The sequence below is a fragment of the Pseudodesulfovibrio karagichevae genome, assembly GCF_041414475.1.
Classification (GTDB): domain Bacteria; phylum Desulfobacterota; class Desulfovibrionia; order Desulfovibrionales; family Desulfovibrionaceae; genus Pseudodesulfovibrio; species Pseudodesulfovibrio karagichevae.
In genome coordinates this window covers 1-46,513 of record NZ_JBGLYH010000030.1, presented here as the reverse complement: position 1 = coordinate 46,513, position 46,513 = coordinate 1, and the positions used below count along the sequence as shown (strand labels likewise).

Genomic DNA, 46,513 nt, shown 5'->3' with positions numbered 1-46,513 from the left:
AAAGTTCGTTTTTCTCATTTGTAACACCCTATTTATACAAGTGGTACCTCTCTTGACGAACTTGAGTCAACAATGGGCTATAGTCAATTGGTGTTATTCGGTTGTGCGGCTCCTACATAATGCCGTTGGAAAAGGGCTTCCCTCTCTCCCCCTTCCCCCCTGGACCCCCAACCCCCTCTCACCCTCCTAAACTTTTTCTATCCGCTTCGCGGGGCGGGGCGCTGAATAGGGGCAATTGCTCCAAAATTTTTTGGCTGTCTCTCCCCATCGAGCGTGCCTTGCCCTGGAGCGATTCGGGTGCGCCAGCAACCGACAGCGGCTCTTTTCTCTTCAGCCACCAAATCGTCCTCGGAATAGGCTTTCGAGAGTGGTGCAGCTGTGCATTTTTAAGTGAATTGTAGGCGAGTCTTCGAGCCTTACAAGATCTTATGCCCCAGGTACAGATCCGGGGGGCTTTCACCGCAGCGTAGTCCTCCTACGTGAGGATGAAAGCCCCCCGGAAAAAATGTGCAGATGCGCCGCTATCGGAAGCCGCTTGCCTAAAACCTGGAAATACGTAACTATGCCGCGATTTCCTGTTCACGGTACTAAAGGAGTGTGTAATGGCTAAAGATTTCAGAGAATATCTCGTCGAGTGCTACCGGTCCGACGATTTCGGCCGCGCGTTCAAGGAACTGGCCGTGGGCTTCAAGCTGTTCGTCTCGTTCCAGGCCAGCGAGGTGCACAGCTGCACCCCGGAGGAGACCCTGGACGACATCAACCAGTACACCCACTGGGAGGTCTCCCTGCGGTCCACCACGCCGCCCATCGACACTCCCGGCGTCGGGCCGTGGATGTCTCTGCGCGAAAAGGAGTGGGCCGAGCCCTTTGACCGTCCCGAGTTCCATCGGGCCATGGTCGGCGAGTTCATTCCCACCGAGCACTGCCAGCAAGTCCTTGAGGACTGCATCGCCTACGCCGTTGAGAAGGGCCACATCGAATCCGAGGCCGACATCCGCACCGTGGAGCCGGACGAGGAAGTCAAGAAGACCACCGGCTGCGGCGGCTGCGCAGGCAAGAAGAAGCCCGTCCAACAGTCCGCCGAATAGACGGCTCTTATCCCGCATGTAAAAGGCCCGCCTGATTCCAGGCGGGCCTTTTTTTTATCGTCGAGGCCCGGGGACGCGCTTATCGCCCGTAGGTGGCGGTGATTTCGGCCTTGCCCAGGGTGTGCCCGTGGAGGGTGAACCCGACCATGGCGGCCGGGCTGTCCGGGCCGAGGTCGAGCTGGGCGACGTCCAGGGCGTAGATGGTGAAGACGTACCGGTGCGGGGCGTCGTGCTGCGGCGGGCAGGCCCCGCCGTATCCGGGCTGGCCGAAGTCGGTCCGGCTCTGCACGGCCCCGGCCAGGAGTGCGCCGCCCGCGTTGCCCGCGCCCTGCGCAAGCGCGCGGCAGTCGGCTGGGATGTTGAAGACGACCCAGTGCCACCAGCCGCTGCCGGTGGGGGCGTCGGGATCGTAGACGGTCAGGGCGAAGCTCTTGGTGCCCGCCGGGGGGTTGGTCCAGGCCAGGGCCGGGGAGACGTTGTCGCCGGTGCAGCCGAAGCCGTTGAGCAGGTATCGGTTCGACAGGGTGCCGCCGTCGGCCACGTCCGGGCTGGACAGGGTGAAGCCGCCCGCAAGGCAGGTCGCGGCCAGGGCCAGGACCAGGGCGCAGGCCGGGATGACGGCCGGGATGAATCGTGTCTTGTGCATGAAATGCCTCCTTGAATGTGTTGGAAGACGTTCTAGCAGCCCGGGGCGATGGCCCGCCGTCACGATCCGGCCAAAGGTGGCCCCAAAACGGCGTTGTATCGCGCCACCCGGCTGGGGCTGACGCCGAAGCGCTCGCGGAACAGCCCGGCGAAGCGGGAGGCGGAGTTGTAGCCGCAGCGGTAGGCCGCCTCGCCCACGGTGACGTGGCCCGTCTGCAACAGGGCGAGGCCGGAATTGAGCCGGACCTCGCGCAGGACGTCGGTCAGGGAGGTGCCTTCCCGGCTCAGGTGGCGGCGCAGGGACCGTTCGCTGGCCCCCAGCCGGGCCGCAACGGCCTCCGCGTTCCAGCCGCGCCCCGGCTCCATGCCGATGAGCCGGGCGCACCGCGCGCCCCAGGTCGAGGCCGCGTCCCAGAGGAGCGGCAGGCGGCCCGTGCCCCCGGCGGTGAGCAGGAGCAGCTCCTCGCGGCACAGGGCCAGGAGCCCCTCGTTCCCCGGATCGGCGGCGGCCATGAGCAGCAGGTGGTCGAGCGAGGCCTCCACCAGGGGCGAGCAGGGCGTCTTCAGGGTTTCCAGGGAAAAGGCGGGCGGCGTGGGGCCGGTTTCGCGGGCGGCCATCCGGCCGATGGTCTCCTCGTCATAGGTCAGGCAGAGGGCGATGTAGCCGCCGCCCGTCCCGTCCGTGCAGTTCTCCACGGTGATCTCCATGCGGGCCGGGCAGAGGAATGCCTCGCCCGCCTTGAGCACCGTGCGCTCATTGCCGCGCACCACGGATTTGGACCCTTTGAGGATGACGAACAGGGCCGACCGGGACAGGGAGACCGCATGCAGCCGGTGGGTCACCGCGCTGGAGATCAGGCCCAGGTGCGGGATGTCCACGTGCCCGTCGCCGAGCGCGGTCCTGCCCGCAAGGGTGCGGAGCCGCCGTATGATGGCCGAGGTATCCATGGGCGGACGATAACAGCCGCCGGGGCGGTCCTCAAGTGGTTAGCCGTGCACGGCCAGGATGGCCTCGACCTCGATCTTGAGGCCGTCGGCGAACAGCCCGGCCACCCGGACCAGGGAGCTGGCGGGCAGGTGTTCGCCGTAGACGTCGAACAGGGCCTCGCGCAGCGGGTCCACCCGGTCCATTTCCGTGACGAAGGCCGTGACCTTGAGCAGGTTCTCCATGCCGGTGCCGTGGGCCGAGGCGACCAGTCCCATCTGCCGGAATATCTCGCGGGCCTGGTCCTCGACGGGCCCGGATTCAGCGGGGCCGCCAAAGGCCGTGAGCCCTGACAGGTACAGGGTGTCGCCGTGCCGGACGGCGTGGACGTAAGGCCCCAGCGGGGCGGGCAGGTCCGGGACGTTGGTTCGTTGTATGGTCACGGGTTGTCTCCTTTGGGGCGTACCGCGCCGCTCCTGAGGTACGGTATGATGACGTAGACCATGAGCGGGACGAGGATTCCGCTGACGGCCATGGCCTGTACGATGAGCGGCAGCTCCCAGGCCAGGCTGCGCAGCCCGGCGGTCAGCAGGGTGACGAGCGGCCAGACGCAGAGCCAGACCTTGAGCGCGAAGACGAGGTTAGGCATGGTCTTCCTCCAGTCGTTTCATGGCCGCCTGGATGGTCTCGTAGTAGCCGGGAAGGATGGCCGCCAGCTTGTCGCGGGCCGCCTTGGTCAGCCGGACCAGCTTGACGCGCCGGTCGTCCGCGCCGACGGACACGTCGATGAACCCGTCCTCGATCAGCCCCTTGAGCGTCCGGGTCATGACCGGCTTGGACACGTCGAGGTTGGCGGCCAGTTCGGTGACGGTCATCTCGTCCCTGTCCGGTTGGCGGTCGATGACCACCAGGATCATGTAGCGCAGCTGCGACAGGCCGTGCCGGGTGAAGTACTCGTCGAGGCTGCGGATGAGCAGGCTGCCCTTCTTCATCAGCACGAGGGCCTCCATGACCACGTCGGGCCGCATGCCGGGGAACCGTTCGTGGTAGCGCTCCAGGGTTTCCCTGGTGGGGAGCTCCTTGAGGAAGAACACGATCAGCCCTCCATGAACGCGGTCAGTTCCGCCGTATTGGTCTCGGCCCCGAAGTGGTGCACCACGTGCTTGCGCACGTGCTCGTGCTGGGCGCGTTCGAAGGCCGCGCAGGCGTCCTCGACCAGGTAGCCGTTGTAGCCCATGTCGTGGGCCTCGCGCAGGGAGGACTCCACGCAGACGTGGGTGACGAACCCCATGAAGAACAGGGAGTCGATGCGCCGGTTGCGCAGGAACGGGTCCAGGGTGGAGTTCTTGAGCACGCTCGCCCCGGACCGGCCGGTGACCACGAACTCGCCCTTGAGCGGCGCGAACGGCGCGACCCGTCCGGCCCCCTTGTCCTGCCAGGCCCCGGCCCTGGGGATGGCCTGGCGCAACCCCAGGACGTTTTGGCCGCCGTTGAAGATCAGGTAATCGGGGTCCGCGCTCAGGTCGAGGCCCGCATGGACCACGGTCCAGCCGTTGGCCCGGGCGGACTCGATGATCCTCGCGCCGTTGGCCACCGCCGCCCGGAACGGCTCGCGGTCCTTGATGACCTTCTGTTGCAGGATGCCCTCGTCCGAGATCCACTCCTGCTGGAATTCGATGAAGATGAGCGCCGAGCGCTCCCTGGTTATGTCGTGCAGCATGGTTTCCTCCATGGCTTCGCCGTGTCGGCTTTTATTGTTACCATGATAACTAATTTGCGTCGGGCAAATTGTCAAGGGGCGAGGGGAAGACTCGATCGGAGGGGATCAGCCGAAGAAGTAGGTCAGGGCGACCGCGTAGACCAGGGAGGGGAGCAGGTTGGCCAGCCGGATCTCGGTCAGTTCCAGGAGGTTGATGCCGATGCCCACGATGAGCAGCCCGCCGCAGCCGGTGATCTGGGCGATCATCAGGTCCGAGAAGTACTGCTGGAAGAACGAGGCCCCCACGGTGATGGAGCCCTGGTACAGGAAGACCGGGATGAAGGAGAAGATGACCCCGGTGCCGTAGGTGGCGGCGAAGGCGATGGCCGCGAATCCGTCCAGGATGGACTTGGTGTAGAGGATGGTGGCGTCGCCGTGGATGCCTTCCTCCAGCGAGCCGACGATGGCCATGGCCCCGATGCAGAAGAGCAGGGAGGTGGTCACCAGCCCGTCGGTGAAGGTGGCGTTTTTGGAGCGGACCAGCCTCTTGAAGCGGTTGCCCAGCCGTTCCAGCAGGGTGTCCAGCCTGAGCCATTCGCCGGTGATGCCGCCGAGCAGGACCGCGAAGATGACGATCAGGATGTTCTCCACCTTGAGCGCCATCTGCACGCCGATGAGCAGCACGCACAGGCCCAATCCCTGGAAGACGATGGTCCGGATGCGCTCCGGGAAACGGGATTGCAGAAAGCAGCCGATCAGCGAACCGCCGATGATGGCGCAGGCATTGACTATGGAACCGATGGGCAACATGGGTGTTTCCTTGATCAGACGTGGATATGTCGTCCAGCGGTGCTATCACCAAGCGTAGGGCCTGACAAGCTGAATGGCCCGTCGGGCCGAGGAAAAGCGGCTAGCGGAAGAGGGTGAAAACCGAGGCGCCCAGCACGTCGAGCGTGCCGACGAGGACCATCAGCAGCCCGGCGACCGAGCCTTCCTCGGCGCCGAGTTCGTTGGCCTTGGCCGTGCCCGCGCCGTGGGCGGCCACGCCGAGCATGGCCCCGCGCGCCAGGGCCGAGCGCAGGGGCAGCCGGTCGGCCAGGAAGCCGCCCACGATGGAGCCGAGCACCCCGGTGACGATGACGAAGACCGCCGTCAGGTCGGCCGTGCCGCCGATGTCCCTGGACACGTCCATGGCGAACGGGGTGCTGATGGAGCGCGGCAGCAGGCTGAGGCGCAGGGCTCCGTCTATGCCGAGGACCGAGGCGAAGGCCCAGCTGGTCGCAAAGGCCGTGGCCGATCCGGCCAGCATGCCGATGGACAGGATGGCCCAGTAGCGCCGGATCAGGCGGCGCTGCTCGTAGATGGGCACGGCGAAGGCGACCGTGACCGGCCCGAGCATGGTCAGCAGCCAGCCCGCCGAGTCGTGATAGCGGCTGTAGGACTCGCCCATGAGCCAGACCAGCACGATCAGCAGCGCCGGGGCCAGGGCCAGCGGCATCTGCCACCAACGGTGCCAGCGCCGGTAGGCGTACCTGGCCACCAGGTAGAGGGCGATGGTCAGCAGGGACCAGACCACGGCCTGGACCAGTGGGTGGTTCCAGAACTCAGTTGCGGCGGTCACGGCGGGCCTCCCGGCGGAAGAAGAGATCGACGGTCAGGGCGGTGACGTTCATGACCGCGACGGTGCCCAGGAAGATGACCGCCAGCAGCTTCAGGCCGAGCAGCCCGAAGAACTCCGGGTGGGCGGTGACGGCGGGCACGGCCGGGATGAAGAAGAGCAGCATCTCGCCCAGGTACCAGTCGGCCCCACGGCGCAGGCTGCGCAGGCTGATCTTCCCGCTGGCCAGCAGCAGGAAGACGACCAGCAGGCCGACGATGCCCGAGGGAACCGGGGCGTGGGTCGCCCGGACGAACCCGTCGCTCGCCAGCCAGACGAGAAAGAGCAGGCCGACCTGGGCCAGGCTGCTGTTGTGGAATTTCCGCCGCAGGGGAACGGCGATGGCTCTTGTTGTCATGATGAATACCTCGTGCCGGAAAGGTAGGGCGTCGCAGGTGATGAAGCAAATGACTTGTGTAACTTGAAACTATTCCATATTGGAATAGTCATGGAGTTCAGAAAAATACGGATGTTTGTGGAGGTGGTCCGGCAGCAGGGCTTTTCCCGGGCCGCCAAGGTCATGTTCAGCACGCAATCGACCATCAGCAAGGCCGTGCGCCAGCTGGAGAACGAATTGGACGCGCCGCTGCTGGACAGGAACGCGCGGGGCATCGCCCTGACCCCTTCGGGGGAGGTGGTCTACCGCCGGGGGCTGCGCCTGCTGGCCGAGCAGGGCGACATGGAGCGGGAACTGGCGGAACTGCACGGGCTGGCCAAGGGGTCGCTGGTGCTCGGCCTGCCGCAGATCGGGGCCTCCACCCTGTTCGCCCCGGTGTTTGCGGAATACCGCAAGCGCTTCCCCGGCATCGACATCCGGCTGGTGGAGCACGGCAGCGACGAGTTGGAGGAGATGCTGCGCGCCGGGCGCGTGGAGCTGGCCGCCTCGCTGTTGCCCGTGGCCGAGGATTTCGAATGGCTGCCCGTCCGGCATGAGCCGCTGGTGGCGCTGCTTTCGCGCGACTATCCCCAGGCGGCCCTGGGCTCCATCCGCCTCGAGGCCCTGCGCGAGGTGCCGTTCATCCTGTTCGAGGACGGTTTCGCCCTGAACCGGATCATCCTGGCGGCCTGCCGCCGCAGCGGGTTCGAGCCCGCGGTCATCACCAAGAGCAGCCAGATCGACTTCATCTGCAAGCTGGCCGGTGCCGGGCTGGGAGCGGCCTTCCTGCCCAGGGTGGTGGCCGAGCAACGGACCTCAGGGGAGGTCGGGCTCGTCGAGCTGGAGGACCCGCACACGGCCTGGAACATGGCCGTCATCTGGCGACGCGGGGCGTACCGCTCCCGCGCGGCCCAGGCCTGGCTCGACGTGGCGCGCGATCTGTACGGCGGACCGACGGCGGGTTGATCGCCATTATATAAAAGGAAAGGACCGGCCGTGAGGCCGGTCCCTTGTCGTGTGCGGGTGAAGGCTAGTACTGGATGTAGGCCACGTGGGTCTGCAGGTATTCGTATAGGCCGTGCTTGCCGTCCGCGCCGCCGATGCCGGACTTGCGCCAGCCCGCGTGGAAGCCCTGGATGGCCTCGAAGTGTTCACGGTTGACGTAGGTCTCGCCGAACTTGAGCTCGTTGATGGCGCGCATCGTCTTGTTCATGTTGGAGGTGAAGATGGACGAGGTCAGGCCGTATTCGCAGTCGTTGGACAGCTCGATGGCCTCGTCGAAGTCGTCGACCTTGACCACGGGCAGGGCCGGTCCGAAGATTTCCTTGCGGATGATCTCCATGTCCTGGGTGCAGCCCGCCAGCAGGGTGGGCTCGTAGAAGTAGCCCGAGGGCTGGTTTTCGGCGCGTTTGCCGCCGACCAGGACGTCCGCGCCCTCGGCCTTGGCCCTGTCGACCATGGCCGCGATCTTGTCGAGCTGGGCGGCGTTGATCTGGGAGGACATGTCGGGCGGGGTCTTGGCAAAGGGATCGCCGTAGGTCACGGCGGCCATGGCCTTGGTCATGCGCTCCATGAACTCGTCGTAGACCGGGGCCTCGACGTAGACGCGCTCGGCGCAGTTGCAGACCTGGCCGGAGAAGATGACGCGGGAGGCGACCACGGCCTTGACGGTCAGGTCCATGTCGCAGTCGGCGCAGACGATGACCGGGGCCTTGCCGCCCAGTTCGAGCGAGGTCTTGGTGATGTTCTCGGCGGTGGCGGCGATGATCCGTTGGCCGGTCTCCACGCTGCCGGTCAGGGTGATCAGGCCGACCTCCGGGCTGCGCACCAGGGCGTCGCCCAGGGTGGAGCCGCCGCCGGACACGAAGTTGAGCACGCCCTTGGGCAGGCCGATCCCGGCGATGATCTTGGCGAACTCGAAGGTGGTGTTCGGGGTGTCGCTGCTCGGCTTGAGGATGATGGTGCAGCCGGTCAGGATGGACGGGGCGACCTTGCGGGCCATGACGAAGAACGGGAAGTTCCACGGGCAGATACCGACCACCACGCCGATGGGCTGGCGGTACAGGAGGATGTTCTCGGTGGGCCGGTCGCTCTGGATGACCTCGCCCTCGTACTTGTTGGACCACCCTGCATAATAATCGAAATAGGCGGCGGTGGCGTCAATCTCCACCTGGGCCAGCGGCATGACCTTGGCCTGTTCCTCGGCCAGGGTCTCGGCCAGCATCACGCGGTTGGCCCGGATGGCCTCGGCCATCTTGGTCAGGTACACGGCCCGTTCGGAGCAGGGCTTGGCGGCCCAGGCCTTCTGGGCGGAGGATGCGGCTTCCAGCGCCAGGGCCGCGTCCTCGGCGCCGCCCTTGGGGGCCATGGCCACGACCTTTTCGGTGAAGGGATTGATGACCTCGAACCGCTCCTTGGAAACCGCGTCACGGAACTCGCCGTTGATGTACTGCTGATATGATTTCATTCAAAACCTCCTGAATAACAAGTTGGTTAAAGCGCCAAACCGCAAGGATGCCCTCGCCTCCAGGGGGGGGGCGGCAGGGCTTGCCGGCGCACAGGAATGGTTCATAGATTGACAGAAGGGGAGGCCTGAAACAAGCCCTCCACGAAAGAAATATGTCAATTCCAGCATAGTGGACGATTTTCGTGAGCGGACCAGGGCGCGGTGGCCTTGTCGGCGGGCCTGACCTCCCCTCCCGAGGGACCGCCTCTGGCCGGTTCCGGTCGGCCGCCGCCCTAGCCCCGCCCCCCTATCCTCGGCGTCATACAAGAACATTGACAGACAAGCCGCCCCTGCCCTATGAGATAACCTCTCCCACGCCAGGGTGGCGGAATTGGTAGACGCAGCGGACTCAAAATCCGCCGGTAGCGATACTGTGAGGGTTCGAGTCCCTCCCCTGGTACCAGGAATGAAATTAGGGCGTTAGAGGTTATACCTCTAACGCCCTTTTTGTTTTGTCGGCGGATGAAGGGGGAGGCGCTTGAGCGCGGTGCTCGGGGTTATTCCTTGGCGGCTGTGAGGCAGGCTGTTTGGAGCCGTTCCTTTATGTATTGCAACATGTCGTCGTCGGCTTCGTAGAGGTCGAAGCATTTGGCGTCTTCGCCCAGGAGCCCGCCGGGGACTTCTTCGCCCAAGTCCTTGGGGTCGTCCACCAGTTCGTTGTAGAAGCAGACCGACAGCCAGCGGTCGGCCGGGTCGTCGTCGATGACGTCGACCATGGCGAACAGGTTGCGCCTGGTCTGGTTCTCGTGGGCGGCGCGCAGGGAGAAGGTGATGCCGGGGCGGGGCACGAAGTCGAGCTTGATGCCATCCAGTCCTTCGAGGTGCGCCTTGAGGGCCGAAAAGCAGTCCTTGGTGTTGTTGGGGTCCGCTGTCCAGGTGTCGAGGAAGGTGGACAATTGGTCGGCGAGCAGGGTGTCCATGGGGAGGTCTCCTTGGGGTGCGTTGCTTCGGTTGCGGGCAGGGGGCTTATCGATCGGCCTCGGACAGTCTCGGCCGCGAGCGTCCCCGCGGGGGCTGAAAAGGGGGTGCCGCCAGTGCCTATACGTGGTGAACGCCGGGCCTTCAAGCGGAAGGTTGCTCGTAGGCGATGTCTTGCGGCCGAGGTCGGACCGCCCGCCGTCCGCATTTCGGGGCCGACGGGCGAGAGCCTTGGCTACATTGCCGGTCCGGTCTGGGAGACGGTCGTTCGGTTCAGGATGCGGCCCCCCCTCTTGACAGGAATTTTCGTGCAGTCTAGTGTTTGTTCAACATTTAGGAATGGAGTCCAGTATTTTGGAAAAAAGCAAGATGTCGACCCTGCAGAGGGCCATGGTGATTTTGGAATACCTCTCCGAGAACGGGGCAGCGCCCGCGTCGGAGCTCATCGACCATTCGGGCATCCCCAAGAGCACGGCCTACCTGCTGCTCAAGGAGATGCAGCAGCTCGGGCTGGTCTCGCAGGACGACCGGGGCAACTACCGGCTGTGGGTGCGCCTCATCGCCCTGGGCGAGCGCGCCTCGGGGCAGCTGGACATCCGCGACACGGCCAGGCCCCATCTGGAGGCGTTGATGAACCGCACCGGGCTGCTCTGCCACCTGGGCATCTTCGACGGCGACGCCGCCTACTACATCCTCAAGATCGAGTCCCAGAGCACCATCAGCGTGCGTTCCTCCGTGGGCAAGCGGCTGTCCTTGCACCGTTCGGGCGTGGGCAAGTGCCTGCTCGCCTGGCAGCCCGAGTCCGTGCGCAGGGCGATCGTAGCGGCCACGGATTTCCAGGCGGTCACGCCGACGACCATCGTCTCGGCCGAGGCCCTGGAGGCGGAGCTGGCCAAGATCCGCAGGGAAGGGTGGGGATTCGACAACGGCGAGGACGTCTCGGCGGTGCGCTGCGTGGCCGCGCCCGTGTTCGACGGGACCGGCGGCGTGGCCGGGGCCATCTCCGTGGTCGGGACGTCCATGCAGGTGGCCGACGCCATGGTGGACTCTCTGGCCGGGCAGGTCCTGGCCTGCGCGCGGGACATTTCAAGAGATTTGGGCTGGACGGAAGCCTAGGCGCGCGCGGTGCGCGCCGAATGGGCTCTTCGGCCCGACAACCTGTTACATTGGAGGACCAAGATGATTCTTCCGAAGATCAAGGAGATCAGGGCCTACTACTGCGGCGGCGCCACGGCCAAGGCCGCCGGTGGCGGGGGCGACTATCACGACCAGGCCGGCGGGCACTGGATCGACGACCACATCGCCACGCCCATGAGCAAGTACAAGAAGTACGAGCAGTCCCGGCAGTCCTTCGGCATCAACGTGCTGGGCACGCTGATCGTCGAGGTGGAGGCGGACAACGGCGTGACCGGCTTCGCCATCTCCACCGGCGGCGAGATGGGCTGCTTCATCGTCGAGAACCACCTCAACCGGTTCATCGAGGGCCGCTGCGTCAGCGACATCAAGCTGATCCACGACCAGATGATCAACGCCACCATGTACTACGCCGGTTCCGGCGGCATTGTCATGAACACCATCTCCTGCGTGGACCTGGCCCTGTGGGACCTGTTCGGCAAGGTGCTCGACACGCCGGTCTACAAGCTGCTCGGCGGCGCGGTGCGCGACGAGATCCGGTTCTACGCCACGGGCGCACGCCCGGACGCGGCCAAGGAGATGGGCTTCATCGGCGGCAAGATGCCGACCCACTGGGGCCCGCACGACGGCGACGAGGGCATCCGCAAGGACGCGGCCATGGTCGCGGAGTACCGCGAGAAGTGCGGCCCGGACTTCTGGCTGATGCTCGACTGCTGGATGAGCCAGGACGTGAACTACGCGGTCAAGCTGGCCCACGCCTGCGCGCCCTATAATCTGAAGTGGATCGAGGAGTGCTTTCCCCCGCAGCAGTACGACAGCTACCGCGAGCTCAAGCGCCAGGCCCCGGCCGGGATGTTGGTCACCACCGGTGAGCACCACGGCACCATCCAGTCCTTCGCCACCCTGTCCGAGACCGGCGTGGACATCATGCAGCCGGACGTCGGCTGGTGCGGCGGCCTGACCACCCTGACCGAGATCGCGGCCATCGCCAAGTCCCACGGCCAGCTGGTCGTGCCCCATGGTTCCTCGGTCTACTCGCACCACGCGGTGATCACCTTCACCAACACGCCGTTCAGCGAGTACCTGATGACCAGCCCGGACTGCCTCGAAGTCAGGCCCCAGTTCCATCCGCTGCTGCTCAACGAGCCGGTGCCCGAGAACGGGCGGATCACCAAGGAGACCCTGGACAAGCCCGGTTTCGGCGTGGAGCTGAACCGCGAGTGCGACCTGGTCAGGCCCCACACGCATTAGGGAGTCGCAATGGGATCAAGGATACGGATCGTGGCGGGCGGCGGGACAGAGCCCGCAACGAACATGGGCCACCAGGTGGCAGCCCGGTAGCCCACTCTCCCAACGTAAAATGGTATCACGCAATAGGAGAACACTATGTCACCAAACTTGGAGCAGGTTGTCAATAAAACCCGCCTGCGCCTCATACCCTTCATGTTGATGCTGTACATCCTGGCCTTCCTCGACCGGGCGAACATCGGTTTCGCCAAGGCGTCCTACCAGTTGGACACCGGGTTGGGCGACGGGGCCTTCGCCATGGGCGCCGGGATCTTCTTCGTGGCCTACGCCTTCCTGGGCGTGCCCGCCAACCTGCTCATGCGCAAGTTCGGGGCCCGCGCCTGGATCGGCGGCACGACCATCGTCTGGGGCATCCTGTCCGCCTCCATGGGCTATGCCGATTCCGAATGGAAATTCCTGCTCGTGCGCAGCCTGCTCGGCGCGGCCGAGGCGGGCTTCTTCCCGGGCATGATCTACCTGACCTCCCAGTGGTTCCCCCAGCGCAGCCGCGCGGGCATCATGGGGCTGTTCTACATGGGCGCGCCTCTGGCCCTGACCCTGGGCTCGCCCCTGTCCGGCGCGCTGCTCGAGATGCACGGCTTCCTGGGCCATCCGGGCTGGTACTGGATGTTCGTCATCGAGGGGGCTCTCGCCCTGATCGCCGGGTTCGCGACCTTCATGTACCTCGACAACACCCCGGAGGAGGCCCGCTTCCTGGCCCCCGAGGAGCGTGCGCTGCTGGCCGAGACCCTCACGGCCGAGGAGAGCACCAAGGCGACCTCGAAGATCAGCGATGCCGTCAAGCGCTGGCCCGTGTGGCACCTGGCCATCATCTACATGATCATCCAGATCAGCGTGTACGGCCTGGTCTTCTACCTGCCCACCCAGGTGGGCGCGCTCATGGGCACCGCGGTCGGCTTCAAGGTCTCGCTGGTGGCCGCCATCCCGTGGGTGGCCGCCCTGTTCGGCACCTACTACATCCCCCGGTACTCGGACCGCACCGGCGAGCGGCGGATCACCGCCGCCCTGACCCTGCTGGTGGCCGGGCTCGGCCTCGGCGTCTCGGCCTTCGCCTCTCCGGCCGTGGCCATCGTCGCCCTGTGCTTCGCGGCCGCCGGGTTCATCGCCGTGCAGCCCGTGTTCTGGACCATGCCCACCGGCCTCCTGTCCGGCGCGGCCCTGGCCGCAGGCATCGGCTTCACCAACATGTTCGGCGCGTTCGGCGGCTTCCTGGCTCCGAACATCAAGGCCCAGGCCGACATCTTCTTCGGCAACCACATGGCCGGTCTGGTGACCCTCGCGATCATCACCGTGTTCGGTTCCCTGGCCATCCTGGCCCTGCGCACGAAGAAGGCCCCCCAACCCGTGCCCAGCGAAGTCTGAGCAACGGGCCCACAACAAACGAGATAGACACATGATACCCAAGAACAGATTCAAAGAGGCGATCGCCAAGGGGGAGGTGCTGTACGGCCTGTGGCTGAGCACCGCATCCCCCTACATGGCCGAACTGGCGGCCGGGTCCGATTACGACTGGCTGCTCATCGACGGCGAACACGCCCCGAACACGGTGCAGACGGTGCTCGGCCAGCTGCAGGCCGTGGCGCCCTATCCGGCCCACCCCGTGGTCCGGCCCCTGGAAGGGAACACGGCCCTGCTCAAGCAGGTCCTGGACATCGGCGCGCAGACCGTGCTGGTGCCCATGGTCGACAGCGCCGAGGACGCCAGGCGCATGGTTTCGGCCCTGCGCTATCCGCCCAACGGCCAGCGCGGCGTCGGGGCGAGCATCGCCCGGGCGTCCCGCTGGGGCCGCGTGACCGACTACATGGCCAAGGCCGAGTCCGAACTCTGCCTGCTGGTCCAGGTGGAGAGCCGCGAGGCCCTCGGCAACCTGGACGAGATCATGGCGGTGGAGGGCGTGGACGGCGTGTTCATCGGCCCGGCCGACCTGTCCGCCTCCATGGGCCACCCGGACGACGCGGGCCATCCCGAGGTGCAGGCGGCCATCGAGGATTGCCTGAAACGCATCCGCGCGGCGGGCAAGGCCGCCGGAACCCTGTGCACGGACCCGGCCTCGGCCCGCAAGTGCATCGAGTGGGGCGCCAACTTCGTGGCCGTGGCCGTGGACACCATGTCCTATGTCGAGGCCCTCGACGCCGCCCTGGCCCCGTTCAAGCCGGTCGGCCGGGAAGCGGAAAAGAAGCAGGGCTACTAGCGCAAACAAATCGCAAACCTCCACCGGCCTCGGGCGGCGGCGTCAGCCGCCCCCGGGGTCGGACCCGCGGAGTCCATTGTCCGATAGGGGGAATGCCCGGCCTTGCCGCCCGGCGTTCCCCTGTTTTTTCGCCCTGCGAAAACCGCCGTTCCAAACGCGCCGGTCCGGCCTGGGCAGCCGCTTTTTCCGTGTGCGTTTTTTCCGTATCCGGATGTTGCTATTTCTGTCGCAGAGACGTAATTTCTTGTTGAATTCGCCGTTATTACCTATGGCTTCAGCGTGGGGCCGGGGTGGCGGCAAGCCTAGTAGATGTAGGAGTTTGTTATGCGAAAAATGATGCTTTCCAGCCTTCTCGTTCTTTCCATCGCGCTCTTTTCCGCGCCCGTCTTTGCCGAGGGCCCGGTCAAGACCCTTCCCGGCGACATTACCCTGGCCCAGGCCCGGGTCGTCCTCGACGCCGCCCTGAAAAAGGCCGTCGAGATCAAGGTGCCCATGAACATCGCCATCGTGGACGCCGGCGGCAACCTCAAGGCCTTCTACCGCCAGGAAGACGCCTTCCTCGGCAGCATCGACATTTCCATCAAGAAGGCCGTCACGGCCCGATACTTCAACATGACCACCCGGGCCCTGGGCGCGGTGTCCGTGCCCGGCCAGCCCCTGTACGGCATCGAGGCCAGCAACAACGGCCTGATCCTGTTCGCGGGCGGCGTGCTGCTCGTGGACAAGAACAACGTCATCGTCGGCGCCATCGGCGTGTCCGGCGGTTCCGTGGACGAGGACGAGAGCGTGGCCAAGGCCGGCGCCGCCGCCCTGCTCAAGTAGCGTCCGCCATCATCCAGTAGCAATCCGGTCGGCCCGGCCCGGGAAACATCCCGGGCCGGGCCGTGTTGTTGCGCGAAGCTCCGGGGCGGTCCGGCGCGGGGAAGGGCAGGGCGGCGGGGCCGCCGAAAAGGGGTGTTGACAGGTGTGCAACCAAGTTGCATCATGTGATCGGTTTGCCCGTTCCGGCAAGGCTGCAACACAATCCCTTGGAGGGTGGCATGACGGTTTCCCGGTTGATGAAAAAGCTGTTTCCGATGGTGCTCGGGCTGATGGTGGCCTGGGCCGGGCCCGTGTTGGCGGGCGGCAAGGTGCGGGCGTTCGTGTCCATCCTGCCGCAGAAATATTTTGTGGAACGCATCGGCGGCGACCTGGTGGATGTCGGCGTATTGGTCCTGCCCGGGGCCAATCCGCATATGTACGAGCCCTCGCCCCGGCAGATGACCGCCCTGACCCGGGCGCAGGTCTATTTCGCCATCGGCGTCAACCTGGAGGACGTCTGGCTGCCCAAGCTGGCCGACGCCAACCGCGGTATGCTCGTGGTCCGGACCCAGGAGGGCGTGGAGAAGGTGCCCATGGCCGCCCACGAACACGACGGGGAGCAGGGAGCCATGCATGAGGAGCACGCGGACGAAGAGCACGAACACGGCATCCTGGACCCGCATATCTGGCTCGACCCCGTGCGGGTCAAGACCATCGCGCGGAACACCTGCGCCGGGCTGGTCCAGGTCGACCCCGCCCACCGGGCTGCGTATGAGGCCAACCTGGCCGCGTTTCTCAAGGACCTGGAAGGACTGAACGCGTCCATCGCCCAAACCCTGGCGGCCCTCCCGGCGGACAAGCGGACCTTCATGGTCTTCCATCCGTCCTGGGGCTATTTCGCCGCGCGCTACGGCCTGACCCAGGTGGCCATCGAGGCGGGCGGCAGCGAGCCGAGCCCCCGGCATCTGGCCGAGATCATCGAGCACGGCCGGGAACTGGGCGTGACCGTGGTCTTTGTCCAGCCGCAGTTCTCCCGGCGCAGCGCCGACGTCATCGCCTCGGAGTTGAAGGCCAGGGTGGTGCCCCTTGACCCGCTGGCCGAGAATTGGAAGGATAACCTTCTGCACGCGGCCGCCGCCTTTGACCAGGCCCTGCGCTAACCCGATTTTGGAGGTCGCCATGACCCTGCACGACACGGCCGGGGCCGCCCGGGAGTTCCTGGAGCAAACCGGCCTGGAACCGACCCTCAACCGCATCCTGGTCCTGTCCGCCGTGGTCGCCGGACAGCGGCCCATGACCGCCGCCGAGGTCCACGCCGAGGTCCTGCGCGAGCATCGGCTCAACCGGGTCACGGTCTACCGCATCCTCGACCTGCTGGCCGAAAAGGGCGCGGTCAACCGCTTCAGCACGGGCGAACGCGCCCAGCACTACTGCGTGGGCCGCAATCACAGCCACTTCCACTGCACCGGCTGCGGCCGCGTCCAGTGCATTGCTAACGAGGAACTCCACTTCGACGAAATCGCCGTGGCCAACGCCCTCAACCTGGACGTCAGCCACGTCGACCTCCACCTCGAAGGCCTCTGCCCCGCCTGCGCCCGCACAGCAGGCTAGGGCGGTTGGAGGCCTCCGGCGGCCGGGGGAAGGGGGAAAGGGAACCCTTTGAAGAGGGCTTCCCTTTCCCCCCTTCCCCCGGACCCCCATCCCCCTTTCCTTCCTAAACTTTTTGTAGCCGCCTTCGGTGGGGTGTGAGCGTGGGGGGGGCTTTTGGCCGAAAGGGCGAAGCGCCTCGGACATCGAAGCCCCCCCAAACATTGGAGCGCCTCGGGTGCGCAGCACCCGACGGCGGCTCTCCCAGCACGGAGTCAGGCTTTCGAGAGTGGTGTAGCCGTGCATTTGCCGAGGGGGTGTTTCACCACAGCGTAGTCCCCCTACGTGAGGATGAAACACCCCCTCGAAAAATGTGCGGATGCGCCGCTATCGGAAGCCGCGCGCAAAAGACGGCAAAAAAGAAAGGCTCCATGGCGGTGATTGGAGCCTTTCGGGGGGAGTTCCCGGCGGGGATTGCCGGGAAAACAATTGTTGTCGTTGACGGTGCTCATACAGTCATACTTTTATTGCAAATACAATAGGGGAACGTCCTGATGTTGAGGACCTTTCCCGGGAAAAATTCCCATTCGCAAAAAGAAAGCCGCCCGGCGGCGCCGGACGGCTTGAAAAGACGACGGATTCCATAGTGATTCAGAGACATTAACCTTCGAGGAGCTTGCGGGCGATGTCGCGGTCGTAAAGGGCCAGGGGGTTCCGGTCGGTGTTTTTTTCACGGAACATGGCCGCGGCCGCCTCGATGGCCTGGTAGGGGACCCACTGGTGTTTTTCCCAGATGATCGGTTCGTCCGGATTGTAGAGCCTGAATTCGATTTCGCCCTCGTTGTCGCGCACGTACATGCGCACCTCGGGGTGCTGCAGGGAAGGGGTGTAGTAGACGCCGCGTTCGTCTTTCATGGCGGGTTCTCCTAAGCTTGGAAGTTGAAGCGGACCGTATCGCCCGTGTCGTAGACCTTGACGTTCATGGCGCCGAGCAGCACGCGCAGGGGGCGGCCGAAGAGGAAGTCGTTCAGCTCGGCGGGCATGCCGGATTTCTGCGGGACCAGGCGGCGCATCTCCATGTCGTAGACGACCATCTCCTTGAGCTCTTCCCCGGCCTCGCGGTCGCCCTCTCGGGCCGCCTTGGCCAGCGCCTCCATGCGCACGGGGGCGCAGCGGCGGTCGTGTTCGGCCATGAGCTCGAGCAGGGGGTGTCCCTCGGGCAGCAGGTCGGCGCGCGTCAGGCGGTCCTTCCCGTACATGGCCTGGAGGGGCGCGGTGTCCTTGCAGAACAGGGCCGCGCACTCGGCGGGGCGGGTGGCGTACACGGCGCAGAGGTTGCTCTCCGGGCTCAGGTAGAGGCAGGTCCAGGCGCCGTTGCGGCCTTTGATCTTGAGCATTTCGTGCGCAAGGGGCTGGACCTGCTGCGCGGGCTGGTCGAAGACCCATTCCCCGACGCGCAGAGTGACGATGTCCGCCAGGGGGATGGTGCCGTCCTGGATGAGCGGAAGATCCTGCGCGTGGAGGGCGGGGCCGCCATTGCGGCAACACTGCCCGCAACGGCGGCATTGCGGTTCATTAGTGGTTGGAATTTGCAAGTTTGTGTTGCTCCTTATACCCTTTTGCGGTAACGCTTGTGGCGGTCCATATCCTGTGCCAAGGGTCCGATACTCCGGCTCGGCCGCGAAGGCAAGACCGGGGGTGGCAAGCGATCCCGAAATCAGGTTGTCTAATGAGTCCGCAAACTGTGGGTTGACAATGGGTTCTCGGATATTTCGGTTGACAGAAAACCGAACGGTCCAGTACATTATCAGCCCTGCATACCTTGTGAATATTGGCGCAATTGCCGGTATTTCAGGTAGTTGCGTTAAGTAGGTAAGGCGTTCTGGCTTCGGGTGAATTTTTTCACCATTTGCCGGCCCGGGCGCAAAAATGGTTGATGGCAACATCTTAATCAAACAATGGAGGTTAAGGGAATGGCGAAACACAAAACTCCTCTGTTGGATCAGCTGGAAAGCGGCCCGTGGCCCAGCTTTGTATCCGACATTAAACAGGAGGCTGAAGCTCGAGCCAAGAACGAGAAGGGTCTGGATTACCAGATCCCCGTCGATTGTCCCGACGATTTGCTGGGTGTTCTCGAAATGTCGTACACCGACGGTGAGACCCACTGGAAACACGGCGGCATCGTCGGCGTCTTCGGTTACGGCGGCGGCGTTATCGGTCGTTACTGTGACCAGCCCCAGATGTTCCCCGGCGTCGCTCACTTCCACACCGTCCGCGTGGCTCAGCCCAACGGCAAGTGGTACAACACCGAGCTGCTGCGCAACCTGGTCAACATTTGGGACCTTCGCGGTTCCGGCCTGACCAACATGCACGGCGCCACCGGCGACATCGTGTTCCTGGGCACCACCACCCCGCAGCTCGAGGAAATCTTCTGGGAACTGACCCACGACCTCGAGATCGACCTCGGCGGTTCCGGCTCCAACCTGCGCACCCCGGCCACCTGCCTCGGCATGTCCCGCTGCGAGTACGCCTGCTACGACACCCAGGAGCTTTGCTACAACCTGACCCAGGAATACCAGGACGAGCTCCATCGCCCGGCGTTCCCCTACAAGTTCAAGTTCAAGTTCGACGGTTGCCCCAACGGTTGCGTTGCCGCCATCGCTCGTTCCGACCTCTCCTTCATCGGTACCTGGAAGGACCAGATCAAGGTCAATCAGGAAGTCGTCGCCGCCTACGTCGGTGGTGAGATCGCTCCCAACGCCGGCGCCCATGCGGGCCGCGACTGGGGCAAGTTCGACATCCAGAAGGAAGTCGTTGACCTGTGTCCGTCCAAGTGCATTTCCTACGATGGCAAGCTGACCATCGACGACAAGGAATGCGTCCGTTGCATGCACTGCATCAACACCATGCCTCGCGCCCTGAAGATCGGTGACGAACGCGGCTGCTCCATCCTGTGCGGCGCCAAGGCCCCGATCCTCGACGGTCCCCAGATGGGCTCCCTGCTCGTGCCGTTCATCGAAGTCAACAAGGACGACGATTTCCAGGCCATCAAGGACATCATCGAAAATGTCTGGGATTGGTGGATGGAAGAAGGCAAGAACCGTGAGCGTATCGGTGAGACCATGAAGCGTCTGGGCATGGCCGCCCTGATCGACGCCGCCGGTGTTCCGGTCGACGCCCGTCAGGTTCAGGAACCTCGCCACAACCCCTATATCTTCTGGAAAGCCGAAGACGTCGAAGGTGGTTGGGATCGCGACATCAACGAATTCCGCAAGCGTCACCAGCGCTAAAAAGAGGAGTGTATCGATATGGCTTTTATTTCTTCTGGGTACAATCCCTCCAAACCGATGGAAGGTCGGATTTCCGACATCGGACCTCGTCACTTCGGCGAGTATCTGCCCCCGGTTATCAAAGAAAACTTTGGTAAATGGGACTACCATGAGATCATTGAGCCCGGCATCCTGCTGCACGTGGCCCTGTCCGGCGACAAGACCTACACGGTCCGCGCCGGTACCGCCCGCCTGATGTCCGTCACTCATATCCGTGAAATCTGCGACATCGCCGACAAGTTCTCCGGCGGTTACGTCCGTTTCACCACCCGTAACAACATCGAGTTCCAGGTCGAGACCGTTGAGGCCGCCAAGGAACTGAAGGCTTTCCTGAACAGCCAGAAGTTCCCCGGTGGGGCCTACAAGTTCCCGGTCGGCGGCACCGGCGCCGGTGTGACGAACATCGTCCACACCCAGGGTTGGGTCCACTGCCACACCCCGGCCACCGATGCTTCCGGTACCGTCAAGGCCACCATGGACGTCGTCTTCGACGACTTCACCGACATGAAGCTGCCCGCTCCGGTGCGCATCTCCATGGCCTGCTGCCTGAACATGTGCGGCGCGGTGCACTGCTCCGACATCGCCATTCTCGGTATCCACCGCAAGCCGCCCCTCATCGACCACAAGTTCCTCGACAACCTGTGCGAGATTCCCCTGGCCGTGGCCGCCTGCCCCACCGGTGCAGTCCGTCCGTCCAAGGTCGAGCTCGATGGCGAGACCTACAAGACCGTCGCCATTAAGGAAGAGCGCTGCATGTTCTGCGGTAACTGCTACACCATGTGTCCGTCCCTGCCGCTGTCTGACGGCGAGGGTGACGGTATCGCCATCATGGTCGGCGGCAAGATCTCCAACCGCATCACCAAGCCCGCCTTCTCCAAGGTCGTGGTCCCCTTCGTGCCCAACGAGCCGCCTCGCTGGCCCACGCTGACCAAGACCATCAAGAAGATCCTCGACACCTACGCCAAGGACGCCAACAAGTACGAGCGTCTGGGCGACTGGGCCACCCGCATCGGTTGGGAGCGTTTCTTCGAGAAATGCGACCTGCCCTTCAGCGAGCACCTGATCGATGACTTCCGTGATCCGGCGTACTACACTTGGCGCCAGACCACCCAGTTCAAGTGGTAAGATAATGAAGAATCGGGGTACGGCGAATCCGCCGTACCCCGTCTTTATGCAACAATAAGGAGTCCGCCATGGCACTCGATCCCGAAGCCGGAAAGGCTGAAATCCTCAAGTTCTGCGAAGAGAAGTCCGCGTCGAAGACCAAATTCTACTTCAACGACTTCACCAAGCTCTTCCCGGATGAGAAGAGCCGCGCTGTTAAAAAGCTCCTGACCGAACTGGTTCAGGAAGAAAAAATGGTGTTCTGGTCCTCCGGTTCCACCACCATGTACGGCCTGGCCGGTGTCGGCAAGCAGGCCCACTCCGAGGGCGAAGACTAGTCTTCGGCCCAATTCGGTCCACAAGGCCTTGCCCGCATCCGAGAGGTGACGGGCAAGGCTTTCTTGGTTACAAGAACCCGTGCACAACGTGGCGAATCCGATCCCCCGCATACTCCTGGCCGGACTGTCCGGCGGCACCGGGAAGACCATCGTCTCCCTGGCGCTGGCTCGCGCCTTCAGCCGTTCCGGCCTTGCCGTGGCCCCGTTCAAGAAGGGCCCGGACTATATCGACGCCCAGTGGCTCGCCCTGGCGGCCGATCGCCCGTGCTCCAACCTGGACCCCTTTTTCCATTCCCGCGAGGTCATCCGCTCCCTGTTCTTCCATCGCTCCAAGGGGGCGGACATAAGTCTTATCGAAGGCAACCGTGGGCTGTTCGACGGCATGGACGAGCAGGGCTCCTGCTCCAGCGCGGAACTGGCCCGCATGATCGACTGCCCGGTCATCCTGGCCATCGACTGCACCAAGATGACCCGCACGGTCGCCGCCATCGTCCAGGGGTGCGCCGGGTTCGAGCCCGGCCTGAACCTGGCCGGGGTCATCCTCAACCGTACGGCGGGCGAGCGGCACCGCGACGTGCTGCGCCGGTCCATGGAGGCCTACAGCGACGTGCCCGTGCTGGGCATGCTCCCCAAGATGAAGAACCCCATCCCCGAGCGGCACATGGGGCTCATGTCCGACCAGGAATACGACGGTTCCGCCCACCTCGACGCCCTGGCCGACCTGGCCGCCGAGTGGCTGGACCTGGACGGCATCCTCAAGGCGGCCAAGGCGGCCCCGGACTTCGGTCCTGCGCCCGACCCCGTATTTCCCGGCCCCCCGGCCGAAAAGACCGCGCGCATCGGCTACGTGCACGACGCGGCCCTGTGGTTTTACTACCCTGAGAACCTGGAGGCCCTGGAGCACGCCGGGGCCGAACTGGTCCGCCTGAGCCTGCTCGACGGCGAGCCGTGGCCCGAGATCGACGGTCTGTACCTCGGCGGCGGGTTCCCCGAGGTCTTTGCCGAGCGCATCGCGGCCAACCGGCCCGCGCTCAGGTACCTCCGCTCCCTGGCCGAGTCCGGCATGCCCATCTACGCCGAGTGCGGCGGGTTCATGGTCCTGTGCGACCGGCTTGAGATCGACGGGCTGAGCCACAGGATGGCGGGCGTCTTCCCCCTGACCACGTCGTTCTGCCCCCGCCCGCAGGGGCTGGGCTACACCGAGGCCGAGGTGGTCGAGGATTCGGTCTTCTTCCCCAGGGGCGAGCGCGTCCTGGGCCATGAATTTCACTATTCCATGTGCGTGTCCGACGGCGCGGCTGACCTGCGCCACGGGTTGCGCATGATTCGCGGGCAGGGCAGCGCGCTCGGCCGCGACGGCTTCCTGCACAAGAACACCTGGGCCGGATACAACCACATCCACGCCCTGGCCGTGCCCGGATGGGCCGAGCGCTTCGTCGCCGCTGCGTCCGCCCGCCGGGGAGCGGCCCGGTAAACCCCTTGTCTCGGCACGGTCTTTCGTGAGACACTGCCGCCACACAATCACCCAATCCTACAAGCGAGTACCATAATGAGTATACCCTTCATCGACCTCAAAACGCAGTACAGGCAGATCGAGAACCAGATCAAAGCGAATATCGAAGGCGTCCTGGAACACGGCGCCTACGTCATGGGTCCGGAAATCCGTGAGCTCGAGGCCAAACTGGCCGACTACACCGGCGTGGCCCATGCCGTGAGCTGCTCCTCCGGCACCGACGCCCTGCTCATGTCCCTCATGGCCCTGGGGGTGGGCCCGGGCGACGCCATCTTCACCACGCCGTTCACCTTCATCGCCACTGCCGAGGTGGTCGCCCTGCTCGGCGCGACCCCGGTGTTCGTGGACATCGATCCCGTGACCTTCAACATCGACCCGGACGACCTGCGGCGCAAGATCCGCGACGTCCGCGACAACCGCAAGGACCTCAAGGCCCGTGGCGTGATCACCGTGGACATCTTCGGCCAGCCCGCGGACTACGACGCCATCGAACCCCTGGCCCATAACTCCGGCCTGTTCCTGATCGTGGACGCGGCCCAGTCCTTCGGGGCCACCTACAAGGGGAAATCCGTGTGCGCGCTGGGCGACCTGGCCTGCACCTCGTTCTTCCCGGCCAAGCCGCTGGGCTGCTACGGCGACGGCGGCATGGTCTTCGTCAACAACGAGGAACTGCACCAACTCCTGGTCTCCGTCCGGGTGCACGGCATGAGCGTCACGGACAAATACGACAACGACCGGCTGGGCCTGACCGCCCGCATGGACTCCATGCAGGCCGCCGTGCTTCTGGCCAAGTTCGGGATCTTCCCCGGCGAGATCGAAAAGCGGCAGGAAGTGACCGCCCGCTATGCCGAACTCCTGTCCGAGGTGGACGGCCTGACCCCGCCTTCCGTGCCCGAGGGCAACGTTTCGGTCTGGGCGCAGTACTGCGTGCTGGCCCGGGACGCCGAGCATCGCTCCGAGCTCATGGGGCGGCTGGCCGAGGCGTCCATCCCGTCGACCATCTATTATCCCAAGCCGCTGCACCTGCAGAAGGCGTTCGCCGACCTGGGCTACTCCATGGGCGACTTCCCGGTGTCCGAGGACGCGGCGTCGCGCATCTTCGCCCTGCCCATGCATCCCTACCTGACCGTTGAGGATCAGGAGGCGATCGTCAAGGTCCTCAAGGGGTAGGGCGCATGTCCCGGTGGACCTGGGCGGGCACGGTACGGGTGCTCAAGCCGGTGCTTGCGGGCATGGCCCTGGCCTACGTGGCCACGGGCTTCGTGGACGGCCCACCGCCCGTGAACTTCAGCCCGGAGAGCCCCAACTCCGCCAAGCAGACGGAGATCGTCGAGCCCCAGGCCGAACTGGTCATCGAGCGGAACATCCTCAAGCTCGGCTCCCTGCTGACCTTCCAGGCCGAAAATCCGGCCCTGGTCCGGCAGGAGGCCGCTCCCAACGAGGGGCTGGGCATGTTCTTCGATCCCGACGTCCAGCCTCCCCCGGCCGAGGGGGCCGGGGCGGGCGCGTCCGAGGCGGGGCAGTAGGCCCCCAGGGCGGCCCCATTTGCCAGGCGCACCGGGCTCTGGTAAGGGGGAAATCCCCTAACGACATCACGCCGGGCGCGACCCGGCACAAAGGAGCGTATTCATGATCAAGATGGAAACCACCATGGGCGACATCGTCATCGAACTCGATTTCGAGAAGGCCCCCAAGACCGCGGCCAACTTCCAGCAGTATGTGGAGGAGGGCTTCTACGACGGCCTGATCTTCCACCGAGTGATCTCCAACTTCATGATCCAGGGCGGCGGCATGGACCCGGACATGAAGGAGAAGGCGACCCGCGCGCCCATCAAGAACGAGGCCAACAACGGCCTGACCAACGACAAGTACACCCTGGCCATGGCCCGGACCATGGACCCGCATTCCGCCTCGTCCCAGTTCTTCATCAACGTCAAGGACAACGGCTTCCTGAACTTCTCCTCCGAGACCCCCCAGGGCTGGGGCTACGCCGTGTTCGGCAAGGTCGTTGAAGGCCAGGACACCGTGGACAAGATCAAGGGCGTGGCCACCGGCCGCCACGGCTTCCACGACGACGTCCCTGTCGAGCCGGTGGTCATCAACAAGGCCACCGTGGTCGAATAGCGGCCCGTCCGTTCCCCGGACTTCGGTCGCGTGGGGGACACAGTGCAATAAAAGGGCGCACCCTGTTTCGGGGTGCGCCCTTTTTTCCGGGCGAAAGGTGGGCCGGGCCGCTAGACCATCAGATTCAGGCCGGAGTAAGACGAGCTGCTCCCGCCCATGGCCAGGAGGCCGCCGCCCTTGAACCAGCTGGAGGGGTCGGTGTTGTCCGCGTACCACCAGGCAAGGGACTGCTGCTGCAGGCTGGTCATCATCTGGCTCTGGGAGAGCTGGCTGGAGGCCGTGGAGGTCAGTTTGCCCAGCTGGATGATGTCGTGGAACTCCTTGACCTTGTCCGGGTTGTCCTCGAAATACTTGTTGATGATGGCCGCGTCCTTGGTGGATTCCGGGACCGTGACCTTGCCCGTGTCCGGGTCGTAGGTCATGGCGAACTCGGAGGAGACGTCCACGCCGAGCTTCTTCAGGTCGGCCATGACCTCGATATCCCACTTGTCGCCGAGCGTCTTCCGGTAGTTCTGGACATCCTGGAAGGAGAGCCGGTTGTCATCCCCTTTGGGAATCTGGTCCAGAATGGATGAAATTTCCGATGCCAGGCCCGAGGACCCCGAGTTCTTGGCGCTTTCCTCGTCGAGCTTCCTGGCCTGCTCTTGAAGCTGTTTCTCCTCGACCGAGGCGCGAAGCAGCCTGTAGGTGCCGGTGATCAGATCGCTTCCGATGGATGTGGTCGACATGCTTACTCCCGCTGTTGCCGTTTTTCATGAGGAATGTTTTTCCCGTGGTCATGGGAAAGCACAAGCCGTGCCAACCGCATTGGATGCTTCCGATAGGCCGGTCGGAGAATGGAATGAGGCGCAAAAAAAGGGCTGCCCCGATCGGGCAGCCCTTTGGCTTGACGTGTCGCGGGCAGCATTAGCCGCCGAGGTACGCCTTCTTGACCTCAGGGTTTTCCATGAGCTCGGCGGACGTGCCCTGGGCCACGATCTCGCCGGTGTCGATGACGTAGCCCCGGTGGGCGAACTTCAGCGCCAGGTTGGCGTTCTGCTCGATGAGCAGGATGGTCATGCCTTCCTCGTTGAGCTCCTTGAGGGTGCGGAACATGTCGTACATGAGCAGGGGGGCCAGCCCCATGGACGGCTCGTCGAGCATGATCACCCGGCAGCCGGACAGGATGGCGCGGCCCACGGCCAGCATCTGCTGCTCGCCGCCGGACAGGGACTCGGAACGCTGTTTCTTGCGTTCGTCCAGGCGCGGGAACAGGGTGTAGACGCGCTTGTAGTCGCGTTCGATCTCCGCCTGCCCGTCCTTGCGGGAGTAGGTGGCGATCTTGAGGTTTTCCTCGACGGTCAGGTTGCCGAAGATGTGGCGTCCCTCCGGGACCAGGGCCATGTGCAGGTCCGAGACGACCTTGTCGGCGGACATGCCCAGGATGGACTGCCCCCGGAAGCGGATGTCGCCCTTGATGACCTTGGGGGCCTCCGGCGGCGGCAGCTGCGCGATGGACATGAGCGTGGTCGACTTGCCCGCGCCGTTGGCGCCGATGAGGGTGACGATTTCGCCTTCGCCCACGGTGAAGGAGATGCCGTGCAGGGCTTCGATGTTGCCGTACTTGACGAACAGGTTTTCGACTTCGAGTAAGGGAGTAGTCATATGTTGTCGTCTCCAAGATAGGCCTTGATGACGGCCGGGTTGCTCTGGATGTCTTCGGCGGTCCCCTCGGCGATGGTCGAGCCGAAGTCGATGACCTTGATCCACTGACACAGCGAGGTGACGACCTTCATCTGGTGCTCGATCATGAAGATGGTGATGTCGAAGCGGTCGTGGATGCCCCGGACCAGGGTGATCAGGTCTTCCACGTCCTTGGAGTTCAGGCCCGCGGCCGGTTCGTCGAGCAGCAGGAGCTTGGGCCGGATGGACATGGCCCGGGCGATCTCCACCCGGCGCTGGAGCCCGTACGGCAGGTTCTTGGGATACTCCATGGCCACCTCGGTCAGGGACATGGCCTCGAGCAGCTCCTCGGCGATCTCCAGGATGCGCGCCTCGCGGGCGCGGTACTTCTTGCCGCGGATGATCGAATCCAGGACCGTGTAGCCGAGCCGGTAGTGCTGGGCGATGCGGATGTTGTCCAGCACGGTCATGTCGTGCCACAGGCGGATGTTCTGGAAGGTCCGGGCGATGCCCATGGACGTGACCTGGTGCGGTTTGAGTCCGGCCGTGGGCTTGCCGTCGAAGGTGATGGTCCCCTCGGTGGGCTGGTAGAAGCCGGAGATGAGGTTGAAGATGGTGGTCTTGCCCGCGCCGTTGGGGCCGATCAGCCCCATCAACTCGCCGCCCTTCATGTCCACCGAGAACTCGCTGACGGCCTGGAGGCCGCCGAACCGTTGGGTGAGGCTGTCTATTTTAAGCAGTGACATGAACAGCCCCCTATTTGAACGTGTAGTATTTTTTGAGTTTCGGGAACACGTCCGACAACTCCTTGTTGCCCATGATGCCCTCGGGCCTGAACTGCATGATCAGGACCAGGAGCAGCGGGATCATGACCCACTTGATGACGCCCGCCGACGGCTCCCAGTCCGGGAACACGAAGGTGGCCGGGGCCAGCAGGAAGTCGATGAGCGCCTGGGAGCGCAGGATCTCGAGCAGGAAGGTGAAGACCACCGCCGAGAGGACCGCGCCCGAGAGCGAGCCCATGCCGCCCAGGTAGACCATGACCATGGCCTCGGTGGACTTGAGGATGTTGAACGACTGCGGGTTGACGTAGCCGACCACGTGGGCGAACAGGCCGCCCGCGCACCCGGCCAGGCCCGCCGAGATCATGAAGTTCACGGTTTTGATCTTGTTGGTGTTGACCGACATGATCTCGGCCGCGGTCTCGTCCTGGCACACGGCGTTCACGCCCTTGCCGTAGGTCGAGGTGATGAACCGGCGGATGACCCAGATGTCGAAGATGGTGAACAGGATGACGTAGAGCAGAACCCAGGGGAAATCGTTGTCGCCGGCCAGCCAGGACGGGGTGGCGTCAACCATGGCCCAGACCGTGTCCTTCATGCCCTGGAAGCCGCGCGATCCGCCGATCCAGTCCATGTTCTCGATGGCCGAGATGACCATGTAGTTCACCGCGATGGTGATGATGGCCAGGTAGTCGTCGCGGGTCTTGAACGAGGGCAGGGCCACCAGGATGGAGGACAGGGCCGCCATGGCGCCGCCGATCAGGATGATGACCGGGAAGACGAAGTAGGACGCGGCCGCCGGGAACAGCGGGTCGCCGAACTTGGAGCCGAAGCAGAGCACGGACAGCATGGAGGCCACGTAGGCGCCCACGCACATGAAGGCCGCGTGCCCGCAGGTGAACTCGCCCATGTTGCCGTTCACCAGGTTCAGCGAGGTGGACATCATGATGTTGATGCCCCCGAACATGATGACCGCCTGGATGTAGTTGTCGAGGATGCGGTATTGGGCCAGGACCAGCAGGACCACGGCCGCGAACGCTATCAGGATGTTGAATGAGTATTTCTGCATGCGCTTTCTCCCGCCTAAATCTTGGTGGACTGCGGCATGCCGAACAGGCCGGTCGGTTTCATCCAGAGAATGATCAGCAGGATGGTGAAGGCGAACAGGTCGCGGTACGTGGACGGGAACACGGTGACCACGCCCACCTCGATGAAGCCGAGCAGGAAGCCGCCGTAGAACGCGCCCCGGATGTCGCCGATGCCGCCCACGACCGCCGCGATGAACGCCTTCCAGCCGATGAGCATGCCCATGAACGGCTCGAGCACCGGGTAGGACATGGCGAACAGCAGCCCGGCCAGGCCCGCGAAGCCGGAGCCCAGGATGAAGGTGAAGACGATGATCTGGTCGATGGGAATGCCCATGAGCGGGATGGCGAATTTATCATAGGATATTCCGCGCATGGCCATGCCGATCTTGGTCTTGGTGACGATGAAATTGAGGATGACGAAGACGGCGATGGCGGCCACGATGACGATGACCTTCAGGTTGGTGACGGTCACGCCGCCGATGTCCCAGATGGTCTTGTGGACCAGTTCGGGGAACTTCAGCCGGCTGGCGCCGAGCACGGCCAGGTTGGAGTATTCGAGGATCAGACCGCACATGAGCGCGGTGATGACCACGTAGAGGCGGTGGGCTCCCTTGCGCCGCAGCGGGCGGTAGGCCACACGCTCCAGGGTGACGCCCACGCAGGCGGTCAGGAACATGGTCAGCGGCACGGCGAGCAGGAAGGTCACCATGGGCGACAGTCCGAGCACCGGGCCGAGCAGGAACCCGGCCACGAAAAACGCGATGTAGGCGCCGACCATGAAGATATCGCCGTGGGCGAAATTGATCAGGCGCAACACGCCGTACACCAGGGTATAGCCCAACGCGATGAGCGCGTAGAAGCTTCCCCACTGCAGGGCGTTGATGATGTTCTGAATGATGAAGTCCACGATAGCCTTCCCTGGGAAATTTCTGAGGATTTCGGGCCGCTGGGCGCCCCCGGCCCCGGAGGTGTATACAAGAGCGGGGGCCATCGGCCCCCGCTCACCTAAGCCGGTGTATTCAAAGGTCTACGGGCAGACGGACTGCTCGAAGACGAATTCGCCCTGGTCGGAGATCTTGACCACCACGGCGCACTTGATCGGGTCGCCCTGAGCGTCGAACTTGGACGTGCCGGTGATGCCGTCGAAGGACTTGATGGCGGCCAGGCCGTCGCGGATGAGCTGGCGTTCCTTGCGCGGGTTGGAATCAACCTTGCCGGCGTTCTGGATACCCTGAACGAGCAGGCCGATGGAGTCCCAGGTCAGGGCCGCGTAGTCGGCCGGGGTGGAACCGTAGGCCTTCTCGTAGCGGTCGATGAAGACCTTGGTGGCGCCGGTGGCGCCGGCGGCCGCGTAGTGGGTGGAGAAGTAGTTGCCGTAGCACTGCTCGCCGCAGAGCTTGATCAGGTCGGGGGTGCCCCAGGCGTCGGAGCCCATGAAGGGACCCTGGTAGCCGAGGTCACGCGCCTGCTGCACGATCAGAGCGACCTGGTTGTAGTTGTCGGGGACGAAGATGAAGTCCGGGTTGGCCTTGATGATGGTGGTCAACTGCGCGGAGAAGTCCTGGTCCTTGGTGCCGTGGGACTCGAAGGCCACGACCGGGCCGAGGCCCTTCTTCTCCCAGGCGGCCTTGAAGATCTCGGCCAGGCCCTTGGAGTAGTCGTTGGACACGTCGAACAGAACGGCAGCGGTCTTGGCGCCGAACTTCTGGGAAGCGAAGTCGGCCGCGACCGGGCCCTGGAACGGATCCAGGAAGGCGGCGCGGAAGACCCACGGACGGTCCTTGGTGGTGTCGGGGTTGGTGGACCACGGGGTGATCATCGGGGTGCGGTTGTCGTTGCAGGTGCCGCCGGCGGGCACGGCCTGCTTGGAGGAGTTGGGGCCGATGATGGCGACAACGTTCTCCTGTTCGATCAGCTTGAGGGCCGCGTTGACGGCGGATTCGGCCTTGGACTCGTTGTCCATGTAGACGAACTCGAGCTGATACTTCTTGCCGCCGACCTCGAGGCCGCCGGCGTCGTTGATGTCCTTGAGGTACATCTCGGCGGCCTTCTTGGAGCCGTCGCCGACCTCGGGAATGTCGCCCGTCAGGGGCAGGTTGAAGCCGATCTTGATGGTGTCGGCGGCGAAGGCGGGAACAATCATCATGGCGCTGACGATGCAGGCCAGGGCCAACAGGCCCATTTTACGCAAACTCAGTTTCATTACTCCTCCTCTCATAGGAATTATGGTTGCTGGTTGAAACAATGGTTTTTCTTACACCAAAAGGGGGATGAGAGGAAGGGGTTTTCGGCAATACATTTTTGCAAATCTGGCGGTATGGTTGAATAAATTGCGCAGTTCTTGGGGAAAAAAACCCGAAATTTCTCAAAAAGAAATTTTTGGGGGAATAAAATTTTTCATTAATGTGAGAAAAGGCTCGGAGAGGGGGTGGCCAGGGCTCGGGGTTTTCGCCGGAAGTGAAGACCGGCCGCCGCTTCGGGCGCGAAAAAGGGCCGGCCCCTCGTGGGAACCGGCCCTTTTTCGCGGGGTCGCCCGCGCTGTGCCGCCCGGCGCTACGCGGTGCAGTCCGGGGCGTCTTCCTTGTTCTTGTTGCGGCGCTTCTTCCTGGCCTCGGCCTTGTCTTCCTCCTCCTCGCGCAGGGCGCGGCGCAGGACCTTGCCGACCATGGTCTTGGGCAGCTCGGTGCGGAACTCCACCTGGCGCGGAACCTTGTAGTTGGCCAGCTTCTCGCGGCAGAACGCGATGACGTCGCAGCGCTCCAGCTTTTCGCCGTCCTGGACCACCACGTACGCCTTGACGATCTCGCCGCGCGCCTCGTGGGGGATGCCCACGGACACGGCCTCCTTGATCTTGGGGTGGCTGTGCAGGACCTCGTCGATCTCGCGGGGGTAGATGTTGTACCCGCCGGAGATGATCAGGTCCTTCTTGCGGTCCACGATGTAGAAATAGCCTTCCTCGTCCATGGTGGCGATGTCGCCGGTGTACAGCCAGCCGTTTCTGAGCACGTCGGCCGTGGCGTCGGGCCGGTTGTAGTACCCCTTCATGACCTGCGGTCCCCGGATGACCAGCTCGCCGCGTTTGCCCGGGGGCAGGGGCTCGCCGCCCACGTCCATGTCCACGATCTTGGCGTCCGTGTCCGGGAAGGGCAGGCCGATGGAACCGTTCTTGCTCTTGCCCTCCAGGGGGTTGAAGTGGGTCACGGGCGAGGCCTCGGTCAGGCCGTACCCCTCGGTGATGGACGTGCCGGAGCGCTCCAGGAACTGCTCCATGTACTCCACGGGCATGGGAGCGGACCCGGACACGCAGACCTCGATGGACTTGAGGTCGTACTTGTCGATGTCCTTTTGCTGCAACAGCGAGATGTACAGGGCGGGCGCGCCGGGAAAGACCGTGGGACGGAGCTTGTGGATGCCCTTGAGCACGTCCAGGGGCACGTAGCGCGGGAACGGGGCCAGCGTCGCGCCCAGGCTGGTGGGCCAGGCCAGGCAGGTGGTCAGCCCATATATGTGGAAATAGGGCAGGATGCCGAGGAAGGTCTCCCGCTTCTTGCCCAGGGTGTGCATCATGGACTGGCACTGCTGCATGTTCGCGCCGATGTTGAAATGGGTCAGGATGCACCCCTTGGCCACGCCGGTGGTCCCGCCGGTGTACTGCAACAGGGCCATGTCGTCGGCCACCACCCGTTCGTTGGTGAACTTCTCGCGCCCCTTGGTCAGGGTCTTGAAGGGGAGCACGGACCTGCCGTCGTAGGGGACCCTGGGGCTGCTGCCGTTCTTTCTGGCCTGCAGGGCGTAGAGCACGTTCAGGGGGAACTTCAGCCCCTCGCCGATGGAGGTCACGAAGAATTTTTCCACCGGCAGGGAGTCGCGGAGTTTTTCGAGTTTGGGCCAGAGCAGGTCCAGGGTGATGCAGCAGCGCACCCCGGCGTCGTTGAACTGGTGGATGATCTCGGTCTCCATGTACAGGGGGTTGGTCATGACCCCCACGGCCCCGGCCCGGAGCACGCCCCAGAAGGCGATGATGGTCTGGGGCAGGTTGGGCATCATCAGCGCCACCCGGTCGCCCTTGCGGATGCCCGCCGCCCGCAGGTTGGCCGCGACGATCTCGGTCTGCGCCTTGAGCTTGGCGTAGGTTATCGACCAGTTGCGGAAGACGATGGCCTTGCGCTTGGGCCACTTGTGGGCGGCCCTGTCCAGGAACTTGAACAGCGGAATTTTCTCGTAATCCAAGGTCGGCGGCACATCCGGATCATAGGATTTGAGCCAGGGGCGGTCGAGTTGCTCCATGGGAGAGGTCCTTCAAGAGGTTTCGGTGGTGAAAATGTGCGGCGAACGTATATGAGGCCGGTCACGGGGTCAATATGGCGTGTTTCAAACGATCGGGGTCGAACTTTTGACGTTTTATCCGCAGGGGGCAAGGACTGTCCCCCGTGCGGCCTCCGTTGATGGGAAATGGTAAAATAAAATCCAATAGTCTCGGATTGTTAACGTACATTCTGGTGATCCAAGGAGAACGGCCCGCGCCCTTGGCAAACTCCTTGCAATCATCCACGCACTCCCCATCGGGGGAGGAAATCATTGCCCGTCGGGTAAAGTCGGGGCCCAAACGCGCCGATTATTCAATATGTCAACGATTGATCGACGGACGAGCCTTGTCGGAAGGCGGGGCCGACGGCCGGAAAACCCCCGGTCCGAGGCCGAGTTGACAGGGGTGGTGCCCATGCCTAGAGTGAAATCCTCGGCAGCGACGGACGCCACTTTGTGAGGATGCTTCATTGACCGAACGAATGACCGAGAAGTAGCATGGCTGAATACGCTGATAATGTGGTGACCGGAATGCTGATAACAGGAGGGTGCTACCTCAAGCCGAGCAAGAGCACCCGCGTCCTGGCCATCCTGGACGCCCTGTCCAGGGACTCCAGCCTGTCCCAGTACGAGCTGGGAAGGCGGCTGCACCTGTCCGGGGCCATGGTCAACCAGTATCTCAAGCAGTTGCAGGCCGACGGCCTCGTCGAATTCCTTCCTGTCAACGGCAAGAGCTACAACTACACCCTGACGGAACAGGGCCGCCGCTCGCGGCAACGGATGTTCTCGGACTACTCCTCGGAGACCGTCCGGCTCTATTCCACCATCAAGGAGTTCGTGCTCGACAAGCTCAAGGGCCTGGACAGCGAAGGCAAGCGGGACCTGGCGTTGTTCGGCGCGTCCGAGACCTGCGAGGTGGTCCTGTCGGCCCTGCGCGGCACCCGCTTCCGGATCAAGACCCTGCTGGACAACGACACCAAGAAACAGGGGCAGATTTTCAACGGGCACGTGGTTTCCGCACCGCATGTCCTGGATCAGGTGGACTGCGACGCCGTGGTCATCACCTCCTTTGGCAAGCAGGGCGAGATCTATGAACAGGTCAAGCCCTATTCCGAAAAGCGCGGATTTCAAATCGTGAGATTCTGATTATGAAACAGATCCAATCCGTCACATTGCGTTCGGGCGTCACCATCGGCATGGGCCATCCCTGCTTCGTGGTCGCGGAAATCGGCAACAATCATCAGGGCGAATTCAACATCGCCAAGCAGATGATCGACGAGGCCGCCGCCGCCGGGGTCCAGGGGGTCAAGTTCCAGAAACGGGACAGCGAGGCGCTGCTCACCCGGCAGGGCCGGGCCGCACCCTACACCGGCCCCAACAGCTTCGGCCCGACCTACGGCGAACACCGCGCCGCGCTCGAACTGTCCATCGACGAGATGGCCCGGCTCAAGGAATACTCCGAATCCATGGGTCTGGTCTTTTTCGCCTCGGCCTGGGACGACCCGAGCCTGGCCCAGATCTTGGACCTGGACGTGGAACTGCTCAAGATCAGCTCCGCCGAACTCGTCAACGTGCCCCTGGTGCGCAAGTACGCCAAGGCCGACATCCCTGTCATCCTGTCCACCGGCATGAGCGGCCTGGACGACATCGACGTGGCCATGGCCGAAATCCGCGCCTACCACGACGACGTCATCCTCCTGCACTGCAATTCCACCTATCCCTGCCCCGAGGAACATATCGGCCTGCCCGTCATGGAGGCCCTGCGCGAACGCTACGCCGTGCCGGTGGGTTACTCCGGCCACGAAAAGGGCATCGGCCCCAGCGTGGCCGCGGCCGCCCTGGGCGCGTGCGTGGTCGAACGCCATTTCACCCTGGACAAGACCCTCAAGGGCACCGACCACCAAGCCTCCCTCGAACCCGCGCAACTGGCCGCCATGGTGACCATGATCCGCGAGGTCGAAAAGGCCGTCCAGGTCAAGGGCAAGGTCGTCTTCCCCGACGAACAGGCCGCCGCCAAGAAGCTGCGCAAATGCATCGTCTTCTCCCGCGACCTGCCCGCCGGACATGTGCTCACCGAGGCCGACCTGACCACCCGCTGCCCCCGCGTGGGCGTCTCCCCGGTCCACTGGGACGAAGTCCTGGGCGCGGCCCTCAACCGCTCGGTCAAGCACGAGGAGCCCGTCCAATGGGATACCCTCAGCCTCAACCAACCCGTCTGCGCAGGCGCCGCCTCGTCGTAGACGTCGAGTAAGCGAAAAAAAGTGCGGACGCGTCGGGCGTGTCCGCACTTTTTTTGTCTCCCCCATCCCCCTTTCCCTCCCAAACTTTTTGCGCCGCTTCGCGGAGAGTGCGGGCGCAGGGGAGGGGCTGTTTTTATAGGGGCCCCGTATCGCCGTCCTTCGGCGTTCGCTCGCCCCTGCCGGAGGCGCCTAAAAAGTTTTGGAGATTCTCAAGAACCATCGCTCAAGGTTCTTAATCGGGTCTGGGGCGGGGCTCCAGCGGGGGTCGGGGCGGCGATCCGGCAGTGGAAGGCAAGAGTCTATACGCAAATTATCATTCATATCGGGCGTGGAGCGTGCTAGGAGGTGGGGCATGGCCGCAACCGTGCCGGAGGAGGGCGAATGAGTCAGACGGACATTCTGTTGGAAACGGGGACCAATGAGCTTGAGATCATTGAGTTCTTCATCGACGAGGTCACCCCGGACGGGGTGGAGCGGCAGTATTTCGGCGTGAACGTGGCCAAGGTACTGGAAGTGGTGGAGGCTCCCAAGGGGCTGGAGGGCTCCGAGGCGGCGGTGCACCCGAGTTTCCTGGGCACGATCCCGTTGCGCGATCTGATCCTGCCGGTGGTGGACCTGAGCGTCTGGCTGGACATGGAGCGCTCGCCCGCCGCGAACGAGCCGATCATCGTCACCGAGTTCAACGCCATGATCACGGGCTTCCTGGTTTCCGGGGTGACGCAGATCCACCGAGTCTTCTGGGCGGACGTGGAGCCGCCGAGCAAGTACGTGTCGTCCATGGAGTCCAACTGCATCACCGGCACGGTGAAGATCAAGGACCGGTTCGTGCTCATGCTCGACCTGGAGCAGGTCCTGGCCGATCTGGACGAGTCGGGCCAGACCCAGGCAAATTTGAGCAGCGTGGTCTCCGAAGAGCGCTACAGGGCGCTGGTGGCGGACGATTCCACTTCGGTGCGCCAACTGCTCGAGAATAATTTCAGCCAGGCCAATTTCGAGGTGACCCTGGTCCGCGACGGGGCCGAGGCCTGGGCCATCCTGGAAGACATCAAGATCAAGTGCGAGTCCGAGGGCACGAGCCCGCTGGATTATCTGGACGCCGTGGTCTCGGATGTGGAGATGCCGCAGATGGACGGCTATACCCTGACCCGCAAGGTCAAGGAGGACCCGGTTCTCAAAGTGTTGCCCGTGGTCCTGTTCTCCTCGCTCATCTCCAAGTCCGTGCTGCACAAGGGCAAGGCGGTCATGGCCGATGAGCAGGTCACCAAGCCGGAATTCCACGGCCTGACCGAGAAGGTCATCAACCTGATCCGGGGTTGGAACCGGGGCGGGGCCTCGGCCTAGCCGATCACCTCGTCCAGCTGCTTGCGCAGGGTGGACACGCCGCAGGAATGGTGCATGTAGACCGGCACATCCTTGCCGCGCACGGCGTCGAGTACGTCCTTGCGCGCCTTGTGGGACACCTTGTTGGTGAACATGACTACGAAATCCACCTGGCCCAGGGCCTTGGATATCTTCCGTTCCTTGCCGGTGAAGTGTTTCAGCTTGACCCCGCTCCGCTTCGCCTCGGTGACGTATTCCTGCTTCAGCCGGTCCATTCCGCCAATCAATGCTGCGCACATAATGCTCTTCCTCTGTATGAGATTGAAAATCGTTATCAATAAATACAGGGGGGAGCGGGGCCTGTCAACACCTGTTCGCGATTTCCTCGCGAGATGGCCCAAGCCGCTTAATCCGTGGAGGATTTTCGCAGCGCCTTGCCCTCGTGCCAGGCCCGTCCGACCTGTTCGCCCACGGCCCAGTAGCGGTTGTCGGGCATGGTCAGGGTGAAGGGCCGGACCTTTTCCACGTCCACATGCCCGTCGGTCAGGAAGCGTTCCTCGGTCCAGGCGGCCACCAGCTCACCGAGGAACAGGGTGTCGTTGGTCATGTCGAACCGCTCCTTGAGCCGGAACTCCATGGCCAGGGGACAGGCGCGGATGAGCGGGGCGTTTTCGAGCTCGCCGTAGTGGACCTCGAACAGCCCGGACTTGTCGGTCCGGTCGCCCGAGGCCAGCCCCACGTAGTCGGTCACGGCGACCATATCCACGGACGGGACGTTGATGGAGTACTGGCCCGTTGCGAGGATGGCCCTGTGGCTGGCGTGCTTCCTGTTGACCGCCATGCCCATGATGCACGGGTCGTAGTTGACCCGCGTGACCCAGGCCATGGCCATGAAATTAGGCCTGCCGTCGAGCATGGTTCCGAGGATGGTCTGCGGTTCGGGCAGGATGAAGGCGTTGTTGCCGATGTTGATCCGTTTGTTCATGTTCTCATCTCCTATGGTTTTGGGACGACATACAACCCCGATAGCCTAAAAAAAGAGGCGGAGCCAGCGGGTGGACTGCCGGGCCGTCTCACCGGGTGAGGGGGGCATGCGGTTTCCCGTGAGAGGCGGACCGGTTGGCTGATAAAGAAAAATCTTTTTCGCCGCATTGCCTTTTGTGTATACTGGCCGCCAAGACGGGCGCGCGGCCGGGGCGTTTGACATTTTTCTCGCAGGTCGCTATTTTTTTATTTTTATGACAAATTTTTATTGAGGGAGAACCGGTTTGGGTGGGAAAAATAATTCGGCACGGGCGATGATACGTCAATTCGTTCCGCTGGTCGCCTTTCTCGGCGCTTTTCTGGGCGAGAACTGCGAGGTGGTGCTGCACGACACTTCGACCAAGGAGAAGTCGGTGCTGGCTATCGCCAACGGGCACATCTCCGGCCGTAGCGAAGGGGCTCCGCTGACGGACCTGGCTCTCAAGTTCGTGGTCAACAAGGATTACGAGAAGCGCGACTGGGTCATGGGGTATACCACGCGCACGCGCGACGGTCGGCCCCTGCATTCCGCCACCTATTTCATCCGGGGGGATGATGGGGAACTGGCCGGGATGTTGTGCCTGAATATGGACACCTCCGATCTGGTGCAGGCCCGGGACATGCTGAACAAGGTCATCGCCGCCGTCGGGTTCGCGTCTTCGAAGGAAAAACAAAGCACGGACCACGCGGCGCACACCGAGACCTTCTCCGGCTCGATGGAGGAGCTGACCGAAAACCTTATCCGCCGGGTCGTGGCCGCGGCGCACATCCCTCCGGATCGCATGACCATTGCCGAGAAAATGGGCATCATGTCCACCCTCAATTCCCACGGCGTCTTTTTGCTCAAGGGCTCGATCCGGGTGGTGGCCGAGCACCTCGCCGCCTCGGAAGCCACCATCTACCGCTACCTGCAAAAGCTGAACGAGCAGTAACCGGCCTGAATCCCGCTGTACGTGGAGACCGGCGCGCCCCTGCAGTCCAATGCGGGGGCGCGCCGGTTTCTTTGTGGGTAATAAAAAATTATCTCACGTGATAATAATTTATTGACTCGTCGGTCATTCCCCGTTACTAAAAAATTATTGTGCTGCGAATAATCGCATCACACAGAATAACCCTTCAAAAGATAAGGAGATATCCCATGCACCAAGCTGTCAACAGCGATAAAGTCCCGGCGGCCGTCGGCCCCTACTCTCACGGGAGTGAGGTCGGCGGCCTCATCTTCACCTCGGGCCAGCTGCCCATCGACGCCGCAACCGGCGAAATGCCGGCCGGTGCCGCGGGGCAGACCAGACAGTCCCTGGAGAATGTGCGCCGAACCCTCGAAGCAGCGGGTTCTTCCCTGGATAAGGTCGTGAAGACCACCGTGTACCTGAAAAATATGGAGGACTTCGGCGCGGTCAATGAAGCCTATGCCTCCTTTTTCAGGGAGCCGTTTCCGGCGCGCAGTTGCTTCGAAGTCGCCCGCCTGCCCAAAGAGGCCCTGGTGGAAATCGAAGTTATCGCGGAAAAGTAGAGACCTTGCAGCACTTCCGCTTCAACAGGCTGTCCCGGTCGGGCCGGAGGGTCCGCCGGAACAGTTCATAACGCTAGGATAAAACGCCATGTCAACCAAGAGCAGATTCGGAGAGTTCGGGCTGATCTTCAAGCTCGTGTTCGGTATCGTCGTAGGTGTCGTCGTCGGCCTGTTCGCCAATGAGGCGATCATGGATGTCGTCGTTACCGCTAAATATGTCATGGGACAGTTCATTTATTACACGGTTCCGCTGGTCATCATCGCCTTCATCGCCCCGGCCATCACCCGCCTGGGCCACAATGCCAATAAGATGCTCGGCGCGGGCGTCGTCTTCGCCTATATATCCGCCGCCGCAGCGGCCACCATGGCCGCCGTGGCCGGATACGCCATCATTCCCCATCTTTCCATCGCCACCGAGATGGAAGGGCTGCGCGAACTGCCCAAGGTGGTTTTCCAGCTCAGCATTCCGCCCGTCATGCCGGTCATGACCGCCCTGGTGACGGCCGTGATGCTGGGCGTGGCCACCATCTGGACCAACGCGCGGACCTTCAGGGACGTGCTGGGCGAGTTCGAGAACATCATGATGCAGGTGGTTATCCGCATCGTCATCCCCGTGCTGCCTTTCTTCATCGCCGCCACCTTCGCGGGGCTGGCCTACGAGGGCAGCCTGACCCGCCAACTGCCGGTGTTCCTTGAGGTCATTGTCCTGGTCCTGGTGGGCCACTGGATCTGGCTGGCCGTGCTCTACACCGTCGCGGGCGTTGTCTCCGGCCGTAATCCCTTCGAGGTCCTCCGGCATTACGCGCCCGCGTACCTCACCGCCGTGGGCACCATGTCCAGCGCGGCGACCCTGCCCGTTTCCCTCGAATGCGCCCGCAAGTCCAAGGTGCTCAGCAAGGATACCGTGGAATTCATGATTCCGCTGGGCGCCACCATCCACCTGTGCGGATCGGTGCTCACCGAGACCTTCTTCGCCATGACCATCTCCATGATGCTCTATGGGCATCTGCCCGCCGTGGGCACCATGGTTCTCTTTATCCTGCTCTTCGGCATCTTCGCCATCGGAGCGCCCGGCGTTCCCGGCGGCACGGTCATGGCCTCCCTGGGCATCGTGGTCGGCGTATTGAGTTTCGACCCGGCCGGCGTGGCCCTGCTGCTGGCGGTGTTCGCCCTGCAGGACAGCTTCGGTACTGCCTGCAACGTTACCGGCGACGGCGCCCTGGCGCTGATGCTCGAGGGACTGTTCAACCGCCACGGCGAGCTGGACGAGGCACGGCGCGATGAGGAAGCGGCCGTCGCCGCGCAGAGTGCGGTTTCCCCGATGCAGGCCGAGCTGGAAGAAGCGCAGGGTTAACGAACGCAACGGGAGATTCCCATTATGTCAAAGAACGATTGGGCTCTATACCGAGCCATCCTCAATAAGGAAGTGGTGCCCGCCCTCGGCTGCACCGAACCGATAACCATATCGCTGGCCGCCGCGCGCGCCACGGAAACTCTGGGTGCCTTCCCGGAACGGGTGACCGTCCTGGTGAGCGGCAACCTGCTCAAGAACGGAATGGGCGTGGGCGTTCCCGGCACGGGAGCCACCGGCCTGGACATCGCCGCGGCCGTGGGCGTCACCGGCGGCAAGTCCGAGCTGGCGCTGCAGGTGCTCCGGGATCTCACCGAGGAGCAGGTCGAACAGGCCAGACGGCTGTTGGCCGAAGGCAAGGTCAGTATCGACGTCACGGATGCCGGCGAACTGCTGTATGCGGAAGTCACGGTGGCGGCGGGCGGCCAAACCGCTCGCTGTGTCATCGCCCGTGAACACGCCGGGATCGTGCTGGTCGAAAGAAACGGGGAGGTGCTGCTCGACAAACGTCAGCCCGCCCACGAGGAAAAGGACGAGGCCTGGCCTCTGACCATCCGCGAGGTCTTCGAGTACGCCACCGAAGCGCCTCTGGAGGATCTCGACTTCATCCTGGAAGCTGCGCGCATGAACCAGGCCGCAGCAGCCATGGGGCTGGAAAGCGACTGGGGCCTGCAGGTGGGGCGTTCCATGGACCGGGACCTCGCGCTGGGCCTGCGCTCGGACGACATCGTCTCCTATGCCACCAAACTGACAGCCGCTGCCTCGGATGCCCGCATGGAGGGCGCCCCCCTGCCCGTCATGAGCAACTCGGGCAGCGGCAACCAGGGCCTGACCGCCACGCTGCCCGTGGTGGCCTTTGCCATGCGGCGGGGCGACAGCGAGGAAGCGTTGGTCCGCGCCCTGATCATGAGCCACCTTGCCGCCATTCACCTCAAGCACCACCTCGGCAGGCTCTCCGCCCTGTGCGGCGCGAGCCTCGCGGCCACGGCCGCCGGATGCGGCATCGTGCTGCTCCTGGGCGGCGGCCTCAAGGAAGTGGAAAGCACCATCCGCAACACCGTGGGCGACATCGCCGGAATGATCTGCGACGGCGCCAAGACCTCCTGCGCCCTCAAGGTGGCGTCCTGCGTCGAGGCCGCCATCAACGCGGCCCTGCTGGCCATGAAGGGGATCTCCATTCCCGGCCGGGACGGCATCGTCGAGGACGACATCGAGGCCTGCATCCGCAACATCGGCCGCCTCGGGTCCGTGGGTATGGTCGAAACCGACAAGGTCATCCTGGACATCATGACCAGCAAGGGGAACGGACGGGCCGCCAAAGCGGTGTGACCGCCTGCCCGGAAGGGAACATTCCCTTGCCTCTCCCGACGGGAATCGGCCACGGCCGGTTCCCGTTTTTCTTTGGAAGGGGACCTAGTTCGCGGGTTCCCGGGCGTCGCCCTCGGGATCGGCTTCGGGCAGGGTGCACGCCTCGCAGTCCACCACGCGGTTGCCCTGGCCATGGTCGATGAGGGACGGGACCGAGCCGACCACCACGTTGACCCGGCCGCCGAGCAGGACCTGGCCCTTGAACCCGGTGAACAACCCCAGTTCGGTCCAGGCGAAGGTGTTGGCCGTGGCGGTCAGGGACTCGAAGGGATAGCAGAACAGGGCGTAGTTGGCCCGGCCGCGCACCCGGTTGTTGGCGAAGAACCCGCGCGAGCCGGTCTGGACCACACCGCGCGCGCCCCTGCCGCCGCCCATGACGATGTCGTTGCAGGTGGCTGTCAGGTCGTTGGCGTAGAGCAGCAGGCCGATGGAGTTCTCGCCGCGTCCCTCGATGCGGTTGCCGGTGATGACGATGCGGTTGTTCCGCGTGAAGTCGGTGCCGCCGGAAGTATCGAAATACCAACCAGCGACGATTCCGTTGGGGCCGAATTTGTTGGGGTAGGCTATTCCTTCGGTGTCTGTGGAGATGCGGTTGGACTGGATGCGGATGAACCCCTTGTCCTTGACCCCCAGCTCGTTGTCCAGGATTTCGATGCCGTTGCGTGAGGTGCGGTTGATCTCGTTGTCGCGGATGGTCATGTCCGCGCCCGTGGTCCAGTCGGCGAGCACGCCGTATCCGGCGGTCTCCTCCGGGTGGTCGTTGATCATCTCCAGACGGTTGTGCTCGATGAGCACCGTGCCCGTGACCGCGCCCTTGAGCCCGCCCTTGGAGTGGACCAGCCGGTTGCCGACCACGATTCCGGCCTGGAACGGCAGGGAATCGCCCTGGCTCCAGGTGATGGCCGCGTCCTTCGGGGTCACGTTGGTCACGACGCAGCCGCCGATCTCCAGCCCGCCCGCGTAGGCGAAGTGCAACGGCGTGCCCGTGGCCCCGTCGAAGCGCAGGTTGCGGACCACGATGAGCGGCCCGTCCTGGCTCGGCGGCGCGGTGTCCACGGGCAGGGGGGAGTAGATGGTCCAGTCGCCGCCAGAGATGGTGGTCAGCGGCTCGCCCGCCCCGTCCAGCCTGCCCAGGATGCGCACGTTCTTGGTGATCTTGACCCGCCCGTCCGCGCCGAAGTCGAACTGGCCCCGCAACCGGACCGTGCCGCCCTTGTCCAGCGCGGCCTGCACGTTGGCCACATCCCTGGCAGGGTCGCCCGTGCCGGTGACCACGGCGTCTTCCGCCAGCGCGGGCGCGATGAGGAGCAGGACGAGGAGCGGGGCAATGAAAAAACGGGACATGGGATCTCCGTGCGGCTGGGCGTTCAGGGGAGCGGCTCTGTCCGTCGTTTTATCCTCTTTGGCGGCGATGTTCAATCCGCTGTCCGTCTTTGCCGTGCAGGCCCCGGTTCGGTATCATATTATAATAGAAATTATCGTGTTCTTCACGAACCATTGGTCACACGATACACAAGGAATGTCCAATGGGGTTTAACGCCAGGGTTTGCCAGGGGGATAACAATGCGCTTGAGAACGAGAATGACGTTGATGCAAGTGGCCACCGTCGTGGTGGTCATAGTTGCGCTCAGCCTGCTCTCCATACAGGGGATGCGGGGGTATGCAGACGACCAGATGGAGAACTACCGAACCGAACAGATGGCGGCCGCGCGCCTGAATCTCGAAGACGCGGTCCAGATGGCGGAGGGGACTCTGAAAAGCTACTACGACCGCGCCCAGGACGTGGAGGGGCTGAAGCGCGACAGGCAGGAGGATTTGAAGCGCGTGGTCGACGTGGTCTACGGCCAGGTCAAGGACTACTACGACGCCAACGTGGACCGGCTGGACCGGGCCAGCCTGCTCCGTGGGCTGCGCCGCATAGTCGAGCCCGCGCGCTTCGACGGGGACAACTACGTCTGGGTGCAGAACCTCGACAACGTTATCCTTGCGCACCCGTCCGATGCCCTCCGGGACAAGGACATGTCCGGACTCAAGGACAAGAAGGGGTTCCCGATCATCGCGGCCATGAGCGACGTGGCCAGAAAGGACGGCCAGGGCGTGGTCGCCTACTGGTGGCCCAAGCCGGGAGAGGAAGAGCCCAAGCTCAAGATATCCTACGTCCGCCTGATACCCGAGGCGGGATGGGCCGTCGGCACGGGGGCCTGGATCGAGGACATTACCCAGGCCATGAAGAGGGAGGCCCTGCTTCAGGTGTCCAAGATGCGTCTTACGGACGGCAACTACTTCTGGATAACCGATATGGAGCCCACCATGCTCATGCACCCGCTGAATCCCGGCCTGGACGGAAAGGACGTCAGCCGTGAGCTGGACAGCAAGGGCAAGCCGTTCTTCGCGGAGATGGCCAAGGTCGCCAAGGCCGATGGTCAGGGGTTCGTGAAGTACTTTTGGACCAAGCCCGGAAAGCAGGGGGATTTTCCCAAGCTGTCCTTCGTCAAGCTGTTCAAGCCGTGGGGTTGGGTCGTGGGCATGGGCGTCTACGTGGACAACATCGACGCCCAGATCAACGCCAAGCAGGCCGACTTGGACAAGCGCATCAGGAGCATGATCTACCTGGTGCTGGGCATCGCCCTGCTGCTGGCCGTGCTCGGCGTGATCGCGGGCATGCTGAGCGCCCTCTCCGTGACCAGGACCCTGGGCGGCGAACCGGCCGACATCGCCGGTATGGCCGCGCGGGTGTCCGACGGGGACTTGACCCTGCCCAAGCCGGGCGACCGCGACCGGGGCGTGCTCGAATCCATGCTCCGCATGGCCGAGCGGCTGCGCGGCGTGGTCGGGGAGGTCCAGTGCGCCACGGACAACGTGGCCGCAGGCAGCGAGGAGCTCTCGGCCTCGTCCGAGACCCTGTCCCAGTCCACCGAGGAGCAGGCCGCCTCCATCGAGGAGGTCTCCTCCTCCCTGGCAGAGATCGTGGCCTCCATCCGCAAGAACGCGGACAACGCCGAAAAGACCAGCGAGATCGCGGACCAGACCAACCGGGAAATCCTCACCGGCGAGGAGTCCGTGCGCCGGACCGTGGGGGCCATGCGCGAGATCGCGGACAAGATATCCTTCATCGAGGAGATAGCCAGGCAGACCAACCTGCTGGCGCTCAACGCGGCCATCGAGGCGGCCCGGGCCGGAGAACACGGCAAAGGCTTCGCCGTGGTCGCCGCCGAGGTCCGCAAACTGGCCGAACGCAGCGGAACCACGGCCCAGGAAATCCGCGAACTGTCGGCCTCCAGCGTGCAGGTGGCCGAGCAGACCGGCGAACTGTTCGCCCGGCTCACCCCGGAGATCGCCAAGACCGCCGAGCTGATCAAGGACGTGTCCAAGGTCTGCTCTGAACAGAACCACGGGGTCAGCCAGATCGAACGGGCCATGAGCCAGCTGGATACGGTCATCCAGCAGAACGCCATGGCCTCCGAGGAGATGGCTTCCACCGCCGAGGAACTGGCCGGGCAGGCCACCACCCTGCAAACCGCCATGCACTACTTCCGGGTGGACAACCTGGACCAGATCTGCGAAAAGGCCGACTTCAAGGCCCTGCCTCCGGGCGGCGCGGCCTGATCGAATACATGAAAAAAGCCCCCTTTCCGCCAGTCGGAAGGGGGCTTTTCTTTCTTCGTGCGGGGTCAGTACCCCTGGCGAAATTCCGAAGTCCGTCTGCCCGCCTCCCGGAAGTTCCGGTCCCGCCCATTGATCTTGTCCTGCTCGAATACGGCCCTGGCCACGGCCTCGCACGCCGCGCCGAGGTCCGCCGCGCCCGCGCGGATCGCCCTGACCTGCGCGTTGAGCGCCGACTCCACCTTGCGCTGGCCCGCCCAGGACGGGTACAGCGCCCAGTACCGGGCCGCCTCGTTCGCCCGGCCCAGCTTGGCTGCGGCATACCCCGCGTTCAGGAACGCGTCCGGGATCTCCTTGCGTTCCACGCACTCGGCAAGCACGCGCAGCGCGTCCTCGTATCGCCCCGCGCGCGTGTAGCACACGCCCGCCATAGCCAGGTGCGAAGGCCGGACATCGCCCGGTTCCCCGGCGAAATATTCGTCATAGGCCGTCGCGCCCTCGCCGAAATACGTCTCGGCCTTGGCGAAGTCGCCCCGCGCCTCGGCCGCGCGCCCGCGCTCGAAGTTCTTTTTGCCCCTGGTCTCGGGGCGTATCAGCTTGGAGAAGAATGTCATGGTAAGCACAATAACGGTTTGCCGCGCCGAGGACAAGGGGGGGGGAGGGCGGCGGACGGGGCGCTGCCCCGGACCCCGCTGGGGCGCTGCCCCAGGCCCCGCCAGGGAACCTTTTGGGAAAAGGTTCCCTGGACCCTCCCAAACTTTTTGTGTCGCCTGCGGCGAAGGGGGGGGGCGGGAAGGGGGATGTTTGCGCGGGGAGATTGGCCGGACACGGGCAACCGCCCCGCCGTTTAGGGGAACTTGAGAAATTGGTATCGCGGCGTTTCCCTATGGTGAAAAGACAGACAAATCCTTGCTCTCATACAATCCGCGTAGCGGCACAAAAAGTTTAGGAAAAGGAGGGGATGGGGGTCCGGGGGAAGGGGAGGAAAGAACCCTTTTCAAAGGGTTTTTCCTCC

General features: G+C 63.9%; 48 protein-coding genes and 1 tRNA gene. 25 read left to right on the top strand and 24 right to left on the bottom strand.

Features of this window, described 5'->3' with window-relative positions; all coding sequences use genetic code 11:
- Positions 1-602: 602 nt before the first annotated feature.
- Positions 603-1,088: a hypothetical protein gene (locus tag AB6M95_RS11450; protein ID WP_371386884.1), complete on the top strand. Its 486-nt coding sequence runs from the start codon at positions 603-605 to the stop codon at positions 1,086-1,088.
- A 79-nt stretch (positions 1,089-1,167) separates the two neighbouring features.
- Here AB6M95_RS11450 and AB6M95_RS11445 read toward each other — a convergent pair whose 3' ends face one another.
- From AB6M95_RS11445 to AB6M95_RS11405, 9 genes are all read right to left on the bottom strand, one after another.
- Entirely contained in the window at positions 1,168-1,734 is a 567-nt protein-coding gene (locus tag AB6M95_RS11445) for a YbhB/YbcL family Raf kinase inhibitor-like protein (RefSeq protein ID WP_371386883.1), read from the bottom strand.
- Positions 1,735-1,793: 59 nt separating this feature from the next.
- A complete protein-coding gene (locus AB6M95_RS11440) occupies positions 1,794-2,681 on the bottom strand; it encodes an AraC family transcriptional regulator (RefSeq protein WP_371386882.1) in 888 nt (295 codons plus the stop codon).
- A 39-nt stretch (positions 2,682-2,720) separates the two neighbouring features.
- Positions 2,721-3,101 carry a RidA family protein gene (locus AB6M95_RS11435; protein WP_371386881.1) on the bottom strand — a complete coding sequence of 127 codons (381 nt, stop codon included), beginning with the start codon at positions 3,099-3,101 and terminating at the stop codon, positions 2,721-2,723.
- A complete protein-coding gene (locus AB6M95_RS11430) occupies positions 3,098-3,307 on the bottom strand; it encodes a putative antibiotic biosynthesis monooxygenase (protein ID WP_371386880.1) in 210 nt (69 codons plus the stop codon). The genes AB6M95_RS11435 and AB6M95_RS11430 overlap by 4 nt, the downstream gene beginning before the upstream one ends.
- Entirely contained in the window at positions 3,300-3,752 is a 453-nt protein-coding gene (locus tag AB6M95_RS11425) for a MarR family winged helix-turn-helix transcriptional regulator (protein ID WP_371386879.1), read from the bottom strand. Before AB6M95_RS11425 ends, AB6M95_RS11430 begins: the two co-directional genes overlap by 8 nt.
- A 2-nt stretch (positions 3,753-3,754) precedes the next feature.
- Positions 3,755-4,378, bottom strand: coding sequence for a cysteine hydrolase family protein (locus AB6M95_RS11420; protein ID WP_371386878.1), 624 nt, complete (start codon positions 4,376-4,378; stop codon positions 3,755-3,757).
- A gap of 105 nt (positions 4,379-4,483) precedes the next feature.
- The gene (locus AB6M95_RS11415) at positions 4,484-5,167 is read right to left on the bottom strand and encodes a DUF554 domain-containing protein (RefSeq protein WP_371386877.1); all 684 of its coding nucleotides are present in this window, start codon (positions 5,165-5,167) and stop codon (positions 4,484-4,486) included.
- A gap of 100 nt (positions 5,168-5,267) precedes the next feature.
- The gene (locus AB6M95_RS11410; RefSeq protein ID WP_371386876.1) at positions 5,268-5,978 is read right to left on the bottom strand and encodes an LrgB family protein; all 711 of its coding nucleotides are present in this window, start codon (positions 5,976-5,978) and stop codon (positions 5,268-5,270) included.
- Complete coding sequence (locus tag AB6M95_RS11405; protein ID WP_371386875.1) at positions 5,962-6,372, bottom strand: CidA/LrgA family protein; 411 nt, start codon at positions 6,370-6,372, stop codon at positions 5,962-5,964. The genes AB6M95_RS11410 and AB6M95_RS11405 overlap by 17 nt, the downstream gene beginning before the upstream one ends.
- Positions 6,373-6,462: 90 nt before the next feature.
- On the opposite strand from AB6M95_RS11405, the gene AB6M95_RS11400 reads away from it, so the two are divergent.
- Positions 6,463-7,356 carry a LysR family transcriptional regulator gene (locus AB6M95_RS11400; RefSeq protein ID WP_371386874.1) on the top strand — a complete coding sequence of 298 codons (894 nt, stop codon included), beginning with the start codon at positions 6,463-6,465 and terminating at the stop codon, positions 7,354-7,356.
- A 64-nt stretch (positions 7,357-7,420) separates the two neighbouring features.
- Here AB6M95_RS11400 and aldA read toward each other — a convergent pair whose 3' ends face one another.
- Positions 7,421-8,857, bottom strand: a complete 1,437-nt coding sequence (gene aldA / locus AB6M95_RS11395; protein WP_371386873.1) for an aldehyde dehydrogenase — start codon at positions 8,855-8,857, stop codon at positions 7,421-7,423.
- A 355-nt stretch (positions 8,858-9,212) separates the two neighbouring features.
- Between aldA and AB6M95_RS11390 the strand changes: the two genes are divergently transcribed.
- A tRNA-Leu gene (locus AB6M95_RS11390) sits at positions 9,213-9,299 on the top strand.
- Positions 9,300-9,393: 94 nt separating this feature from the next.
- Here the strand turns inward: AB6M95_RS11390 and AB6M95_RS11385 are convergent.
- On the bottom strand, positions 9,394-9,816 hold the full coding sequence (locus tag AB6M95_RS11385) for a hypothetical protein (protein WP_371386872.1): 423 nt from the start codon (positions 9,814-9,816) through the stop codon (positions 9,394-9,396).
- 367 nt (positions 9,817-10,183) lie between these two features.
- Here AB6M95_RS11385 and AB6M95_RS11380 point away from each other — a divergent pair, with 367 nt between their 5' ends.
- From AB6M95_RS11380 to AB6M95_RS11350, 7 genes are all read left to right on the top strand, one after another.
- A complete protein-coding gene (locus tag AB6M95_RS11380) occupies positions 10,184-10,930 on the top strand; it encodes an IclR family transcriptional regulator (RefSeq protein ID WP_371386871.1) in 747 nt (248 codons plus the stop codon).
- Between the two features lie 63 nt (positions 10,931-10,993).
- Entirely contained in the window at positions 10,994-12,199 is a 1,206-nt protein-coding gene (gene rhmD / locus AB6M95_RS11375) for an L-rhamnonate dehydratase (RefSeq protein ID WP_371386870.1), read from the top strand.
- Positions 12,200-12,334: 135 nt separating this feature from the next.
- Positions 12,335-13,618 (top strand): MFS transporter, encoded by a 1,284-nt coding sequence (locus AB6M95_RS11370; RefSeq protein WP_371386869.1) that lies wholly within the window; start codon positions 12,335-12,337, stop codon positions 13,616-13,618.
- A gap of 31 nt (positions 13,619-13,649) precedes the next feature.
- Positions 13,650-14,447: an aldolase/citrate lyase family protein gene (locus tag AB6M95_RS11365; RefSeq protein ID WP_371386868.1), complete on the top strand. Its 798-nt coding sequence runs from the start codon at positions 13,650-13,652 to the stop codon at positions 14,445-14,447.
- 324 nt (positions 14,448-14,771) lie between these two features.
- Positions 14,772-15,269 carry a GlcG/HbpS family heme-binding protein gene (locus AB6M95_RS11360; RefSeq protein WP_371386867.1) on the top strand — a complete coding sequence of 166 codons (498 nt, stop codon included), beginning with the start codon at positions 14,772-14,774 and terminating at the stop codon, positions 15,267-15,269.
- Between the two features lie 218 nt (positions 15,270-15,487).
- Positions 15,488-16,408 (top strand): metal ABC transporter solute-binding protein, Zn/Mn family, encoded by a 921-nt coding sequence (locus AB6M95_RS11355; protein WP_371386866.1) that lies wholly within the window; start codon positions 15,488-15,490, stop codon positions 16,406-16,408.
- 19 nt (positions 16,409-16,427) lie between these two features.
- Positions 16,428-16,859 (top strand): Fur family transcriptional regulator, encoded by a 432-nt coding sequence (locus tag AB6M95_RS11350; RefSeq protein ID WP_371386865.1) that lies wholly within the window; start codon positions 16,428-16,430, stop codon positions 16,857-16,859.
- Between the two features lie 636 nt (positions 16,860-17,495).
- Here AB6M95_RS11350 and AB6M95_RS11345 read toward each other — a convergent pair.
- Positions 17,496-17,750 (bottom strand): hypothetical protein, encoded by a 255-nt coding sequence (locus AB6M95_RS11345; RefSeq protein WP_371386864.1) that lies wholly within the window; start codon positions 17,748-17,750, stop codon positions 17,496-17,498.
- Between the two features lie 11 nt (positions 17,751-17,761).
- On the bottom strand, positions 17,762-18,430 hold the full coding sequence (locus AB6M95_RS11340) for a YkgJ family cysteine cluster protein (protein ID WP_371386863.1): 669 nt from the start codon (positions 18,428-18,430) through the stop codon (positions 17,762-17,764).
- A 378-nt stretch (positions 18,431-18,808) separates the two neighbouring features.
- Here AB6M95_RS11340 and dsrA point away from each other — a divergent pair, with 378 nt between their 5' ends.
- The 7 genes from dsrA to AB6M95_RS11305 all read left to right on the top strand — a co-directional run bounded on the left by dsrA (position 18,809) and on the right by AB6M95_RS11305 (position 25,243).
- Complete coding sequence (gene dsrA / locus AB6M95_RS11335; protein ID WP_371386862.1) at positions 18,809-20,125, top strand: dissimilatory-type sulfite reductase subunit alpha; 1,317 nt, start codon at positions 18,809-18,811, stop codon at positions 20,123-20,125.
- Positions 20,126-20,143: 18 nt separating this feature from the next.
- Positions 20,144-21,289 (top strand): dissimilatory-type sulfite reductase subunit beta, encoded by a 1,146-nt coding sequence (dsrB, locus tag AB6M95_RS11330; protein WP_371386861.1) that lies wholly within the window; start codon positions 20,144-20,146, stop codon positions 21,287-21,289.
- Between the two features lie 68 nt (positions 21,290-21,357).
- Positions 21,358-21,606 carry a dissimilatory sulfite reductase D family protein gene (locus AB6M95_RS11325; RefSeq protein WP_071545912.1) on the top strand — a complete coding sequence of 83 codons (249 nt, stop codon included), beginning with the start codon at positions 21,358-21,360 and terminating at the stop codon, positions 21,604-21,606.
- Positions 21,607-21,694: 88 nt separating this feature from the next.
- Complete coding sequence (locus AB6M95_RS11320) at positions 21,695-23,080, top strand: cobyrinic acid a,c-diamide synthase CobB (protein ID WP_371386860.1); 1,386 nt, start codon at positions 21,695-21,697, stop codon at positions 23,078-23,080.
- A 75-nt stretch (positions 23,081-23,155) separates the two neighbouring features.
- Positions 23,156-24,289, top strand: a complete 1,134-nt coding sequence (locus AB6M95_RS11315) for a DegT/DnrJ/EryC1/StrS family aminotransferase (protein ID WP_371386859.1) — start codon at positions 23,156-23,158, stop codon at positions 24,287-24,289.
- 5 nt (positions 24,290-24,294) lie between these two features.
- Positions 24,295-24,645 carry a hypothetical protein gene (locus tag AB6M95_RS11310; protein ID WP_371386858.1) on the top strand — a complete coding sequence of 117 codons (351 nt, stop codon included), beginning with the start codon at positions 24,295-24,297 and terminating at the stop codon, positions 24,643-24,645.
- Between the two features lie 103 nt (positions 24,646-24,748).
- The gene (locus tag AB6M95_RS11305) at positions 24,749-25,243 is read left to right on the top strand and encodes a peptidylprolyl isomerase (protein WP_371386857.1); all 495 of its coding nucleotides are present in this window, start codon (positions 24,749-24,751) and stop codon (positions 25,241-25,243) included.
- Positions 25,244-25,353: 110 nt separating this feature from the next.
- Here AB6M95_RS11305 and AB6M95_RS11300 read toward each other — a convergent pair whose 3' ends face one another.
- The 7 genes from AB6M95_RS11300 to AB6M95_RS11270 form a co-directional block, all read right to left on the bottom strand.
- A complete protein-coding gene (locus tag AB6M95_RS11300; protein ID WP_371386856.1) occupies positions 25,354-25,971 on the bottom strand; it encodes a hypothetical protein in 618 nt (205 codons plus the stop codon).
- A 178-nt stretch (positions 25,972-26,149) separates the two neighbouring features.
- A complete protein-coding gene (locus AB6M95_RS11295) occupies positions 26,150-26,887 on the bottom strand; it encodes an ABC transporter ATP-binding protein (RefSeq protein WP_371386855.1) in 738 nt (245 codons plus the stop codon).
- Complete coding sequence (locus AB6M95_RS11290) at positions 26,884-27,651, bottom strand: ABC transporter ATP-binding protein (RefSeq protein WP_371386854.1); 768 nt, start codon at positions 27,649-27,651, stop codon at positions 26,884-26,886. Before AB6M95_RS11290 ends, AB6M95_RS11295 begins: the two co-directional genes overlap by 4 nt.
- A gap of 10 nt (positions 27,652-27,661) precedes the next feature.
- Positions 27,662-28,756: a branched-chain amino acid ABC transporter permease gene (locus tag AB6M95_RS11285; protein WP_371386853.1), complete on the bottom strand. Its 1,095-nt coding sequence runs from the start codon at positions 28,754-28,756 to the stop codon at positions 27,662-27,664.
- Between the two features lie 14 nt (positions 28,757-28,770).
- The gene (locus AB6M95_RS11280; RefSeq protein WP_371386852.1) at positions 28,771-29,682 is read right to left on the bottom strand and encodes a branched-chain amino acid ABC transporter permease; all 912 of its coding nucleotides are present in this window, start codon (positions 29,680-29,682) and stop codon (positions 28,771-28,773) included.
- A 120-nt stretch (positions 29,683-29,802) separates the two neighbouring features.
- On the bottom strand, positions 29,803-30,978 hold the full coding sequence (locus AB6M95_RS11275; RefSeq protein ID WP_503366746.1) for an ABC transporter substrate-binding protein: 1,176 nt from the start codon (positions 30,976-30,978) through the stop codon (positions 29,803-29,805).
- Positions 30,979-31,328: 350 nt separating this feature from the next.
- The gene (locus tag AB6M95_RS11270) at positions 31,329-33,062 is read right to left on the bottom strand and encodes a long-chain-fatty-acid--CoA ligase (protein WP_371386851.1); all 1,734 of its coding nucleotides are present in this window, start codon (positions 33,060-33,062) and stop codon (positions 31,329-31,331) included.
- Between the two features lie 516 nt (positions 33,063-33,578).
- Here AB6M95_RS11270 and AB6M95_RS11265 point away from each other — a divergent pair.
- From AB6M95_RS11265 to AB6M95_RS11255, 3 genes are all read left to right on the top strand, one after another.
- The gene (locus AB6M95_RS11265; RefSeq protein WP_371386850.1) at positions 33,579-34,226 is read left to right on the top strand and encodes a winged helix-turn-helix transcriptional regulator; all 648 of its coding nucleotides are present in this window, start codon (positions 33,579-33,581) and stop codon (positions 34,224-34,226) included.
- Between the two features lie 2 nt (positions 34,227-34,228).
- The gene (locus AB6M95_RS11260; RefSeq protein ID WP_371386849.1) at positions 34,229-35,320 is read left to right on the top strand and encodes an N-acetylneuraminate synthase family protein; all 1,092 of its coding nucleotides are present in this window, start codon (positions 34,229-34,231) and stop codon (positions 35,318-35,320) included.
- A 381-nt stretch (positions 35,321-35,701) separates the two neighbouring features.
- A complete protein-coding gene (locus AB6M95_RS11255; RefSeq protein ID WP_371386848.1) occupies positions 35,702-36,661 on the top strand; it encodes a chemotaxis protein in 960 nt (319 codons plus the stop codon).
- Here AB6M95_RS11255 and AB6M95_RS11250 read toward each other — a convergent pair.
- Both AB6M95_RS11250 and AB6M95_RS11245 read right to left on the bottom strand, forming a co-directional pair.
- Entirely contained in the window at positions 36,658-36,939 is a 282-nt protein-coding gene (locus AB6M95_RS11250; RefSeq protein ID WP_371386847.1) for a DUF2325 domain-containing protein, read from the bottom strand. The genes AB6M95_RS11255 and AB6M95_RS11250 overlap by 4 nt on opposite strands.
- A gap of 107 nt (positions 36,940-37,046) precedes the next feature.
- Positions 37,047-37,625 carry a flavin reductase family protein gene (locus tag AB6M95_RS11245; protein WP_371386846.1) on the bottom strand — a complete coding sequence of 193 codons (579 nt, stop codon included), beginning with the start codon at positions 37,623-37,625 and terminating at the stop codon, positions 37,047-37,049.
- Positions 37,626-37,938: 313 nt separating this feature from the next.
- Between AB6M95_RS11245 and AB6M95_RS11240 the strand changes: the two genes are divergently transcribed.
- The 4 genes from AB6M95_RS11240 (at position 37,939) to AB6M95_RS11225 (ending at position 41,856) form a co-directional block, all read left to right on the top strand.
- Positions 37,939-38,595, top strand: coding sequence for a helix-turn-helix transcriptional regulator (locus AB6M95_RS11240; RefSeq protein WP_371386845.1), 657 nt, complete (start codon positions 37,939-37,941; stop codon positions 38,593-38,595).
- A 206-nt stretch (positions 38,596-38,801) separates the two neighbouring features.
- A complete protein-coding gene (locus AB6M95_RS11235) occupies positions 38,802-39,176 on the top strand; it encodes a RidA family protein (RefSeq protein ID WP_371386844.1) in 375 nt (124 codons plus the stop codon).
- Between the two features lie 88 nt (positions 39,177-39,264).
- Positions 39,265-40,530 carry a dicarboxylate/amino acid:cation symporter gene (locus tag AB6M95_RS11230; RefSeq protein ID WP_371386843.1) on the top strand — a complete coding sequence of 422 codons (1,266 nt, stop codon included), beginning with the start codon at positions 39,265-39,267 and terminating at the stop codon, positions 40,528-40,530.
- A gap of 24 nt (positions 40,531-40,554) precedes the next feature.
- On the top strand, positions 40,555-41,856 hold the full coding sequence (locus tag AB6M95_RS11225; RefSeq protein WP_371386842.1) for an L-cysteine desulfidase family protein: 1,302 nt from the start codon (positions 40,555-40,557) through the stop codon (positions 41,854-41,856).
- 84 nt (positions 41,857-41,940) lie between these two features.
- Here the strand turns inward: AB6M95_RS11225 and AB6M95_RS11220 are convergent, their stop codons facing one another.
- The gene (locus AB6M95_RS11220) at positions 41,941-43,239 is read right to left on the bottom strand and encodes a right-handed parallel beta-helix repeat-containing protein (RefSeq protein WP_371386841.1); all 1,299 of its coding nucleotides are present in this window, start codon (positions 43,237-43,239) and stop codon (positions 41,941-41,943) included.
- A gap of 237 nt (positions 43,240-43,476) precedes the next feature.
- Between AB6M95_RS11220 and AB6M95_RS11215 the strand changes: the two genes are divergently transcribed.
- On the top strand, positions 43,477-45,501 hold the full coding sequence (locus AB6M95_RS11215) for a methyl-accepting chemotaxis protein (RefSeq protein WP_371386840.1): 2,025 nt from the start codon (positions 43,477-43,479) through the stop codon (positions 45,499-45,501).
- Positions 45,502-45,566: 65 nt separating this feature from the next.
- On the opposite strand, the gene AB6M95_RS11210 is transcribed toward AB6M95_RS11215, so the two are convergent.
- The gene (locus AB6M95_RS11210; RefSeq protein ID WP_371386839.1) at positions 45,567-46,112 is read right to left on the bottom strand and encodes a tetratricopeptide repeat protein; all 546 of its coding nucleotides are present in this window, start codon (positions 46,110-46,112) and stop codon (positions 45,567-45,569) included.
- Positions 46,113-46,513 lie beyond the last annotated feature (401 nt).

Coding starts and splice junctions, on each gene's coding strand:
- AB6M95_RS11255 (WP_371386848.1), top strand. CDS start 35,702: ATGAGTCAGACGGACATTCTGTTGGAAACGGGGACCAATGAGCTTGAG.
- AB6M95_RS11300 (WP_371386856.1), bottom strand. CDS start 25,971: ATGTCGACCACATCCATCGGAAGCGATCTGATCACCGGCACCTACAGG.
- AB6M95_RS11265 (WP_371386850.1), top strand. CDS start 33,579: ATGGCTGAATACGCTGATAATGTGGTGACCGGAATGCTGATAACAGGA.
- AB6M95_RS11450 (WP_371386884.1), top strand. CDS start 603: ATGGCTAAAGATTTCAGAGAATATCTCGTCGAGTGCTACCGGTCCGAC.
- AB6M95_RS11415 (WP_371386877.1), bottom strand. CDS start 5,167: ATGTTGCCCATCGGTTCCATAGTCAATGCCTGCGCCATCATCGGCGGT.
- dsrB (WP_371386861.1), top strand. CDS start 20,144: ATGGCTTTTATTTCTTCTGGGTACAATCCCTCCAAACCGATGGAAGGT.
- AB6M95_RS11420 (WP_371386878.1), bottom strand. CDS start 4,378: ATGCTGCACGACATAACCAGGGAGCGCTCGGCGCTCATCTTCATCGAA.
- AB6M95_RS11215 (WP_371386840.1), top strand. CDS start 43,477: ATGACGTTGATGCAAGTGGCCACCGTCGTGGTGGTCATAGTTGCGCTC.
- AB6M95_RS11385 (WP_371386872.1), bottom strand. CDS start 9,816: ATGGACACCCTGCTCGCCGACCAATTGTCCACCTTCCTCGACACCTGG.
- AB6M95_RS11380 (WP_371386871.1), top strand. CDS start 10,184: ATGTCGACCCTGCAGAGGGCCATGGTGATTTTGGAATACCTCTCCGAG.
- AB6M95_RS11365 (WP_371386868.1), top strand. CDS start 13,650: ATGATACCCAAGAACAGATTCAAAGAGGCGATCGCCAAGGGGGAGGTG.
- rhmD (WP_371386870.1), top strand. CDS start 10,994: ATGATTCTTCCGAAGATCAAGGAGATCAGGGCCTACTACTGCGGCGGC.
- AB6M95_RS11440 (WP_371386882.1), bottom strand. CDS start 2,681: ATGGATACCTCGGCCATCATACGGCGGCTCCGCACCCTTGCGGGCAGG.
- dsrA (WP_371386862.1), top strand. CDS start 18,809: ATGGCGAAACACAAAACTCCTCTGTTGGATCAGCTGGAAAGCGGCCCG.
- AB6M95_RS11360 (WP_371386867.1), top strand. CDS start 14,772: ATGCGAAAAATGATGCTTTCCAGCCTTCTCGTTCTTTCCATCGCGCTC.
- AB6M95_RS11345 (WP_371386864.1), bottom strand. CDS start 17,750: ATGAAAGACGAACGCGGCGTCTACTACACCCCTTCCCTGCAGCACCCC.
- AB6M95_RS11225 (WP_371386842.1), top strand. CDS start 40,555: ATGTCAAAGAACGATTGGGCTCTATACCGAGCCATCCTCAATAAGGAA.
- AB6M95_RS11315 (WP_371386859.1), top strand. CDS start 23,156: ATGAGTATACCCTTCATCGACCTCAAAACGCAGTACAGGCAGATCGAG.
- AB6M95_RS11430 (WP_371386880.1), bottom strand. CDS start 3,307: ATGCCTAACCTCGTCTTCGCGCTCAAGGTCTGGCTCTGCGTCTGGCCG.
- AB6M95_RS11290 (WP_371386854.1), bottom strand. CDS start 27,651: ATGTCACTGCTTAAAATAGACAGCCTCACCCAACGGTTCGGCGGCCTC.
- AB6M95_RS11350 (WP_371386865.1), top strand. CDS start 16,428: ATGACCCTGCACGACACGGCCGGGGCCGCCCGGGAGTTCCTGGAGCAA.
- AB6M95_RS11250 (WP_371386847.1), bottom strand. CDS start 36,939: ATGTGCGCAGCATTGATTGGCGGAATGGACCGGCTGAAGCAGGAATAC.
- AB6M95_RS11275 (WP_503366746.1), bottom strand. CDS start 30,978: ATGAAACTGAGTTTGCGTAAAATGGGCCTGTTGGCCCTGGCCTGCATC.
- AB6M95_RS11240 (WP_371386845.1), top strand. CDS start 37,939: ATGATACGTCAATTCGTTCCGCTGGTCGCCTTTCTCGGCGCTTTTCTG.
- AB6M95_RS11325 (WP_071545912.1), top strand. CDS start 21,358: ATGGCACTCGATCCCGAAGCCGGAAAGGCTGAAATCCTCAAGTTCTGC.
- aldA (WP_371386873.1), bottom strand. CDS start 8,857: ATGAAATCATATCAGCAGTACATCAACGGCGAGTTCCGTGACGCGGTT.
- AB6M95_RS11370 (WP_371386869.1), top strand. CDS start 12,335: ATGTCACCAAACTTGGAGCAGGTTGTCAATAAAACCCGCCTGCGCCTC.
- AB6M95_RS11245 (WP_371386846.1), bottom strand. CDS start 37,625: ATGAACAAACGGATCAACATCGGCAACAACGCCTTCATCCTGCCCGAA.
- AB6M95_RS11295 (WP_371386855.1), bottom strand. CDS start 26,887: ATGACTACTCCCTTACTCGAAGTCGAAAACCTGTTCGTCAAGTACGGC.
- AB6M95_RS11210 (WP_371386839.1), bottom strand. CDS start 46,112: ATGACATTCTTCTCCAAGCTGATACGCCCCGAGACCAGGGGCAAAAAG.
- AB6M95_RS11445 (WP_371386883.1), bottom strand. CDS start 1,734: ATGCACAAGACACGATTCATCCCGGCCGTCATCCCGGCCTGCGCCCTG.
- AB6M95_RS11400 (WP_371386874.1), top strand. CDS start 6,463: ATGGAGTTCAGAAAAATACGGATGTTTGTGGAGGTGGTCCGGCAGCAG.
- AB6M95_RS11305 (WP_371386857.1), top strand. CDS start 24,749: ATGATCAAGATGGAAACCACCATGGGCGACATCGTCATCGAACTCGAT.
- AB6M95_RS11230 (WP_371386843.1), top strand. CDS start 39,265: ATGTCAACCAAGAGCAGATTCGGAGAGTTCGGGCTGATCTTCAAGCTC.
- AB6M95_RS11220 (WP_371386841.1), bottom strand. CDS start 43,239: ATGTCCCGTTTTTTCATTGCCCCGCTCCTCGTCCTGCTCCTCATCGCG.
- AB6M95_RS11405 (WP_371386875.1), bottom strand. CDS start 6,372: ATGACAACAAGAGCCATCGCCGTTCCCCTGCGGCGGAAATTCCACAAC.
- AB6M95_RS11285 (WP_371386853.1), bottom strand. CDS start 28,756: ATGCAGAAATACTCATTCAACATCCTGATAGCGTTCGCGGCCGTGGTC.
- AB6M95_RS11260 (WP_371386849.1), top strand. CDS start 34,229: ATGAAACAGATCCAATCCGTCACATTGCGTTCGGGCGTCACCATCGGC.
- AB6M95_RS11235 (WP_371386844.1), top strand. CDS start 38,802: ATGCACCAAGCTGTCAACAGCGATAAAGTCCCGGCGGCCGTCGGCCCC.
- AB6M95_RS11270 (WP_371386851.1), bottom strand. CDS start 33,062: ATGGAGCAACTCGACCGCCCCTGGCTCAAATCCTATGATCCGGATGTG.
- AB6M95_RS11310 (WP_371386858.1), top strand. CDS start 24,295: ATGTCCCGGTGGACCTGGGCGGGCACGGTACGGGTGCTCAAGCCGGTG.
- AB6M95_RS11355 (WP_371386866.1), top strand. CDS start 15,488: ATGACGGTTTCCCGGTTGATGAAAAAGCTGTTTCCGATGGTGCTCGGG.